The sequence below is a fragment of the bacterium genome (assembly GCA_016702305.1).
Lineage (GTDB): Bacteria > Electryoneota > RPQS01 > RPQS01 > RPQS01 > JABWCQ01.
On record JADJEH010000017.1, the window covers coordinates 1 to 57,671 of the forward strand.

At 54.3% G+C, this 57,671-nt stretch carries 45 protein-coding genes and 2 pseudogenes (1 of these 47 running past the window's edge); 36 read left to right on the forward strand and 11 right to left on the reverse strand.

All coding sequences use genetic code 11. The features are described from left to right. Nucleotides 1-640: 640 nt before the first annotated feature. The 8 genes and pseudogenes from IPH10_11205 (at nt 641) to IPH10_11240 (ending at nt 5,496) form a co-directional block, all read left to right on the forward strand. Nucleotides 641-823, forward strand: coding sequence for a molybdopterin-dependent oxidoreductase (locus IPH10_11205; GenBank protein MBK6911474.1), 183 nt, complete (start codon nt 641-643; stop codon nt 821-823). Next, nucleotides 795-1,079, forward strand: a complete 285-nt coding sequence (locus IPH10_11210) for a hypothetical protein (protein MBK6911475.1) — start codon at nt 795-797, stop codon at nt 1,077-1,079. Before IPH10_11205 ends, IPH10_11210 begins: the two co-directional genes overlap by 29 nt. A 712-nt stretch (nt 1,080-1,791) precedes the next feature. After that, nucleotides 1,792-2,265 (forward strand): hypothetical protein, encoded by a 474-nt coding sequence (locus tag IPH10_11215; protein ID MBK6911476.1) that lies wholly within the window; start codon nt 1,792-1,794, stop codon nt 2,263-2,265. Between the two features lie 340 nt (nt 2,266-2,605). Then, nucleotides 2,606-3,004: a hypothetical protein gene (locus tag IPH10_11220; protein MBK6911477.1), complete on the forward strand. Its 399-nt coding sequence runs from the start codon at nt 2,606-2,608 to the stop codon at nt 3,002-3,004. A 923-nt stretch (nt 3,005-3,927) separates the two neighbouring features. Then, nucleotides 3,928-4,116, forward strand: a pseudogene (locus IPH10_11225) (hypothetical protein). A 318-nt stretch (nt 4,117-4,434) separates the two neighbouring features. Then, nucleotides 4,435-4,749: a hypothetical protein gene (locus tag IPH10_11230; protein MBK6911478.1), complete on the forward strand. Its 315-nt coding sequence runs from the start codon at nt 4,435-4,437 to the stop codon at nt 4,747-4,749. 52 nt (nt 4,750-4,801) lie between these two features. Next, a complete protein-coding gene (locus tag IPH10_11235; protein ID MBK6911479.1) occupies nt 4,802-4,999 on the forward strand; it encodes a hypothetical protein in 198 nt (65 codons plus the stop codon). After that, entirely contained in the window at nt 4,999-5,496 is a 498-nt protein-coding gene (locus IPH10_11240; GenBank protein MBK6911480.1) for a hypothetical protein, read from the forward strand. Before IPH10_11235 ends, IPH10_11240 begins: the two co-directional genes overlap by 1 nt. A 369-nt stretch (nt 5,497-5,865) precedes the next feature. Here IPH10_11240 and IPH10_11245 read toward each other — a convergent pair whose 3' ends face one another. Then, a complete protein-coding gene (locus tag IPH10_11245) occupies nt 5,866-6,183 on the reverse strand; it encodes a hypothetical protein (protein MBK6911481.1) in 318 nt (105 codons plus the stop codon). Here IPH10_11245 and IPH10_11250 point away from each other — a divergent pair. From IPH10_11250 to IPH10_11290, 9 genes and pseudogenes are all read left to right on the forward strand, one after another. Then, nucleotides 6,173-6,352 (forward strand): respiratory nitrate reductase subunit gamma, encoded by a 180-nt coding sequence (locus tag IPH10_11250; GenBank protein ID MBK6911482.1) that lies wholly within the window; start codon nt 6,173-6,175, stop codon nt 6,350-6,352. The two genes, IPH10_11245 and IPH10_11250, sit on opposite strands and share 11 nt — an antisense overlap. A gap of 112 nt (nt 6,353-6,464) precedes the next feature. Next, nucleotides 6,465-6,656: a respiratory nitrate reductase subunit gamma gene (locus tag IPH10_11255; protein ID MBK6911483.1), complete on the forward strand. Its 192-nt coding sequence runs from the start codon at nt 6,465-6,467 to the stop codon at nt 6,654-6,656. 21 nt (nt 6,657-6,677) lie between these two features. Then, nucleotides 6,678-6,827, forward strand: a complete 150-nt coding sequence (locus IPH10_11260; protein MBK6911484.1) for a hypothetical protein — start codon at nt 6,678-6,680, stop codon at nt 6,825-6,827. Nucleotides 6,828-6,915: 88 nt separating this feature from the next. After that, nucleotides 6,916-7,077 carry a Rieske 2Fe-2S domain-containing protein gene (locus IPH10_11265; GenBank protein ID MBK6911485.1) on the forward strand — a complete coding sequence of 54 codons (162 nt, stop codon included), beginning with the start codon at nt 6,916-6,918 and terminating at the stop codon, nt 7,075-7,077. A gap of 174 nt (nt 7,078-7,251) precedes the next feature. After that, nucleotides 7,252-7,455 (forward strand): hypothetical protein, encoded by a 204-nt coding sequence (locus IPH10_11270; protein MBK6911486.1) that lies wholly within the window; start codon nt 7,252-7,254, stop codon nt 7,453-7,455. Then, entirely contained in the window at nt 7,433-7,654 is a 222-nt protein-coding gene (locus IPH10_11275) for a hypothetical protein (GenBank protein MBK6911487.1), read from the forward strand. Before IPH10_11270 ends, IPH10_11275 begins: the two co-directional genes overlap by 23 nt. 2,821 nt (nt 7,655-10,475) lie before the next feature. Beyond that, a pseudogene (locus IPH10_11280) lies at nt 10,476-12,039 on the forward strand (NarK/NasA family nitrate transporter). A gap of 34 nt (nt 12,040-12,073) precedes the next feature. Then, a complete protein-coding gene (locus tag IPH10_11285; GenBank protein MBK6911488.1) occupies nt 12,074-12,628 on the forward strand; it encodes a DUF542 domain-containing protein in 555 nt (184 codons plus the stop codon). After that, nucleotides 12,574-12,777: a hemerythrin domain-containing protein gene (locus tag IPH10_11290; protein ID MBK6911489.1), complete on the forward strand. Its 204-nt coding sequence runs from the start codon at nt 12,574-12,576 to the stop codon at nt 12,775-12,777. Before IPH10_11285 ends, IPH10_11290 begins: the two co-directional genes overlap by 55 nt. Nucleotides 12,778-13,203: 426 nt before the next feature. On the opposite strand, the gene IPH10_11295 is transcribed toward IPH10_11290, so the two are convergent. The 4 genes from IPH10_11295 to IPH10_11310 all read right to left on the reverse strand — a co-directional run bounded on the left by IPH10_11295 (nt 13,204) and on the right by IPH10_11310 (nt 14,534). Next, nucleotides 13,204-13,581, reverse strand: a complete 378-nt coding sequence (locus IPH10_11295) for a transposase (protein MBK6911490.1) — start codon at nt 13,579-13,581, stop codon at nt 13,204-13,206. Nucleotides 13,582-13,669: 88 nt separating this feature from the next. After that, entirely contained in the window at nt 13,670-13,819 is a 150-nt protein-coding gene (locus IPH10_11300) for a hypothetical protein (GenBank protein MBK6911491.1), read from the reverse strand. Continuing rightward, nucleotides 13,816-14,115, reverse strand: coding sequence for a helix-turn-helix domain-containing protein (locus tag IPH10_11305; GenBank protein ID MBK6911492.1), 300 nt, complete (start codon nt 14,113-14,115; stop codon nt 13,816-13,818). Before IPH10_11305 ends, IPH10_11300 begins: the two co-directional genes overlap by 4 nt. Before the next feature lie 107 nt (nt 14,116-14,222). Then, the gene (locus IPH10_11310; GenBank protein ID MBK6911493.1) at nt 14,223-14,534 is read right to left on the reverse strand and encodes a transposase; all 312 of its coding nucleotides are present in this window, start codon (nt 14,532-14,534) and stop codon (nt 14,223-14,225) included. A 1,089-nt stretch (nt 14,535-15,623) separates the two neighbouring features. Between IPH10_11310 and IPH10_11315 the strand changes: the two genes are divergently transcribed. The 13 genes from IPH10_11315 (at nt 15,624) to IPH10_11375 (ending at nt 35,646) form a co-directional block, all read left to right on the forward strand. Then, on the forward strand, nt 15,624-16,373 hold the full coding sequence (locus IPH10_11315) for a lamin tail domain-containing protein (GenBank protein ID MBK6911494.1): 750 nt from the start codon (nt 15,624-15,626) through the stop codon (nt 16,371-16,373). Between the two features lie 38 nt (nt 16,374-16,411). Further along, nucleotides 16,412-18,628, forward strand: a complete 2,217-nt coding sequence (locus tag IPH10_11320) for a lamin tail domain-containing protein (protein ID MBK6911495.1) — start codon at nt 16,412-16,414, stop codon at nt 18,626-18,628. Nucleotides 18,629-18,701: 73 nt separating this feature from the next. Beyond that, complete coding sequence (locus IPH10_11325; GenBank protein ID MBK6911496.1) at nt 18,702-19,109, forward strand: hypothetical protein; 408 nt, start codon at nt 18,702-18,704, stop codon at nt 19,107-19,109. Between the two features lie 38 nt (nt 19,110-19,147). Next, nucleotides 19,148-19,447: a hypothetical protein gene (locus tag IPH10_11330; protein ID MBK6911497.1), complete on the forward strand. Its 300-nt coding sequence runs from the start codon at nt 19,148-19,150 to the stop codon at nt 19,445-19,447. Nucleotides 19,448-19,560: 113 nt separating this feature from the next. Continuing rightward, a complete protein-coding gene (locus IPH10_11335) occupies nt 19,561-20,922 on the forward strand; it encodes an IS3 family transposase (GenBank protein MBK6911498.1) in 1,362 nt (453 codons plus the stop codon). A 362-nt stretch (nt 20,923-21,284) separates the two neighbouring features. Beyond that, nucleotides 21,285-22,820 carry a PQQ-like beta-propeller repeat protein gene (locus IPH10_11340; GenBank protein MBK6911499.1) on the forward strand — a complete coding sequence of 512 codons (1,536 nt, stop codon included), beginning with the start codon at nt 21,285-21,287 and terminating at the stop codon, nt 22,818-22,820. 10 nt (nt 22,821-22,830) lie between these two features. Further along, nucleotides 22,831-24,195, forward strand: a complete 1,365-nt coding sequence (locus IPH10_11345) for a hypothetical protein (GenBank protein ID MBK6911500.1) — start codon at nt 22,831-22,833, stop codon at nt 24,193-24,195. Nucleotides 24,196-24,200: 5 nt separating this feature from the next. Continuing rightward, the gene (locus IPH10_11350; protein ID MBK6911501.1) at nt 24,201-27,692 is read left to right on the forward strand and encodes a PKD domain-containing protein; all 3,492 of its coding nucleotides are present in this window, start codon (nt 24,201-24,203) and stop codon (nt 27,690-27,692) included. 564 nt (nt 27,693-28,256) lie between these two features. Next, nucleotides 28,257-28,436, forward strand: coding sequence for a hypothetical protein (locus tag IPH10_11355; protein ID MBK6911502.1), 180 nt, complete (start codon nt 28,257-28,259; stop codon nt 28,434-28,436). Nucleotides 28,437-28,671: 235 nt separating this feature from the next. Further along, nucleotides 28,672-28,923 (forward strand): hypothetical protein, encoded by a 252-nt coding sequence (locus IPH10_11360; GenBank protein ID MBK6911503.1) that lies wholly within the window; start codon nt 28,672-28,674, stop codon nt 28,921-28,923. Between the two features lie 680 nt (nt 28,924-29,603). Next, nucleotides 29,604-33,215, forward strand: coding sequence for a carboxypeptidase regulatory-like domain-containing protein (locus IPH10_11365; GenBank protein MBK6911504.1), 3,612 nt, complete (start codon nt 29,604-29,606; stop codon nt 33,213-33,215). A 356-nt stretch (nt 33,216-33,571) separates the two neighbouring features. Beyond that, nucleotides 33,572-35,173: a tail fiber domain-containing protein gene (locus IPH10_11370; protein MBK6911505.1), complete on the forward strand. Its 1,602-nt coding sequence runs from the start codon at nt 33,572-33,574 to the stop codon at nt 35,171-35,173. Between the two features lie 11 nt (nt 35,174-35,184). Then, on the forward strand, nt 35,185-35,646 hold the full coding sequence (locus IPH10_11375; protein MBK6911506.1) for a hypothetical protein: 462 nt from the start codon (nt 35,185-35,187) through the stop codon (nt 35,644-35,646). Nucleotides 35,647-35,811: 165 nt separating this feature from the next. On the opposite strand, the gene IPH10_11380 is transcribed toward IPH10_11375, so the two are convergent. The 5 genes from IPH10_11380 to IPH10_11400 all read right to left on the reverse strand — a co-directional run bounded on the left by IPH10_11380 (nt 35,812) and on the right by IPH10_11400 (nt 42,209). After that, nucleotides 35,812-36,543, reverse strand: a complete 732-nt coding sequence (locus tag IPH10_11380) for a hypothetical protein (GenBank protein ID MBK6911507.1) — start codon at nt 36,541-36,543, stop codon at nt 35,812-35,814. An 80-nt stretch (nt 36,544-36,623) separates the two neighbouring features. Further along, nucleotides 36,624-38,354 carry a T9SS type A sorting domain-containing protein gene (locus tag IPH10_11385; protein ID MBK6911508.1) on the reverse strand — a complete coding sequence of 577 codons (1,731 nt, stop codon included), beginning with the start codon at nt 38,352-38,354 and terminating at the stop codon, nt 36,624-36,626. Continuing rightward, nucleotides 38,333-39,244, reverse strand: a complete 912-nt coding sequence (locus IPH10_11390; protein MBK6911509.1) for a hypothetical protein — start codon at nt 39,242-39,244, stop codon at nt 38,333-38,335. The genes IPH10_11385 and IPH10_11390 overlap by 22 nt, the downstream gene beginning before the upstream one ends. 213 nt (nt 39,245-39,457) lie before the next feature. Then, nucleotides 39,458-40,093, reverse strand: coding sequence for a hypothetical protein (locus tag IPH10_11395; protein MBK6911510.1), 636 nt, complete (start codon nt 40,091-40,093; stop codon nt 39,458-39,460). Between the two features lie 22 nt (nt 40,094-40,115). Beyond that, nucleotides 40,116-42,209: a hypothetical protein gene (locus IPH10_11400; protein ID MBK6911511.1), complete on the reverse strand. Its 2,094-nt coding sequence runs from the start codon at nt 42,207-42,209 to the stop codon at nt 40,116-40,118. A 757-nt stretch (nt 42,210-42,966) separates the two neighbouring features. On the opposite strand from IPH10_11400, the gene IPH10_11405 reads away from it, so the two are divergent. From IPH10_11405 to IPH10_11430, 6 genes are all read left to right on the forward strand, one after another. Continuing rightward, nucleotides 42,967-44,367 carry an aminopeptidase gene (locus IPH10_11405; GenBank protein ID MBK6911512.1) on the forward strand — a complete coding sequence of 467 codons (1,401 nt, stop codon included), beginning with the start codon at nt 42,967-42,969 and terminating at the stop codon, nt 44,365-44,367. Nucleotides 44,368-44,849: 482 nt separating this feature from the next. Continuing rightward, nucleotides 44,850-48,173 carry a T9SS type A sorting domain-containing protein gene (locus IPH10_11410; protein MBK6911513.1) on the forward strand — a complete coding sequence of 1,108 codons (3,324 nt, stop codon included), beginning with the start codon at nt 44,850-44,852 and terminating at the stop codon, nt 48,171-48,173. A gap of 9 nt (nt 48,174-48,182) precedes the next feature. Beyond that, the gene (locus IPH10_11415) at nt 48,183-51,527 is read left to right on the forward strand and encodes a hypothetical protein (GenBank protein ID MBK6911514.1); all 3,345 of its coding nucleotides are present in this window, start codon (nt 48,183-48,185) and stop codon (nt 51,525-51,527) included. Further along, complete coding sequence (locus IPH10_11420) at nt 51,524-52,918, forward strand: sigma-54-dependent Fis family transcriptional regulator (protein ID MBK6911515.1); 1,395 nt, start codon at nt 51,524-51,526, stop codon at nt 52,916-52,918. Before IPH10_11415 ends, IPH10_11420 begins: the two co-directional genes overlap by 4 nt. A 278-nt stretch (nt 52,919-53,196) precedes the next feature. Then, nucleotides 53,197-53,532 carry a hypothetical protein gene (locus IPH10_11425; protein MBK6911516.1) on the forward strand — a complete coding sequence of 112 codons (336 nt, stop codon included), beginning with the start codon at nt 53,197-53,199 and terminating at the stop codon, nt 53,530-53,532. A 54-nt stretch (nt 53,533-53,586) separates the two neighbouring features. Then, on the forward strand, nt 53,587-53,952 hold the full coding sequence (locus IPH10_11430) for a hypothetical protein (GenBank protein MBK6911517.1): 366 nt from the start codon (nt 53,587-53,589) through the stop codon (nt 53,950-53,952). Nucleotides 53,953-54,150: 198 nt separating this feature from the next. On the opposite strand, the gene IPH10_11435 is transcribed toward IPH10_11430, so the two are convergent. After that, on the reverse strand, nt 54,151-57,671 hold the 3' portion of the coding sequence (locus IPH10_11435; protein ID MBK6911518.1) for a carboxypeptidase regulatory-like domain-containing protein. 1,480 nt of this gene lie beyond the right edge of the window; 3,521 of the gene's 5,001 nt are visible here — the last part of the coding sequence; its start codon lies off the right edge, out of view; the stop codon is at nt 54,151-54,153.

Here is a 57,671-nt window from a genome sequence, read left to right on the forward strand (position 1 = left end):
GCTATGACTTCCGCGATTCAGCAAACACAATTTCTGTCATGCCAGTACATACAAGAATCAACCGGATACCGCCCAGGAAGCTGTTCACTTGGCCGAATATTTGTCCAACCCCAACTTGATGCCGACCGCGCATGAACATGCGCGCCAATCTTGGGCGCGTCACCGGAGTGATCAGCCCTAATTGTGGTTGACCATATCGCAAACGCCCACGCAACAGCCTTTCGCGCCATCGAGGTACAGCATGAGTTGATTACAGATCTTTTTTGATCCCAAACAGCGAGAGAGTGGGGAAGACTTTTACCGCAATCGTTGGCCTTATGACAAGATTATTCGCAGCATGCACGGCGTGAATTGCACAGGTAAGATGCAGCTGGAATATCTACGTCAAGAATGGCATTGTCACGGGAAATGCAGGCGCCTGATTATCCGATTATTGACAAGGATATTCCGCCGTATGAACTGCGCGCGTTGCCAATTCGAATTTACCGTGGTATATCTACAGTCCGATCCAAGGCCAGTATCTCCTACCAGCGGAGCGCTGATTGATTTGTGGCGCGAAGCGAAACCCAGTTTCCTTGATGATCCTGTCGCGGCCAATTCGACCGTCTCAAACCAGAATCACGGATCGGGTTGAGCCACACTGCGCGGCAAGGGCGGCCTGCGCAGATTCAGTTGGGATGAAGTTCGCGAAATTCTTTCCGCCGCAAACATTCGCACCGTAATGAAGCACGGCCCCGATCGTGACATCGCGGGGTTCTCGCCGATTCCTGCGATGTCCATGGTGAGTTGCGCGTTTGGGCGCGCAGGCGCTTCATGCAACTGATGGGCGGCGTTTCCCTTTCACCCTACGATTGGTATTGCGATTTGCCGCCGGTCTGCCTGAAGTTTGGGGTGAACAAACCGATGTCGCTGAAAGTGGTGATTGGTTCAAGTCGAACTTCATTGCGGTTGTAGGTTCGAACGCCCTGATGAGACGCGCACGCCTGATGCGCATTTCTTGGTGGAAGCACGGCATCGCGGCGCAAAAGTCGCTGTCTTTTCTCCGACTTCTCGATGGTGTGTTCAAAGGTGTCCGATGAGTGGGTGCCGATTCATCAAGGGCAGGATTCGGCTTTCTGATGGCCGTCGGACACAGCTAATTCTTACGCGAATTACGTCGAACGTGAGCGGTTCCATTTTTTGTAGACTATCAGAAGCACTTACTCGGAGCGGGCCAATTTCTGGTTGAATTGCACAAGCAAGCTGATGGAACCTCTCGCTTCCGGTCAATACGTACGCTATCTCGCAAGTTGTCGACACAAAGAGTTGACAATGCTCAGAGTGGAAATTCTTCATGCTCGATCCTGCAACCGCGAACTTAGACTTCCGCAAGGAACCGTTGGGCCACCGCTGGCAAATCGGAAAGTATGGGTCAATGGAATCTTAAATCTCAAGACGAGCGAACAGGCAAAGCGTTTGATCCACCAAGCTATGCTCGATCCAAAGACCGATGAACTGGTCACTGTCTTGTTGCCGGAGTTTTCCGCCGAGCACGGTGACAGCTGGGTCCAATCGTTGGTTCCTGTTCGCAAAATCAAGACCCGAATGGCGAGACGTCTATGCCACAACGGTGTTCGAGTTAAGCTTGTCGCCAGATACGCGTAAATCGCGACGCATCAAAGTTTGCACCCTATGACGAACCGGAGCATTGCGGACAGTCTCCATGGCAGGAGAAATTCATCGGAGTGTCCGGTGATGTTGTGATACGTCAGCCCGGTGAATGGGCACGAATGCTGAAAAGAGCGGCGGTAAATGCAGCGTCATCATTGGAGCAAAGTCAATCCACTGGTACCACAACACCCGATCTACCGCTCGATCATTTCCAGCCTTATGGCTTTGCGTGGTGGCTGTGTCGGCAAAGAACGGCGGCCGACCAATCATTATGTCGGCCAAAAACCTGACATCGCAACCGGGCGCTCATCGATTTGGAACCGACTGGTCAGCGCCGCCGCGACTGCAAACACGCCGTCATTTCATTATGTCAATTCCGATCAATGGCGATATCCCTTCGGGACCTGGATGACATCTGTCCGGTCGCCGATTCATTCCCATAGCATGGCGCATGGACATACCATTGATAGACAGGTGCAAGCCGTGCGGGCCGGCTGGTTGCCCTCATACCTGCAATTTGATCAATCCCCGCCGCTTGAAGTTGCAAAGGAAGCACGCAGCAACGGCGCGAATGGACGAAGCCTCTATCTGTCAAGAATGTCGTGGACAGATTGAAGGCGAAGAAGCTTAAGTTTGCAGTTGAAGACCTCGATTTCCCAAATGCTTCGCGCCTTTTTACATCTGGCGAGAAAATTTTCCATATCATCCAAAGGCCATGAGTATTTTCGGAAGCATTATCTAAACGCACACAAACCCTCATATCGCAAAAGAGCAGGCGAAGGGAGCATGTCTATCAGCGGCGTGTGGCACGACAAAGTCGAACTGGGGCAAGATGGATCCGCTAAAGTCTGTGACTTGAACTATCAAAGCGGATTCTTCCGCACCTCTATTCTGATATTATCTTTGCCGGCCGCGACGTATTACGAGAAGCAACCATCTTCTGAATTCACCAGACATGCACAGCTTCATTCATCCGTTGCAAGCCGCTGTTCCAATCGTGCTGGGAACCGCAAAGACTGAATCCCATATCTTCGCGAGATCGTCGAAAGCGACTTCGAAACTTGCCGAGCGCTATCTGCCCGATCCAACGGAAGATGTCGTAACCGCGCCGCTCGCCCACGATACGCCCGCTGAAATCGCTCAACCCTCTATCAAGGATTGGTCCAGAGGTGAGTGTGGAAGCGATCCTCGCAAGACGATGCCCATCATCAAAGTGGTTACGCGGGACTATAAGAATGTCTTCAACAAATTCATCAGCCTTGGTCCCACTTCCGCAAGGCCTTCGGCATGCATGGTGAACGAAATGGAAGTTGCCGATATGTATGATGCATACATGGAGAACAACTTCCACTGAAAGGGTGGGGGGGGGGAGTCTTCACCCTTGCGCGAAGACTTGCTTGTTTAGCGATTCTGAATTCTGCCCTGAGACTAACGGTGAATTGGCGTTCCGACCGCATAAATCGGAAGCTGATTACCACCGGCATTTTGACTGTATCGCATGCCGCCGAGAAGACTCGCTCCGTTCGCATAACATCTTCGATGATGTCGCTGCTCAACCGAGGCGAATTCTCACGACGCCGTTTTGGTCAGGGGTAACGAGTGACAAGCGTGGCGCATATTCAGCGTATTGTCAAAATGTGGAAGCGATCCGGTGTACCATGGCGTACGCCATGAGCGGCAGGCAGCATTACCGCCTTGATCACGAGGCTTTACATCGCTTATGGCGAGAATCGGCCGACCTACAAGCCACGAGTGCGCGTCGCGAGATCCTACCGACTTGGCACAGTCAAAACCAGGGGCGGAACACCCGTATTGAATTACCTGATGCCACACACGGCAAGTGGTCGATTCACTCGACTTATGGCGACACCTTGAGAATGCGCACATTGAGTCGTGGTCACGACCCGATTTGGATAAACATAAAGATGCTCTGCTATTGGGAGCAGAAGACAACGATTTGGGTCGAAAATTTTCAATGATAACGGAGTCGCAATCTTCGCGGTCAACGTCAGCGCACGCATTCCACGCGGTATGTGTTTCATCTACTACTCGCCCGAACGCATCGTTGGGCATCCGGAATCACCCGGAGCGCGGCAACCGTCGTGCGGGCGTTGTCAATAGCTTGACCAGAGCGCGCCTCAAACCGGCTCTTTATGATTGGTGGTTATGGTCAGCTTATATACGCGCTCAACTACTGGGGGACCCTCCAGGGCGTGAATCGACATTTGTTGCCGCCAAGAAACTTCGAAAAAGTAACTTCGCAAAGGTGAACAATGGATAGAGCACAAGTTTCCATGGTGTTTCACCGACAAATGCATCGGTTAGTCACACATGCAGCGTGGCCTGCAAAACGCTGTGGACAGACCGACCCGGTGCGGAGTACTATGTGGTGGAATAATGTTGAAACAAACCCTACGCACGGGCTTTCCACATCGCTGGGAAGATCAGATCGCCAGCAAGGGCGGTCGGAAGCTCAACGGCAGCAAGTGATCTTTCAACAAGCCAGTCGAAATTAGGTGGACTGCTGAAGTTGCCTGCTAATCCGAATCAACCGGATGCTGGAAGACTACTAAGAGCCGTGGACGCATTGAGTACGAAAAATCTTTGATGGCCGAAGGCGACGATTTGATGACTGCTGCCGATCCTTGCATCACCGGCGAAGAGATGAGGATTGAGGGCGGCCCCAATACGACGATCTCTCCGGGTTCGCCACCATGCTGCGAATGACGTCAATCACGATCTGCTTACGCCTAAAGAGCGGCAGCAGCTCTAAAGATTCAACGCGTGGCTTTGGCGTATTTGCCGCGCATTTGCAATCATTGCGCTAATCCGAGCTGTGTGGCGTCGTGTCCTTCGGGTGCGCTTTCGGCAAACGCGGAAGACGGGATTGTTTTGATCAATCAGACGCGTGCCGCGGATGGCGCGCCCGCATTTCCGCACGTCCTTAAGGCAAGAAGATCTACTACAATTGGGTCACCGGCAAATCAGAGAAGTATTCTTTTGTTATCCGCGCCCTCGAAACGGGTCAGCACCTGCCTGCTTCCATTCGTGCGTGGGCCGAATCTTCGTTACCTCGGAGTGTTGCTTTGGCGATGTTGACCGAATCGAACCACAATGAAAACGGCGGATCCGTTGCTCGTAGAAGCGCAACGTGACGTCATCTGGTGATCCTAACGATGAGAATGTGATTGCTTCGGCACGCGCCAACGGCATCAGTGACGAAATGATCGAGTCCGCGCGCAAAAGCCTACCTTGTACAAGTACGTCGTTTAATGGAAACCCTGCCCTACCGCTGCACATTGAGTACCGCACGATGCCGATGCTCTTATGCGCCGCCAGTTACCCGTGATGGGAAAGACGACGACCAGCCTTATGATCATGCAGAAGAGTCATTCTTCACCTCGGCTTGACAAATCGCGCCTTTCAATCAAGCACATGGCAAGATTGTTCGAACGCAGCAATGAGGCGGTTGTAACCGCTTCGCCTCAAAAACTCATGGTTGTTCGCCACTATAAGCGGGCGCAGGAAGTCGGCGACGTGCAGGATGACAGCGCGTCAATCGGATCATGCGCGAAGCCGGGAACCAACGCCGGAGAGGCGTGGGAAGAATCTACCTTTTTGACGGCAGTGCCCACAGTGCAAAAGCGCCACGTACTCCGCCGCTTCAGCGCGAAGAAGCGAGATATAGGAAGTATGTGTGACGTGCAGATTGCAAGGGAAGGAAGATTCGGAAAGACCTCCAGGCGTAGAAAGGAATGTAACGCAACGAGTTCATTTGAAATGTCATGCCGGGAACTGGCAATTTCTCCTGCCGCTATCCGCAAACGGACCACTTGTCTGTGCTGAACAATGCTATCGATTCCAGAGTGAGCAATAAATCAATAAAGTGCTTACGAGCGTTTCGCGATGCGATTGCCGAGTTGTTCCGTCCGAAAGTTGCAAGAACTCTTACACTGCACATTTGATCTTAACCTGATGCCTGCCTGCGCTGGAGCGTGCACCTGTTCGGTGTCGAGGTTTCGCCGCCCCATCTTATGGTTGGGCTATTGGACATGTATCGCGTTGCGAGTTTCCTGGTGACTGGCGAATCAGCGGATCATATGAGCACTGTCGTTCGATTTCTTCCGTTCGCTGGAGAACAACGCGCGTGAGGAAGTTGCACAAATTTATTTTATTGACGAAATGGCGAAATCGCGTGAATTCTTGGACTCAAAATCAAACCCATTTTCTTAGTTTCTTGATCAAGGCGACAATCTCAATTGTAGCCACTGAAACAGGGAAGGAGGCAAGATGGCGCTTGAGTTGTTTTATTTGTCGGTCTGCCTTGACGCCACGATCTTGATCTCGCATTGTAGGCACAGTCTGGCGCTTTCTTAATGACCAATACGGAATCTCATCGTTGTCCTCGCAGTTTCTCGAGGGTAAGAAACCCTGTGGGGATTCGCGCCATGGCATATTGGCATCTTGATTATCTTCCTCGGCCATTTTGTCGCGTTTCCGTTGCCAGGCGTGGCAAAGATTGATGGCTGTCACTCTTGCTTGCGACGGCCGAAACAATGGAATCGCGGCAGCCGTATTGTGCTTACTTGGATTGATTGTGCTCTTTTACCGTCGCCTAACGACCGCGCGGTTGCAGAAATCTACAAACATCGGCGATTTCATCGTCGCGACACTATTGTTGGCGCAAGTTGATTGGGACTAATGGTGGCTGGCGGCTACCGCTGGGGCGCGAGTTGGTCAACCGGAACATTGACCCTACGTCTGGAGTTTGATCACGTTCAGCCCGGACGCGACAATTATCAGAGACATGCCGATTGCGATTCAAGCGCACGGTCGGCGCATGGCCCATCTTGCTCGTGCTGCCGTTCACGCGCCTGATTCACATGGTGTCAGTTCCACTCCAGTACCTCTTTCGCTCACCGCAGAAAGTCGTTTGGAACAACCCCGAGCTGCAACAATCAGGCGGTCGCCGCCCGAGTCACACAGGAGTCACGCCGTCATTTTGAAGGCCGCTTTTGGATTAAGCGTTGCCGGGCTTGCTGTCCGTTGGTGTGTTAGACAAACCGGGCCGCCGCTTCTTCCAAATGCCCGCTGGTCTGCATCACGATGAAGAAGCAAATTTACTGGAAACGCGCTTGCGTCGGCTGCAGCTAACCGCCGAAGAGAAGGAGTCTTGAACTCGAACGCCTTTGCAGCGATCACATCTATGTAGCGAAACTCGCAGAGTTAAACAATACCATTGGGAAGTACTTCATTGATTACCCGATGCGCCCCGGACTCGCGTTTCGCGCTGAAGACGGATGGCCCATGCTGTTGTCCGCCAAGTGCACGCACTTAGGCTGCACGGTCGGAAACCAAGTTGATGCAAGCGGCCGCATTCTCTGCCCGTGTCACGTTTCTTACTTTGACATCAAGACCGATGCCTAACGAAGGCGCTCCCGCAAAGGCGCCGTTTAACGCATTGCCTGGGTGCCGCGCGACGAGCAAGGAACCGAAGTCGCGACTGAAAGCCCGCGGGTTCACGCACCGGAAGACTTGACCCGGCCTTTGGCGGACGGCTATTCACTCTACATTGTCAGATCGCTATCGGCGGAGTGCTGGATGAAACAGCCATTCGTCAACACTATGTTTGACTTCATCGCGTCGCGAATGCCGTTGCACAAGCTCGACGTCCGTCACATGATCACGGAAAAAGAGGTTCCGGTTCACCGCATGTCAGCGGGGGATACTACGTCGGCGGTTCTGGCAGCTGTTCTTTTTCATCATCCAAGTCTTCACGGGGATGATGCTCTTATTTTATTATGAACCGACGGTCAGCGAAGCGCATGAGTCCGTAGAGTACATCACGCATTTCATGACAATGGGCGCGTTGATTCGAACCTGCACGCATGGTCCGCTTCTTCATGATCTTTGCGTCATAGCGCATATGCTCAGCGCACTGGCCATGAAAGCATCCGCGATGCCGCGCGAGATCACCGGGATTGCGGGCGCGCTCTTGCCTTGATCACTTTCGGATTTGGATGCGCAGGCCATCTCTTACCGTGGAATCAAATCGCCGTCAACGCCACGAAAGTTGATTTGGGTTCAATCGACCAAATGGGACAGTACACCGCCTCCGGCTTTGTCACACCTTTGCCGAAGATGTGCGCGGACGATCTGGTGAGCGCCAGCCATTTGACAAGCGACCTAAGCAGATTCTTGAACCGCATGTCGTTATCCTGCCTTTACTGGTATTCGGCGTGATCGTACTGCATGTCCTTTCGTTCAGTTACACGGCATGAGTCCCGGTATCGAAGATAAGCCGCGTCGCAAGGACAAGTTCTTCCTGATATTTATTCTTAAAGACTTGAAGGAATGGGGAATCGCGTTCTTTGTACTATTCATCCTCTCCTGTGTCTGCCCTTTGATTCACTTTTCCTATCCATTGCTGGAACCCTACAATGCCTTGGGTTCGACGCCTGACGGTATCAAACCAGAATGGTACTTTACTTTGTCTACTATCCGATGGAGCTGCTGCCGTTTTGGATCATCATCGTGGTCATGACTCTCGCTACGCTGGTTTGTTTGCGGCGCCGTGGATCTTTACGGGCACGAGTCACAAGACAATGCGGTGGATTGCTTCGCGATTGCCGCGTATATGATCGTCGCGACATTGTTTGACGAAACATTTATCACGCAATCAAGGGGTGAAAAAGCAGACCAAGACACTCCAATTGCTGTTCACCTCGTAATCGTCGGCATTGCTATGCCTACCCGAATTCCAGAAATTTCGCAAACTCACTCTGACGGCCCATTAACTGCGCGATGTGTCACGCCAATGGCGACGGTCCCGAAGCGAGCATCGCGCGGCCAAACGGAAGCTTGACGCCCGACGAGTGGAACAAGCTTTGAATGCTGCACGCGGTGCATTCCGCTCGGTGTGCCCATCCAGAGCCCCATTCTGAATGCGTTCGGAACAATATCATTACCGTCATCGAAAAACTAAGTTTCTCGAACTGCGCACATCCTGAGCAGTTGGCCGAGGTCTATGGATATCAAAGTGATCTCGATGGCGACGGAATTACAGATGCTCAAGAGTACTTGAAGGAAACTCATCCCCTCAACAATGTTCATGGCGACCCAATGAGGGCTGTTCTTCATAACCCGAAAGCATTCAGGCTCATGCAATTTTGATCGTGTTGGCTACCATCGCAGGATTCTTGGATTCAGTCACCTGTTACACGGCTTGTCCGCCAGCGCGTCCACGAAATCGTCCGTTGAACGCCATCCATAAGCAACCAGGGATAATCGTGCAAGATCGCAGACGAGCAATGGAGGTTCTCATCCTGGAACATTAATTGGCCTTCACCATCTGCTTCGCCGGGTGGATGATGAACGGTGTACTGGTCAATTATCTTATGGACAACGACATCTTCCTTTGGGACAAAGCGCAGATTGGTTGGTTGATTGGTATCTCAGTGTTGACGGGATCAAGCACGTGTCTCCGTCCGTGTTCTGACGGATAAATACGGTGGAAGAAGAGTTTACACAATTCTGATGCTCATCTCCGCAATCCTGATGTTCATGACAGGTGCGGCGAACGAGTACTATCAGTTTGTCTTTGCAAGCTTAGGATTTGGTCTTTACAGGGGCTGCGTGCGCAGTTGGTATTGCGTATATTCGGTTTGGTTTCCCAAAGAGCGACAAGGAACTGCGCTTGGTATCTTCGGAGTCGGTAATGCAGGTGCTGCCATAACCAGTATGGGCGCGTCGGTCTTACTTAAATGGTTGACGGACAACGGAGCAATGTTGATTATTGGCGCACACTGCCCAAGATTTATGCGGCCGCGCTTGTAGTTATGGCAATCATATTCTACTCTTCTGGACATACGAGAAGAAAATAGCGCACTCGGCGGGATTGACGCTACAGCGTCCGAACCGCCGAAATACGTGCGCGTTTGGCGGTTTGACCTACTACTTCCTGGTCTTCGGAGCATCCGCCGCTTTAGCACAGTGGCTAGTTCCATACTACGTGAACGTTTATACCATGAGTGTTGCATCAGCAGGTCTCATGGCCTCAATCTTCAGCCTTCCTCCGGTTTGATTCGCGCCTTGGGCGGCTGGATGTCGGACAAGTTTGGCGCGCGTCGCATCGCGTATTGGGTGTTGGGCAGTTGTTTGGTTCGGCTGCGCATTACTTTGTGTTCCACGCATGGACATTGAACCTCCCGGCTCTGCGTGACGGCGGCCAGAGCAGGTACCGTCACGTTTGTATCCGATACGCTTGTTCGCATTGATCAACGCGAATACAAAATTCGCTCCTGAGCCAGCGGCGTGGCGCAAAAAATCAAGACAATACATTTCTCGTCTTTCCCTCAGGTGAATTCTGCACAGTCCGGTTGTTTCAGTCGGTGACAAGATCGTCAAGAAGCAGCTACTGGCCCGCGGTATTACGCATCTGTTTTTTCAGGCAAACATTTGGATATTCACTTTCATCTTTGTAGTCTGAATCATGATGGGAATCGGCAAAGCAGCCGTGTATCGCCATATTCCCGACTACTATCCAGAGCAGATCGGCGTCGTCGGAGGAATTGTCGGCGTCGTCGGTGGATTGGCGGATTTGTATGTCCAATCCTGTTTGGCTATATGCTCAAATGGACGGGTATCTGGACGACGCTATGGATCTTTCTTGGTGTGCTTTCGTTCATTTGTCTTATTTGGATGCACTTTGTGGTTCAGAGGATGATGCATAAGAATGCGCCTGTGTTAATGCGCCACATCGAGGATCGACACGATCACCCCGTAGAAACGACGCCTGCCTAATCAAAACTGGAACGGAAACGCAAATGGCTCAGACATTAATTCATTGGAACGTTGAAGACCAATCGTTCTGGGAGCGGGAAGGCAAGCGCACCGCTTACCGAAATCTCTGGATATCCATTCCATGTTTGCTGTGTGGATTTGCCGTCTGGATGTTCTGGTCGATTGTCACGACCAAGATGCAGGAGCTTGGCTTTCAATTCGATCCTGATCCAGCCAAAAAAACAAGGCAATGCTCTATACGTTGATTTCGATAGCCGGTTTGACGGGTGCAACATTGCGTATTCCCAATTCCTTCTTTGTCGCATTGAGCGGCGGCCGCAATGTCGTCGCGGTTACGACCGCCTTGCTGATACTCCCGGCACTCGGCCTTGATTGGCGCTGCGTGCCCGGCACGTCGTACTCCACTTTTGTAATCCTGTCTGCATTGTCAGGAATCGGCGGAGGTGCCTTCGCGTCCTCGATGTCCAATATCAGCCTCTTTTCCCGAAGCGAATCCAGGGCACCGCATTGGGACTCAATGCCGGTTTAGGAAATCTTGGCGTCAGCATTATGCAAGTCTTGTTGCCGTTCGTGATGACATTCGGTGCGTTCGGAGCTTTCGGCGGAAATGCCTGGAAAACTGCCGCCGCGGTTGGTGCGCAGCCCGCAGGCACTCTAGTCTGGATTCAAAACGGCGGATTTGTATGGGTGCCCATCCTTGCCGTCTTAGCGATCCTTGCATGGTTGCTTATGAATAACCTTGCAATACACAGTGTCGGTTCTTCCGCGGCCGCTATTGCCAAAATGCTTTACTTGACACTACTGGGCTTTGCTGGATCAGCATTGGGACTGTATCTGTTGGTCGCGCTCAAAGTCAATATGTGGATTGTCTTGCCGATCACCATAGTGTTGACGCTAATCCTGATTAGATATTTGTCGCCTGTAAAGATTCGCCAGAATTTGAGCAACCAGTTTGCAATCTTCAAAGAGAAGCACAACTGGGTTATGACCTGGCTTTATGTCATGACCTTTGGTTCATTTATCGGATATTCGGCGGCATTCCCAAAGCTCATCCAAGATGTCTTCGGATCACTTCCGGACGGGAGTGCCAATCCTCACGCGCCGAATCCCTTTGCCTATGCATGGCTTGGTCCGTTGGTTGGTTCGTTGATTCGTCCGGTCGGCGGTTGGCTATCCGATAAGTTTGGCGGCGCGCGTGTCACTCAATGGGACACCGTAGTCATGATTTTCGCGGCGTTAGGTGTAGCGTACAATATCAAGGCTGCCAGCAATTCGCCGACACCGGAAGTATTCTTCGTTCCGTTTCTGCTCCTCTTTCTGCTCTTGTTCATTACAACCGGCATTGGCAACGGTTCGACATTCAGAATGATCCCCATCATTTTCGATTCAAAGCTTGCAGGGCCCGTGCTTGGTTGGACGTCGGCGATTGCAGCTTATGGCGCATTCATCATCCCCAAAGTGTTCGGGACGCAAATTCAAGCCGGTCACCCAGAGTACGCACTTTACGGGTTCGCACTCTACTATGTGAGTTGTCTGGTAGTGAATTGGTGGTTCTACGCCCGCAAGAACGCTGAGATTAAGTGTTAACTTCACAAATCATTCCACACTACAGAGTAACACCATGAGCATTACACTCGAAACTCCCGTAGGCCATTTGGTCGTTGAAAAGCCAGGCCGCGCACATATCTTCCAGCGTTTTCAGATTGACTATTGCTGCGGCGGTGCTAAGCCCTCGGTCAAGCATGCACCGCGAAGAATCTTGATCCGCAAGTCGTGCCTCGCGGAAATCGCCAAGCAAGACAGCCGCACGGATGTTGATTCCGAGCCTGACTGGACAAAGGTCACGATGTCCGTGCTGGTTGACAATATCTTGAATCAGCACCATGAGTACCTACGCAACACGTTGCCCCACCTTGGTGAAATGGCCGAAAAGGTCCATAATGTCCATGGCGAGAATCATCCGGAACTGCTGGATATTCTGCAAACCTTTGCGGGAATTTTCCACGAGCTGGATTCGCACATGTACAAGGAAGAGAACATCCTCTTCCCGGCCATCAAGCGCCTTGAACAAGGTTCCATGCCCCCGCTGCGGCTGCACAGCTCTTTGGCCCGGTCAGCGTCATGGAGGCGGAGCACGCCACCGTTGGAGCCGAACTCGAAAAGCTTCGTGGCTTGACCAACAATTACACGCCACCGGAAGGCGCGTGCAACACCTATCGCGGCTTGTTTGCTGGCCTAGAAGAGCTTGAACGCGACTTGCATTGGCACATTCACAAGGAGAATAATATTCTCTTCCCAAGAGCTTTGGCAGGAACTCAGTCCTAAGGATCACAGGGTCAGCCATAGACTTGTGACGCCGAGTCGGAGCTTTGGTTAGCATTGCGAAATCCCAGCGTGCGCTTCCACCGAGATGTTCTTGTTTCCGGAGGACATCAATTAAAGATTTGGGTCGCGCCTCAGAGGAGGAGTCGAAGCGGGCGCCAGATCTTGCTTCCAGCCTTGACCCCCCTTGTCCCGAATCTGTCCCTATGCGTCCGTAACTATAAGTAAAACAAACCCCTCCAATTCACTCTTAATCAATTGGTTCGGGGTTCGAGTCCCTGTGGGTGCACAAGCTAAAGCCCTGCTAAAACATTGTTTTGCAGGGCTTTTTCATTTGGCTTATTTGTTCGTATGTTCATTTGTAAGTCCAGATTTTAACAACCTGTATCTGTTGGTCGTCAGAAGAAATGGGACACATTTTCAGTTAAGTTAATGGAGGGATTTGGTTCGTAAGTTACGTTTCCTTCGTGGGTTTTGGTTAGGATTTAGATTGGCCTGTTTACGGGCCTTTTTGGTTTGTTCTTTGAGCAGTTGGCGCTGTTTCTGGATGGCTTCGGCGCGGCCGAAGTAGACGTCGGCCGGGTGCAGATTGCCGATGCCTTTGTGGTAGTGTTCGTGGTTGTACCAGTGCCGGAACGCCTCCAGCGCGCGGTCGAACGCCTCGGGTGAGGCATGCACGATCAGCTGCAGCTTTTCCTTGGCCGTGCGGTTCAGACGCCTGACCTTGCCGTTGGTCTGGGGATGATTGCGCATCGAGAAGATGTGCCGGATCCCCAGATCTTCAAGCAGCTGTTGAACGCGCCCCACTTGTAGCAGGCGCCGTTGTCGCTGAGGAGCTGCACCCGCTCATGACGCGGGACTTCTTCCATGCCGGTCCCGGCAATCGCCTGCGCGATCAGCCCTGCACCGTGTCGCCTTTCGAGTTGCGCAAGCGGCGGAACACGATCGAGAACCTGCTGAAGTCATCCACCACACTGCCCAACGGATGCGTGCCCCAGTCGGGCAACATCAGCTCCGTCAGATCGGTCTGCCACAGTTCGTTCACGCGCGTCGTCTTGCGGTGATACTCTTTGGCCGCCGGGATGATCTGCGGCAACTCCGCGCTAACCCGTTGCGCTTCAGAATGCGGTAGACCGTGCTTTCGCTGACACTGAACCCGCCGTCATCGGTAATCCTGAACGCCAGTTGGCGCGGCGACAGATCAGCATCGAGCAATGCGTTGGCGATGATCGTGCTCTCTTCTTCTTCCAAGAGCCGGTTCCAGACCCGCCGCGGCGCCGAAGACCGGTCCGCGAGCGTTCCCTGGCTCTGCCAGCGGTAGTACGTGCTCTTGGGAAGCATCAATTGCTTCAAACAGCGACGGATCGACAGTGGTGCAGTATCCACCAGCCGCAACAGATCCTGCTTCTGCTCGGACGTGTGCCGGGCATAACGCTTCGCCTTGCGCTTCAGAAGAGACTTTTTTTGAGCGTGCGCACCTCCAGCATCAGATCGGCCACCGTCTGACGCAGCTCTTCGTTCTGACGACGATAGGACTCCACTTCCCCTTTGGTCGCGCCGCGCACCGCTTCGCCCTTCAAGCGCGCCTTGCCCGCTTCCATGAACTCCTTCAGCCAATTGTAGTACACGTTGGCGCTCACGCCTTCCCGACGGCACAACGCCGCCACCGGATGATCGCCCCGCAGTCCTTCCAGCACGATGCGGATCTTGTCTTCCGCGCTGTACTTCGTGCGCGTCTGCCGCCGCACCGTCTTGATCAACTGCGCCGCTTTCTTTCGGCGCTGCCGCCGCAGCCTGCTTCTTCCGCCTGGGCATGATCAGCCCTCCTTCTTCGATGATACATGATAATATCTCAGCGAAGGGAACGCAACCCCAAACCTGGTCACTTGCGTTGTTAAGTACAGTCGCGCCGCGCGACTGTACTTACATCACAAACCATCCACTAATACTACTGGACCAACTGTCCCAAATGTGCTGACGGATTACATTGATTGTCCTCCAATGCGCTCTGACAATGTTGCGTTGCTGGGCCCGTTGAAATTTCTGTGTCAGTAAACTAGCTATTTGTTGCGTCAATTGGTCCGGCAGAACAATATGCGAGCTACATTATCACTATTCCCAATTCCCGAAAGCCGTAACCTCGTTTTCGTCCCGCCCTGCCGCTTGGTGGGGCTTTTGTGTTTCAAGATGTTTATTTGCAAAGAGCACGATAGTGCACAAATATTCTAAAACACACAAATCGGTTGAATTGTAGATGATAGACCACTATATTGCTAAGATAACGGACTGGGTCTACATTAGCCATAGCATCGCGATATTGCTGTAACGGAGTGATTAGATATCGCCGGGCTGGGCGACTACTATTACAACCACTATAGTAATAACTGCGAACTTGGCGTAAATTTCCCTCACGTTGACACCTTCACGAAAAAATTATCAGTTTGTCAATTCTAACTATCGTCGCGATCCGTTGCCTCTCCTAAACCGACCTAACAACTCTCGTTTTTCTAGCGTGAGGCCTCGATGACACTCCGACCGTTGATTTGCGCAATGTTCTTCATATTTTTATCGTCGATTTCGCAAGCATCCGAAACTTGTCCAGGTACAGTCCATTTGACTACAGCACACGGTCCGTTTATGAATGGACGGCCGTACTACCGGAACTGAGTTCCCTGACTTCCGGGATACATTCGAATTGAGGCCTTGCCGGACCGTGTAGCTTTGGATGGCTCAGCAGTCCGTTTGGTGACGGCGAGAGCTATGTATGTCTGACTAGCTTTCAGTCTACCCTTGCCTATGATCTGTCTCTCTGCGTGTGTGGCTTACCAAATGTCGTCATCAACGAAGTAATGTATGATGACACGGCAAGCGGAGACAACGATGTGGACTGGGTCGAGCTTCATAACACACGAAGTACTCCAGTCAACATCGGGGATTGGTACTTGTCAGATGGCTCGACCTATCCCAATACCGATGGCGAAGGTGTTCTTCATATTCGATCAGGGACAACGATTCAAGCCAATGGATATATCATCTTGAGTAAGGTGCCATTTTCAGCAGCAGCCGAAGTTGTTTGCACAGAGATCAACCCCAGTTGGGTTTTGGGAAACAACGGCGACAATCTCGCGCTGTTCAGCGATACAACCTCAGCACCACTTGTGGACGGTCTCCTGATTGGCAACTATCCCGACCTTGCGGCTGGCAATAGTGGCACCTCAGTCGAGAAACGCTCCGAAAATGTCGCCTGGACATCGGCCCCCACAGCGTGGGGCGCTTCAACAAATGAGAATTCAATCACAGGTCGCTATCGCTTCTGCATACCTGACGAACGAAATCCTGTGGTTGCATCATGCTTGCCGCCCGATAGCGTAAGCATCCGACGGGAAGCAGGCTACGCCGAGGTCCGCTTCATCTCCGAAGGGGGTTCGTATGAGATCGACAGCACAGATCAACCCAGCAACGACGGCGATCCAAGTGGCGGCGATCCCCAATGGAACTTGCGTCTTTCCGCTAACTACAGCATTGGTCAATCCTTGTGGACGGATACCAATGTCACCGATGCCTACCGCAATTGTGTCATTCCAAAAGCGTGTCCGTAGTGTCACCTGCCCATTCTTCAACGCCACAGCACTCATCCATGAATAATCGAATCCTGCTTTGCCTCATTGTTTGCGTTGCATGGGCGCACTTGGCCGTCGCTTCCGATGCCTGTCCAGCGACTGTGATAACCAGCGTGCCCTTCCAAGAGATCGCCGTTCAAAGCGCATTGAATAACGACTTTGATTCTCCGAGTTACTCGTGCCTTGGTCACAGAGTGGACTTCATCTACGCTTATACGCCTCCGGTTTCCGGCTTCTACCCGTTGGCAATTGAGTGTCTTGATGGAGATCCCGATCCGGCAACCGTGACAATTCACTTGCGAACCGGCGGTGCATGTCCCGGAACAGTCTGGGACTTCTGCTTGTACTTCGGCGGACTTGACGGCCTTTACAGAACAAATCTCGACTTGACAGCCGGTGTGCAATACTTCATCATCGTAGAACCGCCGTACATTCCGTGTGACACCATTCAGTTCACATTAGGCCCGCCTTCGGGTTCGCCCAATGCCCTGAGCAACGAGTGTCTCTTCGAGTATATGTGGGGCGACTCGAACGCCCTTGAAGATTGCAACGGCGGATGCACGAACGAGGACAATGGGGGGCAGTTTGCCGCGCAGGATCTTCTGAACGGGTTGTCGGTTAACGGACGAGCATTCAAATACATGTTCCAGATCGATACGCTCGATTTTGAAGCTCGGTTGGACAATGACTATTACACGCTTCCTGTTTTGCCGAATAGTATCGTCTCAATTGAGTTTGAGACTGAGTTTGATGCGGTTCTTGCCCTCTTCAGCGGAGCGGACTGTACGACTCCAATTGGCTTCTTCGTTCCTGACACAGGAATACAAAATATGTTGGTGACAGAGTGCCTGGACACTTTGCGCGACAATACGCTAATGGTGCAAGTGATACCGAGTTACTTGTATCAATTCACCTTGGGAGAGCCGCGGTTCTACTCGTTGCGTTTTGGCAGATCTACCTGCCCAAGCTGTGAAGACTACGAGACACCCCGCGGAGCACCGGGCTCGTGGAACCTCGGCTCGACCTGCGGGGCGGGCAATGACTGCAATCAGTGGCCTTCACAAGAATTAACAGTACCGATCTATATTCCCGACGCAGGATGGTGGACATTTGGTCTGTGCGGCTCGTCACCGACTTGGCCCGCCGTGTTGAATTTATCCGAGTCTTGTTGCGGACCAACAATTGGCCAAGGGGCGGGGGGTTGTCCGAATGGGATGGCCGAGATTGACGGTCTGTTTCTCGAAGCTGGGATGTACTATCTCGGCGTGGAAGGCTTGAATGCGGGGAATTGCGACAATGTTACCTTGAATGTCGAACAGCTTCTTGCTCGTTGTTGTTACGGACCGGAATCAACGCCGTCATGTTCGGACGCGACTTGGAGCGAGTGCGAGGGACTGGGTGGGGTGTTCAATGTTAACGAAACCTGCGCGGGCGAACCCTGTCCGATCCGTCCATTGTGCGATCGCGAGGGCGGGATTAGTCAGCCGCCGCACGTGCCCACCGAAGACTATAACTTCGAGGGCACGATCGCATTTTGGAATACAACCGACGGTGCTTATGAAAACTACAATTTAGGTGAGCCGGTCGCAGTCGCTCAATTCTGGACACGGCGCACGGCGACAGGAGGGAATTGCACGGAGAGCGAAACGGCGGTGCGACTATCGTTCCACACCACGCCCACAGCTGCCGCGACCTGCTCGTACGATCTCAACTTGAGCGGGGTGTTGTTGCCGTTTTCGTGGGGCCCTTATGATGTCTATGAGTTCACCGCGGTGTTGCCCGAACTCTGCGAGTTGACCTCAGGCTACATGCGTGTGCAAAGTTTGACGGACACCTGCAGTCTGCTCTGGCTCTCCAGTCCGTTGGGCGATGGCGAGACGGTGCGCTATTCCTTCGGCTCTCCGATCATACTCGACTACGACATGTCGCTCTGTCTGTTCGGTACGCCCGAGGTCGTGATCAATGAAGTTATGTACGATGACACCGCCACGACCGATATCGAATGGGTCGAGCTGCACAACACGCACAATGCGCCCGTCGACGTGAGCAATTGGATTTTGAGTGACGGCGGCACGTGGCCGCCACCTTCGACGGAAGGCGCGCTGCAAATCCCGGTTGGAACTGTCATCCCGCCGAACGGGTATCTGGTCATCGGCAAGCTACCGCTGCCCCGTATTACCCTCAGTAATCTGCACCGAGATCGACGCGTCTTGGGCGCTTGCCAATGGCGGTGACAATCTTGCGCTCTATCGTGACACCAGCTCGACAGCATTGGTGGATGGAGCTCTAACCCTAAGCCATCCTGATTTGGCGCCGAGCAACGCCGGTACGTCCGTCGAGAAGTGCGACGAGAACACCACGTGGAACAACGATCCCGCCAGTTGGTCTGCTTCAACCCACGCATTCTCTCCGTCCGGCCGCTATCGCTACTGCACACCTGGTGCGCAAAACTCCTGCACGCCGGCCTGTTTGCCGCCGGACAGTCTAACCATCAGATGGGAAGCAGGAAACGCAGAGTTGCGCTTCATCTCCCACGGCGGCACCCATGAAATCTACAGTTCGAACAATCCTAACAACGATGGCGATCCGCGCAGCGGAGATCCGCAGTGGAGTTTACAACATTCAGCTAACTTCGTTACGGGTCAAGCTTTGTGGACTGACACCACATTGAGCAGCGACTATCGCAATTACGTCATCATTAGAGTCTGCCCCTAGTTCTTAACAACTGCAACAATAGAGAGGCGTCTTGACCGATGCTCAAACTACTTCGACTGTTTCTAATCGCTTGCCTGACGTGCGGTCACTTCGCTGTCGCGTCCGACAATTGCCCGGCAACCGTAATTGACACGATTCCGTTCTTCGACAACATAGATCTTTGTGCGCAATCGGGTGATGTTTCGTTCGGTTTATGTGGAAATCTTCTGCACGACGTCATCTATTCGTTCGTCCCTTTCGAAACTGGCCTCTATGGAGTGACAATCGTAAATGCAGTTCTTTGTTTTCCGTCAGCGCATTTGGCACAAGAGGATCATTATTATTACGGTGTAGTTTAGGGGTGTAAATTCAGTCGGGCGGCCCGACTGAACTTAGCGTTGGCGACCCGTTCAGGGGTTGCGGAGCTTCCGGGAAGGTGCTATTATGAACGCATCGGAAAGGAAGATTTTTTATGCCCAGAGGAAAAGTGAAAAAGAGCACGACGGCAGCGAAGCCGGAGAGCGCCAGTCAGCTGATCAAGTCGGTGAAGCAGCGGACGCGCAGGAAGTACAGCGCGGAAGACAATATCCACGTGGTGCTGGCGGGTCTGCGCGGCGAGCAGACGGTGGCGGCGCTGTGCCGTCAGGAGAACTTGCATCAGAACATCTATTACTCGTGGCTGAAGGAGTTCATGGAAGTAGGGAAAGCCAGACTGTTGGGCGAAGAGACACGGCGCCAACCGCGCGGGTGTGAGCAAAATCCAACAGGAGAACGAAGCGTTGCGTCAGGCGGTTGCCGATCTGACGGTGGAAGTGCGCGCGCTCAAAAAAAGTCTCTACTGAAGCTTCCCAAAGAACGCAAGCGCTATCAGCGCATGAGTGCGCAGCAGAAGGAAGAGGTGATTAGGCTTGTCGAACGGTCACAACTTTCGGTGAACCAGACGCTACGCAAATTAAGAGTACCAACACGCACATATTACCGCTGGCTGCAGCGCGGTTCGTTAGAAGACGAACTTCCCATTGCCCGACGCATCTGGAACAGGCTGCTTCCGCAGGAAGAAGAGACGGTTATCGAGAGCGCGTTGCAGTACCCGGACCGCAGTGCCCGGCAACTTTCTTTTCTGATTACGGATGAAGGCAGGTTCTCGGTCAGCGAGAGTACGGTCTATCGCATCCTGAAGCGCGAAGGGTTGATGCGTGAACTGCCACAGGTGATGAAAGCGTCGAAGGAGTATCACCGCAAGACGACACGCGTGCATGAGCTGTGGCAGACGGACTTCACCTACTTCTACATCGTGAACTGGGGCTGGTATTTTGCGGGCGGTGTGCTCGACGACTTTAGCCGCTACTCGATTTGCTTTGAACTGATGCCAACGATGGACGGTGTGGCAACACAGAAGCTCATTGATCAAGCCATCCGCATCACTGACATGAAGAAGGTGCCGGTCAACAAACGGGTGAAGCTTCTAAGCGACAACGGCTCGGGCTACATCGCTAAACCGTTCAACCGGTTCCTCGAAGAGTCCGGCATCCACCATATCTACACCGCTCGTAATCATCCGCAGACCAACGGAAAGATCGAGCGCCTGAACCGTACGGCGAAGGAGCGACTAAACCTGGTCATGTACACGTCACCGTCCGAACTGCAAGAGGCACTGGATCGGTTCCGCGACTGGTACAACAACGAACATTACCACAAATCCATCAGCAATCTGCACCCCGCAGATGTCTATCACGGCCGCGGCAAAGCCATTCTCAGACGCCGAAAAAGGCTCAAACACAAACAAAAAAGACCCGTCGCCAGGTCAATACGAATCCACAACCAAAACCACTGAAGCTCCGCAACTTACAAACCCAAACTACACCTTAATACAATAGCGCATCCTGTGCCAAAAGGTCTGAAGGCTTACATTGCCTTGCAATATCTCGGCTTCGCGGGACATTTTTGTCACCCTACTTTGTTCATATGTTCATTTGGTAGATGATGTTTGCTCGCCTGTCCAAATAAGAGTGTCCACGGACAGCGCTAATACCTCAGTTATGCGCTGATGTCGTCTAGGGCAACTTCGCCCCGCGCGTTTTCGCGTTTCAAAACAGCAACAGAAATCTGTTCGGGATGAATAGAATCGTATTGACTTTCGATACCCCAGACCGTATCATAGTGCGCGGAGTATTCAGGTCAAGCACGGTGAACTCAATGAAAACACTATTTATCCTTGCAGGATTGTTCGTCGCACAATTGGGCGCGTTGGCGAGTGATTGGCCGCAGCTACAAAGAGACGGCGCACGAACAGGGAGAACGCCCGACTCAGTTGCACCTCCGTTCCGAGCACGCTGGATATGGTTAGGTTCAGACTTGACGCTGCAAAATCAGGACAGCGAGGTGGGTTGGCCGCATGACCTGGAAACGCGTCCGGGCTATACCTATCCTATTCCGGTTTCGGTTCCCTTCACGATCAGCGGTGAAGTTCAGCCGATTGTTGCGAACAACAGGGTTTTTCTGGGCACAATCGAGGGTCAGGCCTTCGGAATTGACGCGACTACTGGGCTGAACTTATGGACATCGCCGCTTGCCGGAGGTACGATGTGCACGGCTTCTGCTGCAGGAACAAGAGTCATGTTCGCCTGTCTCGACGGTGCGATTCGCGCGTTCGATCAGGCGACCGGACTGCTTCAGTGGACAGCTTATTTGCGAAAAACCACAACCTCAGCGCCGTGCGTCATCGGGAACAATGTCTATTGCGCGGATCATGCCGGTTATGTCTACGCCCTTGATGCCGCCACCGGCCAACTAGTTTGGGAAAGCGATCGGCTTGGCCCTTCGATTCAAGGCGGATTGGCTGCCGATGCCACGTCGCTGTATGCCTGTACGGAGGACATGGTCTGCCATGCGCTGAATCTCGCGGACGGAGTTGAACGAGCGCAATCTCAAGTCCGAGGACAGAGCTTTCGGACGCTTCATCCCGTGGTCTTTAATAATCTGCTCTATGTGCACACGGCGCCAGTACCCGCAATCGGGAGCGAATACGTCATGGATGATCTGATGGCATCATCAGCCAATCTGTCACAGGAGGAAGCCAACATTCGCAGTTGGCTGGCCGGCGACAACAATGGCGGCGCTTGGCAGGACGCTTCAGCGGATTGGAGACACTTGTTTGTCTTGTCAACATCAACGATGACTGAGCCGTTCGTCGTCGCGGCGGGACCGGCCGACGGCAGCGGAATGAGTGCGCGACCCGTCGTCGTGGATAACCAGAACCGTGTTCTTGCTTACTTCAAGACGCGCTTCGCCACTTTGACTGCGCCGGGGCCAATCTTTGGGACCGATTACACAGTTGACATTGCGGCCATCAACCAAACGAATGGCAACCGAATTCCGATTGACAACGGGCACTTCAGCGGATTGTGGATGTGGGAAACGGACAATCTCTATGCAATGAGCGTCGCCGGGAACTACTTGTGGCTCCGCCAAAATTTCCGGGGTACCCAAGTTATCAATCTGACGAATAGTACCTATCGCTATGTCGAGGCGGCCGTTCGCGGCAATGACGGGGGCGGCTTCAATGCGGACATCATTTACGCCGATTTGCCTACTCCGGGAATGGAATATGAGTATGACGTCGTTCAAACTGCGCACTATCCCTACCAAGGCAGGGTTGCACCGGCAGTGTCGGGTCAATTCGTGTATTTTGCCGAGTCCTTCGGCCTGGTTTGCGCTGAGCATTTGCCTTAAGGAGCAGACGATGAAAAGTGCAATAATTGTCCTGGCTGTCCTGATCGGCGGAAGCGCCCACATTGGCCACGCGCAACCCGTCAACGTTGACCTATACGCCTGGCAGTTCCCGACGGTCAGCAACGTCAATCTGCAGTCGGAGTTGGTGACCATGTTACAGCAAGAGGTGTCGCAGATTCTCGCTGCGGGACATCTCGCGCCGTTGTCTGTGCGTTACGGCGATTTGACTTGGGAGGCGTATTTCCTCTATCAGGAGCCGGGACGTATCATCACCACTTTGGCGTGGGCGTTTCCTTACTTAACATCCGCTCAACAGGATTCTGCGCGACTCTATGTGGCGGAAGAGCTTGCCAACATCGACTATGCGCCGTGGGGCAACTATCCGTTGTCAAGAACTGAGGGTGCACGGCGGGAGTACTATCAGCAATCACCCATTTGGCAGGCGAATCACTGGATGGGGAACTTCCGTCCCAAGCTACATACCCTCTACGGCTTGTGGCTCTTTGCGGAACGCGCGGGGGAATTCGATCTGCTGCAACCCTTCTGGCCCGACATTGAAGAATTTTACAACTCTGAGGCGGATGAAGGACGGATATATGGTAGCGCGAGCGGCCACATCGGCATGATCCGGCTGGCTCATGAATTCGGTGACAGTGCCGCGCTCGTTGCCGCGCGAGCTAATCTGCTGTCCGACTTGACCGACGGGTTGAACTTCGCGAGCGTCGAGGCCTTTCTTCAGAATGGTTACAACGGGTGGGACGCTCCATACGGTCCGCAGTACAGCACGCGCAATGACAGCCTAATTTACCATGGCTGGATGTTCTTGAACATGAGTCCCGAAGTTGGCCGCTATCTTCGCGATTACCACTTAGAGGAGTGCACCGCGCGTAACAGTTGGGCCACCGGCCGATTCTATTTATGGTGGCTGACCGGATCTCAATATTTTTGCCGGTGGACGGGTGACGAATCAAGCGGAGTGACGCCGGAGATGTTCGGCATGGTCGTGCCCATAGAGCGCTGGACAATTGGCACCTCCAGTGGCACGCTTGAGCAGTATTTTCGTAGCTCGCCCTGGGGTCGGGGTGACTGCTATTGGTTGGAAGGACTTGTGCAGGCGATCGAGTCAACCGGGGACACCTTGTGGCGGGATATGCGAGCATCACCAGGTGTTACAGATCTTACTGCCGTCCCGCTTGGAAACGACATCGTCCTGCGTTGGTCGGCTACGGGAGCGCAGCAGTATCTTATCGCAAGCTCACCAACCTCTGATGGCCCCTTTACGATCATTGATAGTGTGATTACGGATTCAGTCGTGCTGAATAATGAAACTCAGAACTGGACTGCGCGCTACTTTCATGTGATTGCCCAGCCATGAAACTCATGTCAGCGCTACTCGTCGTAGTGTGCCTGCTCGGAACGAGTCCTTCATTCGCGCAAAATCTTCTCGGCAATCCCGGCTTTGAGACTGGGCTTGCAGCATGGGACGGAACAGCGATAATATCTATTCAGCAGGCGCACAGCGGCGCTCAATCTGTGATCTTCGACAGCGGGTCCGACTTCGTAGAACAAATTGTGCCGGTTTCGCTTGATTCTACTTACCGATTAGCCTGCTGGCTCTACATCGATTCCGCATTTTCGGGAAATGACTGGGGAGGAATCTCGATATCGGCGATTCACTATGATTGGTCCGGACAATACCAGGGCGAATTCCTTACGCCGAACAACAGACCAGTCGGAGTTTGGTTTCAGGAGTTTATCGAATTCACGCCAACGTTTGGTAATCTGCGCGTTCGCATCGGGATGTTTGGGGGAAATGGCTGGAATCCGCGCTTCTTCACGGACGACGTCACTTTTAATCAGCTTGGCGGTTCCAATCTTCCACCCGTTATCAGCGCAGTGAATGCATCGCCCGTCTCCGGCGCAGTTCCGCTGTCTGTTACGGTAACGGCTTCTGCGGTTGATCCAGACGGAGTTGTTCGTTTGACGCGCCACGATTTTGGAGACGGCAGTACATTGCTGGGCTCAAGCGCCTCGCATATTTATGGAGCGCCCGGCGACTATGAATACAGCTTGACCGTGGTGGATGATCAAGGTGCGGCAACGGATACGGCAATCGCCATAGCGGTCACTGAATCGGGATATCCGTTTGTTGTGATTACTTCGCCGACGGCGGCAGACACGGTCATCGTGTCGGATGCAGTGATTTCCCTCGGCGGCACCCTATCCTCTAACGTTGGTTCTGCCCTATGGTACAACCGCCGTACAGATCAAAGCGGAGCCATTCTGCCAACTTCGTCGTTCACGACTTCAGAAATTGGGCTTGCGCCAGGATGGAATTGGATTGACGTGCAAGCAAGACTGCCCAACGGCACATTGCGTTCGGACGAAATCGCTGTTCGGTACTCACCGCCAGGCTACTCAGGGCCGCTGCTCAGCAACTTTGTTTCTTCTGCTGCGTCAGTTTCGCAATACGATTTATGGGAGATTGAGTTCGATGTGCAAAGCACGGCAACCGCTCCTACATTGCCTTACGATGATGACATTCCTCCCAACCTGACGGCAGGCTCAGGCCTTACAGTGGATGCAGTACTCGGCAACGGAATTGAGACGCTGCGCTGGCCGGCCTTTTTCAAAGCGAAAATGGAACGCCACAACGGCAAACTTATTCCAACCGGAGAATCCGTATGGTGTGTGCGCGCCGCGTTCAAGACAACGGGGCTGTGGACTTGCACCGTCGAGGCGCGTGACGAAGCGGGGACGACTTCAACCACCGGCCCCTCCGTGTTCGTTGTGCCGGGCGATAATCGCGGTTTTCTGCGCGTTTCGGACAACGATGACCGGTACTTTGAGTTCGATAACGGCGAACTGTTCTTGCCTTTGGGCTTCGGGTTTCCCATAGGCGACTTGGATGCGATGGACGAGGAGCTACGGCGCTGGACCGAAAATGGAATCAACTTCAGCCGGTTATGGTTGAGTTCTAGGTCGCCCTACTCCGATCCTTGGTGTTCGTTCGCGACACACCATCCGATGACGGATAACGGCTACATGCCACCGCCGCTGCTCACTACCGCCGAGCACTTTGCTGATGGTGACGTGTCATGGGCAATAGGCGCGCCGGCGATCGCCGGAGAGCAGACTCCGGCAATTTTCCGTGGATTTTGGGATGGCGCCGTACCTGTTCTTCCCAACCGAACGTACCGCGTTAGCGCCAGATTGAAGACGGCAAACGTGAGCGGCGTTGGCGGGGTCGTCATCAAAGTTGGCGACTGGCTCGGCCAAGAGGTTACGCAAGCGGGGGTCGGAACCGCCATCTCGCCTTATGTTACGGGGAGCAACGACTGGTGCTATTTGCAAGGAGAATATTCAACATCGGGCAACCAATTCACATTGCCTAACCTCTACATTGTGCTGGAAAATGTGATTAGCGGCAATGCGTACATTGATCAAGTTACGATTCAAGAGATACGCTCCGATGGCACGCTGGCGGAGAACATTTTGTCGAAGTCGAGAGCGAACTCGCATTACTCGATGGATCCCTATCGCTCGTTCGATTACGACTATTTGATACATGCCGCATGCACGTCCGGCGTGTTCCTCAAGCTCGTTGTGACCGAGAAGGACGACTGGTTGCTGAACCGATTCGACGATTTCGGCTTCATCAACCCCTTTGATGGTGCGTTTGAGACGATCCGCCGGTCGAAGTCGCGCCGCATGATGGAATACTATTGGCGCCATCTAATCGCCAGGTGGGGATATGCCGTTTCCGTTCATTCGTGGGAACTCGTGAATGAAGGTGCGCCTAACTCCTATGCAGACTTGACCAATCACCTTGCAGAGTACATGCATTCGATCAGCCCTTATCCCCGCATGGTTACTACTTCCTTCTGGTCGGGATGGCAACCAGCGTATTGGAACGCTACAAATGCAGATTATGGCGATGTGCACGCCTACATCATGACCACGGGTTGGATTGACACGGTGGTAGTTGATGGTCTGGAATTCAACCGACTTCAGTTAAAAGAAGATCCTGCCGCTGCGATATACGCGTACGCCTTTCAAATCGGCAACGACCCTGCGCGGCACAAACCTGTAATAGTCGGGGAAACGGACCTGGACATGCCTGGCGACCAATCGCCTGATCCACGGCTCGCGCAAGATTTCGAGGGACTTTGGCTGCACGATTTTATCTGGGGGCACATCAGTTCGGGTGGGATAAGCGCCCTAATTTGGAACAACACGAACATTCTCAACAACAATCTGCATTCTCAGTTCTACGGGTTTTCAAATTTCATGCAGACTATCCAATTGCATGAGCGCGGATATGACGACATTGGGGCAACCACCAGTACAAGCAACCTCCGTGCGTGGGGTCAGAGGGACAGCATGGGCGAACATGCGCATATTTGGATTAAGAATCGTCAGCAAACATGGGCCAGAGTCTTGGCGAGCGGCCCTGCTGAAACCGTTTCAGGCGCCATTGATGTGCAGAACCTTCGGCCCGGCCCAGCGACCTTAGTCTGGCACAACACACTGACGGGGTCTGAAATTGGCGTTGATACCTTGGACTTAGCCAACGATGGGCACCTGCATATCACGATCAGCGATTTACAGGACGACATTGCCCTCAAGTTCACCAGCCTTCCGTTGCGTCCGATTATTCACGGCGTCACCATTGCAGTTGAACCGAGTCATGTTATATTGCGCTGGCCCGCGGTCGGAATTCCATGCGTGTACCGAATTTGGAAGGCGGCTTCAGATGATACACCTTTCGAGGCGATGACCTTGGCCGGGACTACTACAAGCGTCTCCTGGCAGGATTCGCTTGACTCGTCCAAAGAGTTTTATGTTGTTGAGTGTGTGCCTTTGGAGTGAAATCGAACATAGTCGGGCTGTTAGACTGCAATCCACGACTTCACTCTATGCAAAGCACGACAAAATACTAAGTCGAAGCACGATGGCGTTCGCACCAATAACAAACTTGCAGCCAGTTTGCAGGGTCCTTGATAACTGAACAGAGGCACATTTCCTGCCAGGAAGCCAAAGCTAAACGGTCACTTAGGTGACGGTTTTTCAGTTTGAGAATTTCGGGAATGTTCGGTCGCATTTCGTGAATTTTCCAGGCAGATAGGAGCGGAATGCCCGCCACAGTGCGCAAAGGTTCAGCAGTTAAATTTTGCGGTAGTTCTTCTACGATTCCTGACTGCTAGAAATCGCCGCCTCAAGTTCCCATTCCTTCGCCGCGGGCAGCCATGCGAAAGCTATTCACTCCGGCGTCTTCGTTTGGGCCGATCGGACCAACGCCGACTTTCGTACTCAGAACATAGTCAATTCCATCCGCGCACCAGGCGTGCCCATTTCTACACCAACTCGGGACTAATATCCGGAATGTATCTCACCGCAGAAGGAAGCCCATGGAATTCAGTCTCCGACTCCATCATGACACAAAACGTCCACTTGGTGAACGCAAAGGACTTGCGCGATAGAGTCTTGCAGCTTCCTATCAAGGAAGGGTGCTACAAATCGCAAGACCCCACGATCGAGCTCATCGGCTCGATGGCGCAGGATTTCTTGATTGCGTATCACCTGGGGCGACTTGCTGGGCATCGCAGCGAATGATGTCGACGGCGTGTTCACTTCATCGACGAACGCGTAGTCGATCGCAAGAAAAGCCTGGAGGCGCGTGTCAAGTTGCTGGAGGAAGTGATTCTACCGTACGGCGAGTTAATGACGAAGGACTTGGTGTCGAAGAAATAGCATGAAGAAGGCACTTTGTCTTCTCCTCCTTTCCGCTCTACTGTGTGCACAGTCACAGGCTGAGAATTCCAACTTATACGCGGACTTTCTTTCGCCCGTGTTGCAAATATCTCCGTTCGCCCCTTTTCAGTGCTTAGTCACCAAGGAAGCGCAACCGGATGCGCGGCTCTTTTGGGAATCGCGGGCCGGATCAGGCAGCTATTCGATCTATCGCGCCACTACGATTGAATTCACACCCGTCCCAGGCAATTTCGTAGCAACCGTGACCGACACTTCTTACACGGACGCGGGCGTCCTAGCTGGCCCAGCGACGCAGCAGTACTACATTGTCTTGGTGAACAACCCATAGCTTGAATGAAGTTGCGAACACGCAGAATATGGCGTGTCTCAGTGTCTCAATACTGTCTTCAGAGGCATCTAAGCTCGTAAAACCTACCCCGCCCACACAATCTTCGTCAATTGGTTCAGGGTTCGAGTCCCTGTGGGTGCACAAGCTAAAGCCCTGCTAAAACATTGTTTTACATGGCTTTTTTGTTGGGCTAATTTGTTCATATGTTCATTCGCAAGTCGTGATTCTATCGCCTTGTGTGAAGTTCCTGGCCCGTTTTTGATGTGCCTTCTTTTGGACTGATTCTAGGGCCGATGAGGATCACGAGGCCGATGGATGCCTACTTGATACTCCGGCTGCTCATCGGTGGCGGAAAGACGGCGGAAAATACTGTGCGGCTCAGGCTAGCTGGTTCGTTCTAGACCGAACATTGTCGTTCCTTGCAGCCACGGCACGGGTTTCATTCGGGGCAAAGCTGCCTGTCTTCCTAAAAAGTCGTTGTATTTGTTAGAGTATATGGCTACTTTGGAGGATCCTGTACCCTATCGGTGCCATCCCGCTTCAGCTGGAGTATTCGAATCATGACTTCAAGAACTGCTCGGATTGCTATTCTGCTTGTCCTTGTTTTGTCGGCAATTTGTATGGCAAATGAGGCAAACACCAGAACACAACAAGTTACTCAAAGTGGCTCGGACGGCCGTGTGGTCCGCTCAGTTACGGCAGGACTGGAGCGCGAACCCGGTCAGTTATTTGACTTAGGCCAGCACAATTCCGAGAACCTGCCAGGTTTTGCCGTCGGACAGCTTCTATGGGATGCCAATGATCCAGTCGGACTCATGGACAACGTTGCGATCGCGGACAACGGCAGCATCGCGGCAGTCGGGGTCAGCCTCAACAGTTTCCGCCTACAGGTCTTTGATGGATTGACCGGTGAGCTATTTTACGAAGTCCCCGGCGAGGATGGACTGAGCGCGGTTGCGGTTTCACCAACGGGATCACACGTCGTTTGGGCCCAGACTCGCACGCTTCGGGTCCTTACCGGCGAAAACGGCACCGAACTTTGGTCAACTACTATCCCCGATGATTCCTACTACAGCGGCATAGCGCTTTCCCGTGCAGGTGACTACGTTCTTGCCCTAATGACTCATGGGACGGATAGTTTGTATTTATCGCTGTATCCGATTGAGTCGTCGGAGCCCGTTTGGGAAGCCGCACTTCCGATGATGGCCGCGAATAACCAGTGGATCGGAGCGCGATTCTCAGGCGACGGTACGCGCATCGTCGCCACAAGCCGCTTTCGCTTGTTTGCGCTGGATGCGTCCACGGGTGACATGATTTGGAACGAAGACGGGCGCAACACCGAACACCCGGCCACGGTTTCCGGCAATGGCCGGATCATCGCGGCAGCCGGCAATAACGATGGCAAGGTCAGATGTTATTTGTGGGACCAGGCCAATTCCACCTACATTCTGTTCTGGGAATACCGATTCAGCGGGGGCACTTCAAACTGGGGCACAGCAACGGCGGTATCGTACGATGGACAGACGATTGCGGGCGGCTCGATGCAGTTCAATTCAACAGGCTATGAGGGCTATGTCGCCGTCTTTGAAACCAATGGCGGCGGCGTTCCGCTCTGGGTTTCGGCAGGTATGGGGGACTTGGTTGGCGATATCGAGATCTCGGACGACGGGCTGACGGTTGCGGCGTGTTCCTGGGGATATCTGAATGACAGCCAACCGGATATACGAGTATTTCAGAAATACGATGCGGTGCCGTTCTTTGCATATACACATCCCGGCTCTCCCAACGACCTGGATTTGTCGGCGGACGGCACCAGTCTAATCGCCGGTGGCAAGGCGGTTCACAATCGCTTGTTCGGGAACGGCGGTAACGCATACACATTTGCCTTGGACCTTGAAGGCGGCAGCGCCAACGGCACGGTGACGCTAGATGGGACCGGTGATTACTCTGGCGTGACAATTGAAGCCCTCGGTACGCACTTGCGGGCAACAACCTCCAGTGACGGTTCTTACCAGATTGACCACATCCCGGCAGGCACTTACACTCTTACGGCGCGGAAATTGGGTTATTCCTGGGACACCGTGCCCGGAGTTGTTATCACCGAGGATGGTTTGACCAGCGGAGTTAACTTTGATTTAGTACTGACTGAACAAGCTCCACAGAATCTGGCGACGGTTAGTGGTCAGCTGCGGAGCATTGACTTGAGTTGGAGCGCACTCGGGACATTCGCTCGATCCAACCGCGCGCACGATGCCCTCATTGCGGTCGGAGATTCTCCACTAACTCGATCGAATGATGCTGAACATACATCGGTGAGCGAGGGGATCGAAGATAATCTGCCGCGCCGCACTCCGCACCGCTCGCTGGATGATCCGGATTCGATACATATCTGGCGGGCGCCACTGGCTGGCGGGCCTTATGCTCTAATTGGATCCGCAGTGGGTACCGCCACGACATTCAGCGACAGCGTTCGAGTGTACCCGGCCTTCACGTATTACTACGTTGTAACGGGAGTGTATAGCAACGGTGAGTCCGAGTACTCCAATGAAGCCGCAGGCTCGCTGGATGACTCATACTTGGTCTATGATCCGGTCGTGCCGCCGGCAGTCTCACCGGTGACCTTTGACGGCGTCATCTCTCAGGGCGAGTGGACTGATGCAGTCAGAATTGACATTTCTGATGTGTATGGCTACGACGGTTCCAATCCTCCGCAGACCGCCTACCTCTACTTGAAGTACAACGATACAAACGACATGCTCTATTTGGCGTGCGAAGACCACGCTAATCCGAGTTTGGATGAAGGTGAAGGGTTTGGCATCTATTTCGACGACGATGATTCCGACACGTGGTCATACTCGCGCCCGGGCAGTGAAGGCAATTACTGGGCGTACTATTATGCCTCCGGAGCGACGCTGCGCTATCGGTCTTTGTCCGGCGCACCCCACAACGTTGAACCGTACTACGTTTTTGCGAATCCGCAGATTGGATTCTCGACCGCGTCAGGGTATTTTTCGGGTGAAGTCGCTATCCCTTTGGGATTCCATGATCTTTACCAAGTGGCGCTTTACGGGCCGGATAAGACGCCGGGATTGGGCTTCTTTGTGATTCAACGCCAGGCCGGCAACCCCATCTTTGACGGGTGGTGGCCGCAGAACATGCCGTCTATCGTCAGTAATCCGGAGTACTTCAGCAACACGTCCATTCAAGCGACATTGCCGGTGCCGCCAGCACCGCCGACGGACGTTTCCGTGACTCCCGTCGGCAACAACCTTCAAGTCACGTGGACGGATCCCACACAAGGAGTTGACGGATTGCCTGTGAACGGCTTGGCCGGTCTCATCCTGTACCGCAATGCCGAAGTGTATGATTTCATGCCGGTCGGCGTTCAGACTTACACGGACGAAGCCGCAACGTTCGGCGCATGGTATGACTATTCAATCACAGGGTACATCCTGGACGACGATGTTGAATTCGAAGGTCCGCCTTCCGCTGTAGTAGGCGCCTACGCGGGAGTCACCCCGGAGATTGAATATCTAACCTACGATGACGGTACATGGGAGTTCTTCATGATCGTATCCGGCCTGTATGACGAGAATCGGTTCGCAATCCGCTGCAACATGCCGACAGGCAATGAGTTCGTCTATACGGCGCAGATCGCTGTGAACTCAATCGCACCTATCGGCATAGGCATCGCGCTCGACAACGGCGGCTTGCCCGAAGCCCAGCTGATTGGTCCATATTTCATCACGCCACCGGTTACAAATGAGATGTTTACGATTCACTTCCCCGGAGAAGCGGTCGCGCCGGGAGATGTGTTTTGGACAACTTTAGATTGGACCGAAGCACGCCCTGCTGAACCGGGAATCGCGACAGACAACAATGGCGGCGATCAGGGCCGCTGTTACTGGTATCAAGCGGCGACAGGCTGGCAAAATCAACCTTCAAACTTCATGATCCGCACCGGAGTCGGCGACCTTGTGGATGCAGCGGAGCCGCCCCCGCAGGGACTCGTTCACGAGTACAGCTTGATGTCCAACTACCCCAATCCTTTCAATCCGGAGACGACGATTCCCTTCTCATTGGCGAAGGCCGGCGAGGCGACCCTGCGGATCTTCAACATCGCCGGTCAGCAAGTTGCAACCCTGATTGACGGCAAGCAGGTCGCGGGCTATCATGTGGTGCGGTGGAATGGCCGGGATGACCTTGGCTTCGCTTTGGCATCAGGCATCTACTTCGCCCGGCTGGATGCCGGTAGTTTCTCGCAATCGAGGAAATTGATACTACTCAAGTAAATTTGTTTGCGGTGAATAGTAGCATACATACAAAAGCCCTGCTGAGACATTGTTTGCAGGGCTTATGTGTTCTGGGCGCTTGTTCATGTGTTCACTTTGAGTTCCATATGCGTTGCCGTGATTACCCTAATACTGCCATGTTACACCTTGCCAAATTAGTGGCATAGAGACACGCTTACTTTTCGCACCTGTTGCTGACCCAACTCGATATCCAAGTGTTGCTTTTCCAATCTCCTGCATCGGACTGAGCGGCTTCGGGTATCTTCAATTGTTGATTCAGATTCGTTGACATTGCGTCGGGATCCGAAGTAGATTGCTACAAATATGTCGAATATATTGAATTCGGAGAACCGACCATGAGATTAGGATTCCTGGCTCTTTTGTCGCTGGCTTTCAATGCCTACGCCATACCACATTTGATCAACTATCAAGGCCAGCTTACTTCGCCGACCGGCACACCACTCGACACCACCGTGACAATGACTTTCACGCTCTACAGTACGGCCTCCGGCGGCATACCTTTGTGGACAGAGACGTATTCTCCCGTAATCGTCGGAGACGGCTTGTTCAACGTCCAGCTTGGTTCGCTAGTGCCTCTGGGTGACTATTTCATTGCAGACCGCTGGCTGGGCATTACGGTCGGCGGCAACAGCGAGATGACGCCGCGGCAGCCAATCACGTCCGTTGCCAGTGCTTATCGCGTGGGAACGCTGGACTGGGCGAGCGGGGGGTACATCACCAGTAGTGTGAATATTCTCGGCGAATTGCAGGTCGGCGACGCAAATACGATTACCTCCTCCGAAGGCCTTGTCGTAGGTTCGGACAACGTCGTGAACAGTTTCCGGTCATCCATTACGGGCGGGTCGGACAATCTGCTCACCACCAGCGCCGTGCACTCGCACATCGGAGGCGGCACTGACAACGATGCGCACGGGCAAAATTCAGTAATCGGAGGCGGCCAAGGTAATTTCGCGGAGGGAGATTATAGCGCCATCACAGGCGGTCGCTTCAATCGCACCCAGTTCAACAGTTTTGTCGGTGGCGGAGTTGGGAACACGTGTTTGGGATCAGTCAATGTGATTTCGGGCGGCGACTCGAATGTTGTATACGCCGGCGGGCACAATGTCATTGGTGGGGGCAGCGGTAATGAAATTGACAGCATTTCTTACGGCACGATTGCGGGCGGACAAATCAACCGAGTGGCCGCAGACTATGGCACGGTTTCTGGTGGTTTCGGTAACAGTGCGACCGGCTATGCTTCAGTAGTGGCCGGCGGCCAATCGAATTCGGCTTCCGGTCAGGAAGCAGTGGTGAGCGGCGGCGACCACAATGCCGCTTCAGGGTATCGGTCATTCGTCGCTGCTGGAGGCAATAACGAAGCTGCGAGCAACTACTGTTTCGCCGGCGGGAATAACTCGCATGCGCTTCACTCGGGTGCATTTGTCTGGGGCGACGGTTGGGGCACGAATCTTACGTCGAGCGCGAACGATCAGTTCAGCGTGCGTGCCTCGGGAGGTTATCGTCTGTTCTCCAACAACAACCATTTGGCGGGTGTGACGATGGCCGCCGGAGGAAATGCCTGGATCGCGGTCTCAGATTCAACGAAGAAGCGGAATATTCGGCTATCCGACACGAAAGCCGTGCTTACAAAGATTTCCGAGTTGCCGATCAAGGAATGGGAGTATAAGTCAGAGGCCGAAGGCACCGAACATATAGGTCCGATGGCGCAGGATTTTTGGAATGCGTTCGGCCTGGGCAGCGACTCGCTGGGAATTGAGACGATTGATGCGGACGGCGTGTTGTTCGCCGCGGTGCAGGAACTGGCGAGTCAAAATGCTCGCCTGATCGAACAGAGACGGATTCAAGACGAGCACCTTGCAAACCTTGATCGTCGTATTCAGCAACTTGAAGCAGTGATATTGCAGTTCGGCGCGTTAAACAATTCTGTTAAACAGTGAAAGACAACCATATGAAGACTCTCTTGCTGCTCTTCCTTCCTGCGCTGTTGTGGGCTCAATCGCAGAGCGAGAACTTCGCGCTGAGGAAGAGCGTGGTTGATGCGGGAGGCGGGACATCGAGTTCAGCTAACTTCAATTTGGTTTCAGCTTTTGGACAACCAACGCCAATTGGCGTGCAATCGAGCGCAAGTTTCAATTTGTACGCGGGCTTCCTATTGCCCTTGCTGCTAGTATCACCTTTGTCTCCGATTCAGCATCTGGTCATCAAAGAAGACCAGCCTGATGCATTGTTGTACTGGGAGCCGATTGCGGGCGCGGCAAGCTACTCAATTCACCGGGGAGCAGGCATCAACTTCGTCCCGTCGCCGACGACGTTGATTGGTACAACCACAACCACCTCCTTTACGGACACCAACGCCTTGGCCGGACCGGAGATGCAGCAGTATTACATTGTGATCTCAAACGCTCCGTAGGTAGTACTCACAGGCTAAAGCCCTGCAAGAACCATCTTGCAGGGCTTTCTGGTTTGACTGTGTTTTCGAAACGCCGCGTTTCAGACTCTGACCGAATGACAGCGGCCGCTCGTGGGAGCGGCCGCTGTCGTTATCGAGGTTGTACCCCGCTGCGAAACGGCGGGGCTATTGCCCGTGAGCGTCAACACGGTATTCCGATTGATCGGCGTGCGCGTTTACATCGAGATAAAAGAGTGATGGCGTGGAGTCAATAGCAGCATAGGGGCCCGGAATTGGAGCAATTGTGCTGCGATATACACGATACAATGGCGGCTCAATCAGCGCTCGCCCCAAGGTATCGAACATGACGGCCCGCCAATGCAATTCGGCTGCACTGCCCGTCAATTGTATGGTCAGGCTGTCCGGTGCCTGCGGGACGCGGTCGCAGATCAGAAAAACCGGCGGATTAAAGGTGCCGGGAATGTAACTGCCGTTGGGACGCCACAATTCCACATCTGCGTTCATCGGCACGTCGCCACAGCCGCGATAAACCAATCGCAGCCGAAACAGCTCGCCCGGTCCCGCCCAATACGTGCCGCCAAATATCGTCGCGCCGACTTCAAGCCAATTCGGAGCGGACACGATATGATCGGCAAATCGAAAGTCTAATCCGGGAACGGACGAAATTAGCGACCCGGGCACTGGAGCCGCGGCCAGGTCCACGAGTGTCGTGTCGTAGTACAGATATACCGTGAAGCCGCGTACAGTATCCGACGCGGTGATGTAGGCCGATACGGTCACGGTATCGCCGATCAACCCGAACGATGAGTCCGGTTGAAAGTACAGTTCGGTCGCGATACTTGGTGCCGCAAGTTTGAGAACGGCCAACACCACGATTATCATCGAAAATTTGCGCAACAGCAATCTCCGGTAGAATATTCACCCCCGCCGCCACAAATCGTGACGGCGGGGATTCTATTTTATGATGCGATTCGCGTTTAACGAATCAAGACCATCTTCTTCAAGTCACTGAAACCGTTGACTTGAATCGTGTAGATGTACAATCCGGACGCCAAGGTCGAGGCGTCGAACGAAACCTCGTGGCGACCGGCTTCGAGCGGTTGATTGAGCACTGTAGCAACCGCCTGGCCAAGGGTGTTGTATACCAGAATCGTCACGTGGCCCGCTTCGACCAGATCGAATTGAATATTCGTCGTCGGGTTGAACGGATTCGGGTAGTTCTGGTGCAGCGCGTAGTTGGTCGGAATCGAGCTGGCGCTCTGAATCGAAATACCATCGCTCTCTGTCGTGCTGATCGCGCCTGTATTATCAACCATCTGCACGGAGACCAGGGAAAGCTCACAGGGCGACGTGATCTCGCGCATCACACGGAAGGTCACCGTGCCAAGCACGGCGTCATCGTAAAGTGTTGTGTATCCGCCGCAGGCTGCGGCCACGATACCCACTTTGCCGGCTTCGTTGTTGACCAGCGCCGCCTTGGTGAACAGCGTCCCGTCCGTAGCAATAGCCGAAGTGGTTGAACTGACGTACTCCAACCGTGTGTCATCATACTCGAGCACCGCTTCAACGGCTTTGACCACATCGCCTTCGTTGCCGGTCAGGCCAATGGTCACCGTAAACTCGCTGCCGTCGTCAAAACTCGCATCAGTCGGCGTCGTTAGCGAAACCACCGGCGCTTCATCCAAATTGCCGAACGGGCGATACTGCGCCGGATCGGGTTCAAGACCGAACTCCGTCGAAGGGGATTCGCCAACGGGCGCCACAACGCCGTAGTTGAAGCTGAACACCACGAGGTCAGAGAAATTCACCGAACCCGATCCGTCGGGATTCGGCACACTCTTCCCCACCGTGCCATTTTCAAAATTCACCGGCCCAATGTTATGGTACGTTCCGGTGTTCGTGAAATAGACGGGCGGCAGGACGTTCAGGTCCGCGGTATTCACACGGCCGCTGGAATTGAAATTGCCCGCTCCCACGTCTGCGGTGACCCAGTCACCCAACCAGTAGTTCGTCGAGCGATCTGCGTTCTCCAGGAACTCAACCGTATCGCCGACGGACCAGTTTCCGCCCGCATCTTTCACAAACGTCACATAGCGGTAGATGTCACGATACGAAGCCGCGTTGCCATGACCGTTCACCCAGTTTGTGTCAGCATCAAGCCAATATGTATCCGAACCAGCAACGTGAGTCGTCGGCCCGTCACCGCGGTTATTCACGCTGCCGTAGACCGCCGATGTCGTCCCGCTCAGCGCGGTTTGCGTCGCCACCAAGGTCCAGCCCACCGGCACCGGCATCGTCGTCGCATAGTTCGCCTCGCTCGCCCACAAATCGCCGCTGTAGCTTGGGTATTGTCCCGAGAGCGGACTGCGATATATACGCATCTCCTGAGCCTGCAGACCGGCCGTCCACGACCACTTCAGCCAAACGCCGAGGTGCGCGGGGCGTGCATCGAACGCGGTCACGGCGTTCTGCGGTTTCGTCGTGTCAACGCAGATTGTGAACGGCTGCATCGTCGCAGTATTGCCCGCGCAGTCCGACGCATTCACGTTGAATACACTCGGCGCCCCATTGCTACCGCCCACAATGGGCGGCATCCAGCCCCACAACGCGAGGGCCTCGCCATCAGTGGACAGATAGTTGGGCTGGTCAAGCGGAAGCGGGAAGCTATTCATGCCATAGCTAATCGTCAGCGTGCCGGTCGCCGCCATGCAGGCGTTCGCCCCAGTTCCGACGTTATATTAATGTAGTCGTCCAGATATGACCCGCCGTAGTTCGGCGATAACGGGTCGTTGCTGAAACAGTAGTTGGCTGGAATTGACGTGGTAACTGTAAGGCTCGGCGCAGTAGTGTCACGCCCGATGTTGCTCAGACTGAACACTGTCGCAACGTTGCATTCGCTATCGGTCAAATGCAGCGTCAGCGTGTTGCAGCCTTCGTTCAACGCATTATAGAAAGCCAAGGCCTGCGCTCCCGGCGTCGGGAACGTCAGGGTCTCCGGCGACGCCACATTCGCGCCGAATAGCGGGATAGAAGCGCCGCTCGGTGCAAACGTTACCCACGCTTCGTCCAGCAGCGAATTCGCGTCCGTCAATGTTGCACTGAATTTGTTGTCCATTTGCGCCGCGCTGCCAAACGCACACGTCGCTGAATTCACAAATGTGTTGATGACCGGAACAGTGCAATCCACTTCAATGGAAGCCGCGCTGACCGACAAAGCGTTGCTATGATCGAAATTGGACTCATCCGTCCATAGCGTTCCGTTCACGGTGATAGTGTGCACGCCCGTCGCTGCCGTGCTGATGAGCGGAATGCAAGCAACATACTTCGTGTAGTCGCCCGTGCTGTAACCCTGCCCTAAGCCCATGTCAACTTGGACAAGGCTGTCGTTGAGTTTTATGGCATAGGCGGCGATCAGATTCGTGTCACGCTCCGCCAGGATCGGTGTAACAATTGCGCCGATTAACGGCAAGTCTGCCGCAAATCCGGAAGGCAGGTCGAGAATCACCTGCAGATTGGGTATGCCGGGCGTATTCAGCGTCAGATAGAGATTGACATTGTCGCAGACGCGGCTGCATCCGATGTGATCATCGCTCAGCACAAAACCGATGTCCGTACAGCCGTTGGTGTTCGGATTTAAGTCAACATTTCCGCCGCCGCCAACAACATTGTATTGCCCCGGAAACCCGCCGTTAGTCGTAAAATTCGAATAGCAATTGGTGTTCCAGGTATTGCCGGAATTGGGGTCATATGCATTGACTCGGGTTCCAGGATGCAGTTGTGATTGTTGTTGGGCCCGTGGCGTTGTACATGTTCATCGCCGTGGCCCGGTTCCGGCAGGAGTGTAGTTGGCGAACCGCCGACCGATGGAAACCCCATTAATCGTTCCGCCGACCAAACCGCCGGCACGACTCCACAGCATGACGCCGTTTTGTGCGATTGCTGTGGTCGGGCCAGCACCGACAATTGTACCACCCGTCATGTTGAATGTGATGTTTCCGCCGCCAGCAAGGTTGTAATTGCCATCTACGACATCCACGGCGTTCTTCTGGAAGCCGTTGAATGTGCAGTTATTGACTGCGAGTGTTGCAGTGCCCGGAGCCGATGCATCCACAGCAAGGCCTTGACCGGTTTGACTTCCGGCAATCGTGTATGTTCCAACTATTGAGCAATTTGAAATAGCACCCGAAGCCCTGTTCCAGAAAACAATGGCGTCTGCGCCTCCTGCGCCTGGGGTGAGACCGAGACCATCTTCAATCAGCATGGATTGAAGCGTGACGTTCGTTGAATTGTTCACGAACACTGGAACGTTCATCGCGGGAGTGTATTTATGGCCAACACCGGTAGCCAGCAAGACAGTCGGGCGAATGATCGTCGAGTTGCCAACGCCTATTACGTTGGTATAGCTCAATCCATCGACCGCGAATCCTTCAAACAAACCGGCCGTCAAGTGCACTTCATTGGCTGTTGCTTCATAGGCCCACGTTGAAGCTGACGCCGTTAGCGCGGCCTGTAACCGCCGCTATCGGCGGTGTCACATGGAAGAAATCGAGCGCACGATCATACGCCCAGCCATTCACGCCTTGTGTTGTGGCGGCGGCCACGGCTGCGGCCTGGCTCGGCATGTAGGCTTCAAGATAGGGATACAGCGCGGAACCCACTACATATGGATAGGCGCCAGGCGGCACGGTCAGATTGGTCAAGGGTGGACGCACCGACATCCACTCAACACGCTCCCAATAGATGGGACGCGCTTCGGAGATATTCAGTGTGCCCATGAAGTTCACGTTGTTTGAACCGCCAGTGTTGTAACGACCGTAGGTGTACACCGCCGCGCCGCCCCAGGCATTTCCGGAAGTCGTTAAGCCGTTGATGGTAAAGTTGCTGCAATCAGTTAGAGACAGTCCGTTGCCAGAGAGCGCTCCCGAAGAAGTGCAATTCGTGATGCTTCCAGAAGCCAACCCATTAAGGTCAATACCGGTTTTACCCGTACCAATGACTGTCACATTTGAAATGGCTGCCGTAGCATTATCACCGGAGACCTTTAAGCCATAGTTACCTGTAATGGCTGCGTCAGGGCCGTCGAGCGTGAAATTCTGGAAGGTGAAGTTAAAGTCTCCGTTAGCATCGATGCCATAGTCGCTAAAGGCGCTGGCATTGATTACAACACCTGCTTGGCTTTCGCCGATCAGCGTGAGGCTCTTGTAGATGTTCAGCGCTTCGGGGTATGTCCCGTCAGACGCAGTAACGCTGCCGCCGGAATTGGCAATATTGATGCCATCTTGAATCCGCGCAGGCGCTTGCACCCAGACGGTGCCACCAGAAAGACCAGAGTAGCTCATGGCACCCACGCCGCTGACATACACGTCGTATGTGTGACCACTAAAGGTATAGCTTGAGGATGACACCGTCGTCGCAAAGTCCCCGTTTTCGTCAGTATCAAACGCAAAACCGTACGAACAGTTTGCGGTAGTGTTTCCTGTTAAGAGTGAGTTGACGCTTGATTGGTAGCTGAGCCATGCATCAGAACCGACCGTCACATAGATGCCCAAGCACCCCGGGCGGTTTTCGCCGTCCACGTCATTGTTCGTGAACTGACCTTGCCCGCCTGAGCCGCCCCAAGCGAACAATCCGATGTCATTGTTGTTAACAGTGTTATTATCGAGGACGACGTTCAAATAGGGAAAGAACACCCAGATACCATAACTGTTCACCGCACCGTCATCCACGAAATTATTCTGGATCAAGTCCGCGACGCCGCCGAATCCACCGTTATTGTCGGTATGCAAGCCACTGCCACTATTCGTGATAACATTGTTTAGGAATTGCGTTCCGCGCGACCAGTTCGCGGCAATAGCATCGTTACAGTATGAAACAGTGTTGTACTCAATAAGGCCGGCACCGCCGAAATTGAAGATTCCTATCGAACCACCGCACGCAGCTACGTTTTGCACGGTGTTGTGATGAATGTGGAAACTGCTGCCGCTGCTCCTTGCGTAGATTCCCCGCAGAAAGACGTTCTTCACAGTTGTGTGATGTACCACAAGATTGTTCCACGGCCCATCTGACTCGATGATACCGTTGCGGGCGTCGATATCGGCACCATTGACGCTTACGCCGCTCGTGAGGCTTGGATTGTCGCCATCGACGGTTAGATTAGAAATCGTCACATCGTGAGCGGAGACTACTATGACCTGCGAGTTCTGGAACGACCCAGCGTTGCACGGACCGACATCCGAAGCAGCGGGATAAATCGTTGTCAGCCCTACACCTGCACCATTTATCGTGAGAGATTTGTTCACCACAAGGTTCTCCACATATATTCCGGCCGCGACGAGAATGACATCACCTGGTGAAGCGGCATTTATTGCGGCTTGTATTGTCGGTTGGTCGGCTGGCACATTAATGATCGCATCGAGTCTGCCACTTTGATCCCGGTCAACCTGAGCGGGTGGTGCTGATAACGCAACGGATCGCGAGGCATCTTCCACTCCGGCCGAGATTGGCAGAGTCGGCATTGCCGCCCAAGCATTAGTTGCCAGCGCAAAAACCGCCAGCGTTATCAAGAACTTTCCAAACTTATACATGGTTGCTCCCCATGAATTAACTGTTGTAAAGGCAAATTCTGTGTTTAGTATGACAAAGGTAACTGTTTACTTGGCGATGGTAATGCGAGCTAAGTGCGAATCGAAAGCCGCACCTGCCGGAAAACAACAAAGCGCAACCCGTGACTGGATTGCGCGATTAACTTATTCAGACTATCCGTTTGTCGGCCGTTATTCGGCCATTTCCCAACACGATCAAGAGACATTTCTACTCTTCATCTGCGCAGTCTCGCACTAATAGCGACCCCACTGAGCATAACTGACCAAGCTATGTGAATATAGATAAAGGTAGCGATGCGTGAAGCATTTGTCAAGCAATTGTTGAAGTTAGAACATTCCATTCTCTACCGAGAATATGTGAAACGGATTTCGCTCTCTTTGCTTATCATCTTCAGCCGCTTAACGACCTTATCCACGGGACAAACGAGAATTATCAAATAGTATCAACTTGAAACAGGGTGATAGCGTGCCTCTTTGGAGGGTGGCTTTTGACATCGCCTTAGCAGCCGTCGTCCGGCGATTGGTCTTTCGAAGAGCGCTGGATGCCGCGCGCCGAGGCCACTGTGGATTCCCTTGTGAATTGAACATTTGAATAAAATGACATAGATTCTGTGGCTATCCTGCACCGTAATGTTGTGTTTTACGTTCAAGCGTTGTAGTTTGGGCCTGTCGTCGCGGGGGGAGACCCCCGACTCTTGATCACTAAGGAGGTACCGGAATGTTCCGACTCTTTTCGCTGCTGGCTTTCGCTTTGTCATCTTGCCTGTTCGCCCAGTCTTCGGATCCGCAGGCCGGGCTGTCCGTGGAGCAGGTGCGCTCACTGATTCAGTCCGTTGAACTCGATGCTCGCACCCGCACCGCCATGAACGCGGTCACCAGTAATGATATTAAGTCCATCGCCATGAATCGCGATGTGCTCGCCGCCAGCGATGACATCTTCTCATTCAAGCTCGAAACAAAAGGTATTACGGACCAGGAAGGCTCCGGACGCTGCTGGATGTTCGCGGGCGCCAATCTGATGCGTCAGGATGTATCCGCGAAGTATGATCTTGACGAATTCGAGTTTTCTGAGAGCTACTTTGCGTTCCATGACCTGCTGGAGAAGAGCAACGTTTTCCTCGAGTACATTATCGCTACGCGCGACCGTGACATTCAGGACCGCGAATTGGTCAAGCACCTTGAAGACCCCATTGGCGACGGCGGATACTGGGGTTTCTTCGCCAACCTCATGCAGAAGTACGGCGTTGTGCCGAAGAATGCGATGAGTGAAACGCGCAGTAGCGCCAACACCGGCACGATGCAGCGCATTCTGGCGATGCTCATGCGCCGGGACGCCGCTCACTTGCGGACACTCGGCGCCGAGGGAAGATCATTGGAGGAGTTGCGCGCGGAAAAGGCCCGCATGCTTAAGGACGTCACTCGCCTGCTCGTCATAAACTACGGAGTCCCGCCGACGGAATTTGAATGGCGAACGACCGACTCGACCGGCAGGGCTTCCGATCCCGAGACGTTCACTCCGCAAGAGTTCTTCCGTAACGTTGTGGATGTGGATCTCGCCGATTTTGTGTCACTCGCAAACTATCCGATTCATCCTTTCGGCAAGAATTACAGTATCCAGTCCATGCAGCCGATGGCGGATAAGAACGACGTGACCTTCGTGAACATTGACGCCGCGACCATGAAAGACATCACACTCAAGGCGCTAATGGATAGCAATCGTATCTGGTTCGCCTGCGACGTCGGCCACGAGTCGTACAGCAAGAAGGGACTTCTGATCGAGGGCATGTACAACTACGAAGAGCTGTTCGGCATCGAGCTTGGGATGTCCAAAGAAGTGCGTCTTGACTATCGCGATCAATCTGCAAATCACGCGATGGTGTTAGTCGGGGTGGATGTCGTGGACGGCAAACCGCGTAAGTGGCTGGTTGAAAACAGTTGGGGCAAGGAGCGTGGTGACGGCGGACTTTTCACTATGTCTGATGAGTGGTTTGACGAGTACGTGCTGAATGTCATTATCCCAAGCCGCTATCTGCCCAAGGAGTTGCTGCGCATTTCAATGGAGCCCCCGACTCCCCTGCCGATTTGGGATCCCGTCTGGGACCGGCTTGAATTACGCTGACGAGGCATCGCTTGCGGACCCTTACGCAAGCATCCCATGTTCCCAGACGCAGAGAGCTCCAATCACGGAGCTCTTTTGCGTTGCATCCATTGTCAAAGTTCGCGGGACGGCGGATTTGTGTTTCCGGCCCTGCTTGCGGCGGGAGTTTCTTGCCCATTACGAACCAACATTTTTTCCGTCCCAATCGGCACGGAGAGGCGCTAGCCCGGTTACTTGATAATGTTGAAAGGGAATTCAACAATGCGTTCGCCCGTTCGTTTCTCTCATGTGATTCAATAACAGTAGATTAGTCTGGGAGATTGGGCAAATTGCTGTGAATGAAATTATGCACCTGACTAAATGCTATCGCACCGGCCGAGCGCTTTTTCAAATCGCATTGTCTCACTATATTTCAATGGGATTACTCGGATCTTCAACACTCGCCACCAAAGCGACCGAATAATCACAATTGAAGCTAATAATCTCCTATTAGGCAATACACTGTGATCTCTCGTACACAAGCACCCGCCGCAGATGCCAAGCGCCTGACCCGTCACGGCCGGCGGTACACCGGATTCTACCGCCGCCTGTTCGGCGCCTGGCTGATCGGCATGATCACAACAGGAACGGCATTGGGTTCAACACCGCTGCCAATTCGCTCCCAGGCATTGGATGAAGGTTCGCCACTTGCCATTGCCCTGCACGACGGGCTGGCGCTCGTGGGCGCAGGTACCCGCCTGCTCGTGCTCGACGCATCCGTCGCCAATACGCTCGACACGCTTGGAAAGGTTGTCACCGGCGGAGAAATCCGCGCGATTCAAGTGCACGGGCATCACGTATTCCTGGCCAACGGCGAAGCCGGAGTGACCATCGTGGACATTGATGTGCCTGACCAGCCGCAATTCGTCGGCTCCATTCAGACACAAACACGTGTCTTCGACCTGCACATAGACGGCAACACACTTTTCATTGCAGATAAGGGCAGCGGTCTCGACATCTATGACATTTCCACTCCAGTCGCCCCGCGTTTCTTGTCGCACTATCACATGTTTGACGGCGAGGAGTCCGGTCTGGGACTGCTCTGCGTCTCGGCAAGCAATGGCCGCGCCTACCTGGGCGACCTCCATAACCGCTCCATTGTCAATGTCGAGAATCCGACCCAACCCAGTCTGGTGTCGCGCGTCGTCGGCGCCGCTTGGGATATTCAGATACAAGACACCATTCTCTATTTGACATCCAATGACACCGAGCGCTTTCTCACGTTTAGTATCGCAAATCCAGATACGCTGCTGCCCCTCGATTGGATTTCCGCAACACCACGCTACAACGGATCGGCCGCCACGCTCGAATTCAGCCTGAGTGGCCAGCGCGCGTATATCGGCTGTGAACAGGCCGGCCTGAATATCGTAGATGTCAGCAATCCCCGCGACTTGCGCTACGTCACAGATTTTGATCCCGACGAGATCGAACCCGATGTGCACGGCGTCGCGGCGACCGACAGCGTGGTCTATTTTGTCAGCTATCCCCACGGCGTGTTCGGTTTCATACCGACCGACACCGGCGACGTGGAGGCCGCGCTGATTTACGAGGCGAGTAACTCACCGTTGCAGATCACCTCAATCGGTTCCCGGCTGTTTGTCGCTAACTACTACCGTGGACTCACGGAAGTGGACTTGCAGGACGTTGGCCGCCCCGTGCCGACATGGAGTCTGCGCGATCACGGCTCCTTCAGTTACACCGATGGCTTGGCCACGTTTCAAAAGGACTCCCTCACCTACGTCATCACGTGTGACAATGATGGCGGTTTCAGGATCCTTGACGTGACAAACGAAGAGCAACCGGTTGTGACGAGCGAAACGCCTATGAACAACACAAAGGCTGTCGCCGTCATGGGCAACTATGCGTACATTTGCGCCGGCGACAATGTGTGGGTCGTGGATATCTCCTCGGTCTACAACACGTCTATTGTAACTTCGGTGTATGTCGGCGTTTCACCCGTCAATATTGACGCGCAGAACGACTTCGTCTATGTTGCGACAAACGAGCGTGGCCTAACGATTCTTGACGTGCACAATCCGCACGCACCAACAATTGCCGCGACCTATCGCCAAGGCGCGGTCTCTGACGTGGATGTCGTCTATCCCCGTGCTTATGTGACTGTTCGCGACAGCGGACTAACCGTCCTCGATGTCAGCATACTGCCGCCACAGCGCCTCGGTCATTTGCCGTGGCCCGGCCAAACTTATGCGGTCGAAGTCGTGGAGAATCTGGCGTTTGTCGCGACGGGTCACGACGGACTGCGCGTGTACGACGTAGCCCGGCCCGATTCGATGTACGAAGTCGCCTACCGCGACAGCATCGGCAATCTGGGCTACCTGAACATTGCGGACAACTCGACGGAGTATGAATTGCGTCGTACGGCATGCCTGTCCATGATCAATGGCGGAGTGATCTTCATTGATGTCGCAGGATTATTCGACGCAAGCCGTTCTTCACTCATCCTTGCCGGCGGCGGGAATAGTCCCGACAATTTTGAGTACTTCGCTGCCAACACCAATGCATCATGCAACTTCGCGTACTCAGTGCTCGCCCGGAATCGCGATTACGGCCACAACGTCGCTTATATGACCCCGCAATCTTGGCAGGACCTTGACGGTGACGGACGAGATGACGAAATTGTGACGTCTGACGTGATTACACCCGCGAATCTACGGCAGCAGATTCTGAATCTGCGCGACTCGCAGAATCCGGACAAACCCAACGTGTTCCATTTCTCCGGGCACGGCCACTACAATGAAATTGACTTGACCGGAAATCCGCGCGACAATGTCACGGCCGATTCGCTCGGTGCCTGGTTAGATCGGGCCGCTCTGGATGAAACGACTAAACTTGTCATCCTGATTGAAGCCTGCAATGCCGGTTCCCTTATCGAAGAACTTAACAACGGCCGGTCCAACCGCATTTTCATCGCTTCAGGCGGCGCAAATGAAGCGTGCAGCTTCTTCGGCCACGAGAGCTTCTCCACGAAGTTTTGGGAATACGTTTGGGATGGACAGAGCGTCTGGCAAGCGTTCAGTGCCGCGCGCGGTTGGATCAACGAACGTGACAGCGGGCAGAACCCGTTGCTCGACGCGAACGGTAACGGAGATCCCCTCGAAGTGCAGGACCGCATCATCGCCGACGACGTCTTCATCGGCGGCCGCGTCCAAGACGGCGCCACGCTCCCGGTGATTCTTGATTCTCCGATTGGCGTGGATGCGTTCGGCGACACGACCACGGTGGAAATTCGCTGCAGCGGTGCAATGGAAAACGTCTGGTACCGCATCTATCCGTACGGAGACGTTGACGAGCCCGGACAATTCCCGTGGGGCACGATGGCCGCCGTCAGCTACGACCGATATCGCGCAACTCTGTCCGGTCTTAGCGCCTTGTCGAACCGCGCCAACTACGTGATTGAATTCAATGCGCTCGACGACTTGACAAACCTCGCTCTGCCACGCACGGCGATTTTGCGCATTGACGGCGGCCCGCCGCCGCCTGTGTCGCCGCCCGACGCTTTCGAACTGGTAAGCTACCCCAATCCGTTCAATACCAACGTGCGCATCGCCTTTCGCATCAACAACCGCGCCCCGGTGACGATTGACGTCTGGAATGTCCTCGGTCAGCGGGCGGCGACTTTGCTCAATGAAACTCTCGAGCCCGGCGTGCACACAGTTAATTGGGCCGGGGCCAACGCCGCCGGTGTGTCGCTGTCCTCAGGTTTGTATTTCGTTCGCTTGCACACCGAAGGCAACTTTGCCGCTTCGAAACTCCTACTAATTCGTTAGACGTTCCGCATGCCGCATAAACTGTTGGTGCTCGTATTGGTCAGTTTGCTCGGGCCGCAGGCGATCGCGCGCGACGTCCTGCTGCCCGCTATTTTTGACGCGTATGACATGGCCGACGGTCTGTCACAGTCTACTGTGCATTGCATCTTGCAGGACTCGCGCGGCTATTTGTGGATCGGCACCGACGACGGTCTGAATCGCTACGACGGCACCCAATTCGTGCAATACCACAGCGATCCCGCCGATTCAACTTCCTTGTTCAACAGCGGCGTTTGGTCACTTTGCGAAGACAGTTCGGGAGCCATTTGGGTTGGAACTCAGAAGTCCGGATTAAGCCGCTTCAACCGCAAGACTGGTACCTTTCAGCACCTGTTGTCCGATTCAATGCAGCAGCTTCTGAACGGCGACGCCATTATCTGTATTCTGTCCGACTTGGCCGGAAACATCTGGGCCGGCACCACGAAGTCCGGACTCGTCCGGATCGAAGGCCAAACAGGAGTCGCGCGAATCCTCAACACGCGCAATAGCGGTCTGCCGACGGATCGCGTGCGCTGTTTGGCGTCGGACGGACTCGATCACATCCTGATTGGCACGTCCAACAAAGGCCTGATCCGCATGCATGTCGAGACGTCGGAAACGGTTCCGCTGCGGCACGCCGATGCGCTGGCGGGCTTTCCGTTTGTTAATGTGCAGAATCTCTCGCGTGATTCTGCGGGCGATTTGTGGTTAGCTACACTCGACGCGGGCGTTCAACATCTTCGCCGCGATTCAATAGACCCGGAAGTCATTTCCTCGGTGGCCGGACTTCCCGGTACTGCGATCACTCGTTGCCGGTCGGTCATTGTGGACCGTCGAAACACGCTGTGGGCGGCCTCGGCCAGCGAAGGACTAATCGAGTATCGCATTAATTCGCGTTCGCTGCTCGTGCACCGCCGCGAGGTGTCTGATCCAACAGCGATACCGGATGACAACTTGCTTTGTCTTGCGCTCGACCGCGCCGATGATCTCTGGATCGGGACATGGAGCGCGGGTCTCGCGCGCCTGCGCTTGCGCACAACCCCGTTTCACTCGCTAACGGTTCGAGCGTCCGAGCCGACCGCCGACGGTACAGCGTTAGCAGTGTTGGCACTCGCCGAGAGCTCGGACGAGCAGGTGCTCGTCGGAACGGTTGGGCACGGCCTGCGCGTGTTGGATGTCGGTTCAACGGATTTGGCCGACGATGTGGACACGACCACGTTGCTCGCGGAGGCAACCATCACATCGTTCATCCGCATACCAAACAACGATGTGCTGGTTGGAACGTACAACGAAGGAATGTTCCGCTATTCACCCGCGCAGCGCCGCATTGCACCGTGGCGGGTCGTGGGAGCCTTGGATTCGCTTTCATCTTTAAGCGTTCTTTGCCTCACGCGAGACTCATCCGATGCGCTGTGGCTGGGCACCGTCAATCACGGCGCAATGCGGATTTCGCGCGACCTAACCGCCGTCAGTTTCTATAAGACATCGGCCGATGCCCCGCACAGAATCAGCGACGATATTGTCTATGCACTGCATACCGATCGCTCCGGTCGAGTCTGGCTCGGCACATTAGACGGTCTTGACTGTGTTGACCCAAACGGGCATGTCATCCGCAGCTATCGTTACGAACGTACCGACGTGAATACCATTTCAAACAGCGAGATTCGGGCCGTCGCGGACGATGCTCACGGCAATGTTTGGGTCGGCACGTCGAACGGATTGAACCGCATCGCTCCGGACTTGACCACAATAACGCGCTTCACCGTAGGCTCCGGACTTGTCAACGGTGTTGTGTATGGTCTTCTGATTGACGAAAATGACAACGCCTGGATCAGCACGAATCGCGGCATCTCCGTCGTCCGTGCCCGATCAAACCAAATTGAAAACTACTTCACATGGGACGGCATTCCGGCGGGGGAGTTCAATCAAGGAGCCTATGCGCAGCTGTCTAACGGAGACCTGCTCTTTGGCGGCTCGCAGGCTATTACACGCTTCAACCCGGACAGCGTGCGCGCGCGACCGGTACCTATGGTCATAACTGCCGTCCGCGACTATCAGAGCAATGAGTTCTTGGCCCGCGATCCCGGCGCCACGGATGCCCTGGAACTGCCGCACCGCCATCAACACTTGGTGATTGACTACTCGGCCATTGAGTTCTACGGCGGCGTACAACGCGGATACGCCTATCGGCTGCTTGGTGTGACGGATGGCTGGATTCGCAATGTCCCTACCAACAGCGCCGTGTTCACGAACCTCGATCCCGGCGCCTATCATTTCGAGGTGAAACGCGAAGGAGCAGACGATACTGAGAGCACGATCCTCGAAATCGTCATTCTACCGCCGTGGTGGTCGCGCCCTGAGGCGGTTCTGCTCTGGTCACTGCTCGTCGGCGCCGCGCTTTTCACGACTGTGCTCACCGTGCAGCGCCGCGCTGGTCGGCAAGCAGTCGCCCGCCGCGAACGCGAACTCCAACTGTTTATCAACCGGATGTATCTGCTGGACTTGTTGAGTATCGTGGGCCATAATCAGTCGTCGCGCAAGTGTTTCGACGGCCTGCTGCGCAGTTGCAATCGCTTCCGCGACCCTGAAGACGAACATGCTGCCGAGCGCTTGCGCTCGTTCGCGACGGAGTACCTCGCGCACACCAGTGAGAAGATTGACGACCTCCCGGCGCGGGTGCCGCTGGCTGAGATTGAGCCGCAATTCTCCGCACCGCTTGAGGCCAATGCCGACCGCATGGACCAATTGATTCGCACGGTCGCCAGTGGGCCTCCCGCCGATGAGCTGCGCCGCCTCGCCCCGCAGCTCGCTGCCTCAATCGAGGCTTTCTACTCGAGTTTTCACGCGCTCAGTAACCACTTGGCGCGCTTCTATCATACGGATGTCTGCGACGCTATGCAGCATGTGCTGCGTTCCAAACAACGCCAGTTGGATGCCGATCGTGTGGCTGTGATTATGGATTGTCCTGATCATTATGTCTGTTTCATTGACCGCACGCAGTTTACCGCGGTATTCGACGATCTCGTCGCGAACTCCTTGGAAGCCATGCGCTCATCCGCAACGCCTCGGCTCACAGTGCGAGTCGTCACGACGGCCGTCGCCGTTGAAATCTACCTGTCCGACACCGGCTGCGGGCTGGGGTTGCCGCGCAGCGAATGGGACAGGATTTTCCAGCGCCGCTATTCAACGAAATCACCCGGACAGGGTGGGCTCGGCCTGTATAACGCCAAACTCACTTTGCTGCGCTATCAAGGCGACGTGTGCGTGCACGAGTCGGCGCCAGGCGTCGGCACTTCTTTCAGAATCACTTTAAGACAGGCTAAGCATAACGCATGAGCGCAAAATACGTTCCCCGTGTTTTGATCGTTGACGACATTCGCGACACGGTCGAAGACTTTACCGACATGCTGCGGGGAATGGCCGAGTGCGTTCCGGCGTACTCGGCCGATGAAGCCCGAGCCCGCATCACATCGTCTAACTTTGATCTCATCCTGCTCGATTACGACCTCGGGCAGGGCAACACCGGGCTCGATATCCTCAAGTTTCTCGCCGACCGCAGGCTCGACACTCCGGTTATTATTATCTCGGTACACGTGGACTATCAACTTGTGAAAGAAGTGCTCTTTGCGGGTGCCGTGGACTTTTTGGGCAAGACGCCCGACCGCTCTGAGTTGCGTTCCGTCGTTGAACGTGGCTTGGCGAAGGGGCTCGAAGCCCGCGCCAGCCGGGCCCTGAAGAGCGATGTCAACAAGCTGTTTGCCGCCAAGCGCACGTGGCTCGCTACCGGTATCAGCCCGGCCATCGTTGCCGTGAACAATGAGGTCATGACCATCGCACCTGCCGAGATACAAGTGCTCATCACCGGAGAGTCCGGCACAGGTAAAGAGCGGATTGCCCGCGCCATTCATGAGTACAGTCTGCGCAAGGCCGGACCGTTTGTGGCGGTAAACTGCGCCGGCCTCGACGCCAATTGGGCCGACAGCGAACTGTTCGGTCACGTCAAAGGTGCTTTCACCGGAGCGGACAGCCTGCGCAAAGGCGCGTTCGAAAAAGCCCACGGCGGTACGCTGTTTCTTGATGAGATCGGCGACATGGATGTGGACGTCCAGATGAAACTGCTGCGGGTCTTGGAGCAGAAGGAATTCAAACGCCTTGGCGGTGACGACCTGATGAAGACCGATGTCCGCGTGATTTGCGCGACGAATGTGGACATGGAGAAAGGCGTCGCCGCCGGAAAGTTCCGGCTGGACCTCTTTCAACGCGTCAAAGCCGCCACCATTCACATCCCCCCGTTGCGTCAACGTCGGGAAGATATCCCCGGACTCGTCGCCGAGCTGCTGTCAGACATTAGAGTTGAACTGAAGAAGAACACCCTCACGATAACCAACGAAGCGTTACGCGCATTGCAGGCCAACGACTGGATCGGCAACACCCGTGAACTGGGCAACCTCCTGCTCAACGCCGCCTATCACTGTCCGGATGGGCGGCTGGATGTTCAGCACGTCGCCCCGGCGCGCGGCATTGCTGTCAATCCCTCGCGCTACAAAGACGCCAAGAATGAAATCCTCGAACAATTCCAATTCGAGTATTGGAAAACGCTCTGGGCCTATTGCGGCGGCAACAAATCTGAAATGGCTCGAGTGTCCGGTGTATCACGCCAGGGCATTCGCAAGATCCTGGAACGTTATGCCATCGAGGTAACCCCTGTTTCCAGCGAAACCATATGAATTACAATGAAATAGCGAGTTATTCGGCTCGGCTGCATACTTCTGTTGTCAGTATTAGGTAACGTAAAAACATAATTTTAACTTCGCATCGCCCGAAAAGCGTAAACCCCGGTTGACAGTTTCCAGAGAAACTCGTCGGCCGGGGTTGTTCTTTTGTCGCAGCAGTAGTATTTAAATACAATTTTTTCAAATATCTAAAGCCCGTGGCATCGGCTTTGCCATAGACTACGTTACTTCACATCCTTGAACCTGAATCTCCCTCCAAGTGAGGATACCCCATGCTCCAGCTCCAGTCGTCGCGGCCCATTTCACTTCGAGTCGTCACCCTGCTTGCACTCCTCGTCGTCGCGACCGGCCCAGCCATCGCGGGCACCGTATGGCAGCAGATGAAGGTCAATCCCCACGACGACGAGAAGGTCGCGGTCACTCCGCTCGCCAATAGCGAACCTGACGCCAGCTTCCCGCCAGCCACAGGGATTTGCTCTGATCAACGCCCGGTCCAACCAACAACCTCGGCTCCAGTTTCGCCACGTCGCCCTGTGGCAGCGTCCACCATACTTACCGACTCCACTCTCGCACGGCCCGCGCACTCCGCTGCACCCTCAGCCGAATGATCCTTTCTAGCATGCATGTGTATATTCTGCTTGACTCATCTCAATCCCCTACCTATGGAATCACTCAGCGTTATCAATGATGCACTTGCCGAATCGCTTATGACGGCGCCGCTATCCGCATCGCATGAGTACGCCGCGGCCCCGCGGCGAGTACGCAAGCCGAAAGAGAGTCAGAAGACTGTGCGAATCGGCAAAGCTGTGTTTCTCCTCGATTGGGAAATCGCAAACCTTCAATTTCGCCGCTCGTACTTGAAAGCCGCTTTGGACTTGCATGGCGGCAATATCCAACAAACTGCGCGCGCCCTCGGCATCGTCCGCCGCACCTTGCAGATCCAGATGATTGCACTTGGCCTGCGAGAAAAGCGGCCTGAAAAATCGCGCGGCCCTCATAGCGAGGCGAAGCCCATTCGCAAGACCTGATGTTGCGCGAATGCAAATGAGGATGCGGGGGGCGCACGACACGGGCCGGCCGCACAGCTTACGACACTGTCGGCCGCCGTGTCGAGCTAATTTACGACTTCCTGACTGTCAGACAACTCAAATCGCACCTTCCGAGCTCTGAAATCAAAAAGCCCTTGGCGCAGCACCGGGGGCTTTGGTTTGTGGAATCTCGCCTGTCTATTTCAACAGGATCATCTTCGTCGTCTTCATCAAGTTGCCGCTCCGCAGTCGTGCGAAATAGATGCCGCTTGGTAGAGTCTGCCCGTCAAATACCGCCGCATGATCGCCCGCGTTCTGCACTTCGTTTACGAGCACCGCCACCTGCGCGCCCACTACATTGTAAATTACCAATTCGGTCCGCGCCGTCACCGGCAGTGAATAAGGAATCGTCGTCGCTGGATTAAACGGATTGGGATAACTCGGCCGCAAGCTAAACTGCAACGGAACCGGAGCAATGCCAGCGCCTGTTCCGCTCTGCTGTACAGTCAATTCGATGGGCACGACTGCAGTACTGTCAAGCACGGGGCAGTGCAACAGCACACCCGGACGATACAAACCCGACGGCAGGGAGGTGCCATCAACCGTTAGCGTCAACGGCAAGCTGCCGCTCGCCGACACCGTGCCTGACAAAGGAGTGACCGTTAGCCAATCTGTTCGATATTCCAATTGATTGAGCACAAGGCGGTCGCCGTTGGGATTGTTGCGAATCGTGCCGACGGTCGTCAGCATGCCGTTCCATGCCGTCGTCACCGCGCAGCCTGTCGCCAGATCACCGTCCCGACCCGTGAGCGTGGCCACCTGTCGCATCTCATGCGTAAGCGGATTTATTCGCCACAATGAGTTTATGCCTGTTTCCGCGGCGCTGCAACTCACAAGCAAGCTGAATCCTTCAACATCGTCTCGTATCCATGATAGCCCGGCGATCGGCAGGTTCAACACGTTTTCAATAGTTGACATTAGCTCCCCGTCGCGATCCACTTCGTAAAGATCGCTATACATATCCGCCGCCCAGAAGTGATCCGTCGCCGGATCATAAGCCAAGGCGCGTCCCGGGCTGAGTTGGGTGAACGGAATGGTCACCGTCCACAATCCGTTCAAGTCAATACCTTGTATCTGCCACAATTCCTGAGGCGAGCCATACAGATACTGGCCGTCAAAGCACATGTCGAACCACCCGATGGGATCCGTAGCCGGCTGCGCGAGCGTATCGAGCAAACTACCGTCGCCGCCGAATACATAAATGCTGTTTGCACCGCTTGGCCCGCTCGATCCGCATGCATACCATCGCCCATCGGCGTACTCGCAGCCGAGGATGTGCGGATCGTTGGTCAACGTGGTGACGTTTGTCTCCTGCAGTACTCCCATCGGCGGCACCGGCACGCCGTTCACAAAATATGCCGTCGAGATCGAGAAATCAAGCGGCCCGTTGCCGCCATTCCCGATTTCCACGCCAACCTGAGTCTGTAAACTCTCCGCGATAGCAAGCCGCAGCGAGTCCGGTGAAACCGCTACTTCAGGGTGCAGCATGCTGATATTCACAGTCGTCGTGCTGTCAAAGTACACCATGACCTCCGGTACCACCGCGTCGTTGAATCCTCGCCGCGATACAATCAGCGCTCGTGTGCCGGCCAACACTTCGTCAATTTGATAAAATCCGCCAGCATCCGTTGAATCAAATGCGACGTGGTTTGCCACTCGTATCACGGCTCCGGCAATCGGTTCACCTGTGCCCTCCGATGTGATCTGTCCTGCCACCGAACCCAGACTCGTTCGGAAATCAGCGTCAATTAGGATCCTTCGGCCGTCCACAACGTTGGCGCAGCCCGGTGCATAGGTCGCGCCGCGCGCCAGCTCCAAGCCGCGCTCAGCCAACGCATCATGAATGCCAATCGTGACGCCGGGAATATCGTCGCTGGTTGAGGCCAGCAGATCCATCGTAATGTCGTTGTACATGAACAACAGCTTGCCATTGCCGCCAACCGAAGGATACGCTATCGGATCGAGCAGCAGCAACTGAAAATCAAGACTGGCATCCGAGTAAGTGTAGCCGCCGCCGGATGCTTTCCATTGCACGATGAACGCGTGATGTTCTTCGTCATAGTACGTCCACACGCCTTGACCCGCGCCGGACGTCTTCAAATCGTCCCAGTAGATGGCCACCATATTGGCCGGCGCCAGAATCGCCGGAAGTGGACGATTCAGCGGAGTATCTGTCCATGTCTCGTTGCCAAATGCCGCCCACCCGTTCGAACAAATTGTGATCGAATCAAAGGTCTGATCGTAAAACGTGAATGAAAATGGCAACGCGCGTAGCGACGTCCAGTTCTGCGTGATCTGCGTTTTCTCACCCGGGTCCTCAATATTCAGGTCGATCCCGAGACCGCCGCTGAGATCAACGTAGTCAAACTCCAACTCTGGGGGATAGGCCATGTCACCATCGTCGTAAGAGTAGTATCCAAAAGCATCCGGTCCGCACGGGTCGGTTGGCGACGTCGTACCCAACGGTACCAAGAACACCACTGTGTCACGCTGACCAGCCGCTGTTTCCACAATCATGCGGAATTGCACTTGCGCTCCGTTGTACATGAGCGAGTCCGCGGCGATGCTAAACGAATTTCCGCCATTGCTCGCCGTGCCGCCCACCTGAACATCACCAAAGGTTCCGTTTGCGTCCATAACTCTGGCCAGAGGATTCAGCGACGTCAATGTGGCCGTTGTCCCGCTAAGCGGCTGCGCGCCAACATTAGCGAGCGTTACCACGAGCTCCCGCGCCGTCCCCGGCTGCCAAGCTCCACCGAGAATCTCATGGGCCACGTACTCCGGTTTCCCCGCCAGCGCCGTATACGAAACCACGCTCTCTGTGGCCTGGTGATCGCCCTGAACGGTTAGTCGTAAAGATCCCTGTGCACCATGATTCATCAATTGCGAAACCTGCACGCGAAACGCACTGCCCGGTACGGCCAGCATGCCGGGTTCCAAATCCGGATAGTTAATCGGTGCCGACAAAACCGTGAAATATTCGCTGAGACTCGCGAGCTCCGCTTGTATGCCCGTTTCCGTGATCGTCTCGCCGAAGTTTTTTATCCGCATCGTCAGGTCAATGACTTCGCCCGGATTGAATTCGCCGTCGGCATTGCCCACAGTGCCGTTGATGTTATCGTCGTCAATAGCCACGCTGTCCAACGCCACCCATACTCCGATATTGCCGCACGCAATGTCCGCAAGATATGGTTTGTGGTTCATTTTCGTTACCGTAACGGAGATCGTACCCGCCGAATCTACCGTCAACGGCAACGTCGCGGCGCCACTTGAGTCCGTGAGCGCCCGGCAGACATCACCGTCACCCTCGATCACCACCACAAGCGCTGCGGCGACTGGTAAGTCCGTCAGAGTGTCGCTTACGGTAACGGTCAGTTGCCGCGCTCCAATCGGAAGCGCCGTCGAGTGCGCCGCCGTTATAATCGTCGGTGTATCCGTCCACATACGCAAGGCCGGATCACCGATGACATTAGTGTGACCAACGCGCGTGGTGTATTCTAAATTGCCTATTCCATAGGTCTGCGCTAAGGTGATAATACCGGCCAAATGACATGATCCGGTCCGCTCAATGCCCAGTTGCGACATCGCATTGATGAACCCCCCGCCGAACGTCTGAAAATACGTGGCATTTTCATCGAGCGAACTGTAACCGATTGCAG

Coding starts and splice junctions, on each gene's coding strand:
- IPH10_11215 (MBK6911476.1), top strand. CDS start 1,792: ATGCAGCGTCATCATTGGAGCAAAGTCAATCCACTGGTACCACAACAC.
- IPH10_11220 (MBK6911477.1), top strand. CDS start 2,606: ATGCACAGCTTCATTCATCCGTTGCAAGCCGCTGTTCCAATCGTGCTG.
- IPH10_11240 (MBK6911480.1), top strand. CDS start 4,999: ATGGGAAAGACGACGACCAGCCTTATGATCATGCAGAAGAGTCATTCT.
- IPH10_11250 (MBK6911482.1), top strand. CDS start 6,173: ATGGCTGTCACTCTTGCTTGCGACGGCCGAAACAATGGAATCGCGGCA.
- IPH10_11265 (MBK6911485.1), top strand. CDS start 6,916: ATGCGCCCCGGACTCGCGTTTCGCGCTGAAGACGGATGGCCCATGCTG.
- IPH10_11270 (MBK6911486.1), top strand. CDS start 7,252: ATGAAACAGCCATTCGTCAACACTATGTTTGACTTCATCGCGTCGCGA.
- IPH10_11275 (MBK6911487.1), top strand. CDS start 7,433: ATGATGCTCTTATTTTATTATGAACCGACGGTCAGCGAAGCGCATGAG.
- IPH10_11285 (MBK6911488.1), top strand. CDS start 12,074: ATGAGCATTACACTCGAAACTCCCGTAGGCCATTTGGTCGTTGAAAAG.
- IPH10_11290 (MBK6911489.1), top strand. CDS start 12,574: ATGGAGGCGGAGCACGCCACCGTTGGAGCCGAACTCGAAAAGCTTCGT.
- IPH10_11305 (MBK6911492.1), bottom strand. CDS start 14,115: ATGCTTCCCAAGAGCACGTACTACCGCTGGCAGAGCCAGGGAACGCTC.
- IPH10_11315 (MBK6911494.1), top strand. CDS start 15,624: ATGTATGATGACACGGCAAGCGGAGACAACGATGTGGACTGGGTCGAG.
- IPH10_11320 (MBK6911495.1), top strand. CDS start 16,412: ATGAATAATCGAATCCTGCTTTGCCTCATTGTTTGCGTTGCATGGGCG.
- IPH10_11330 (MBK6911497.1), top strand. CDS start 19,148: ATGCTCAAACTACTTCGACTGTTTCTAATCGCTTGCCTGACGTGCGGT.
- IPH10_11335 (MBK6911498.1), top strand. CDS start 19,561: ATGCCCAGAGGAAAAGTGAAAAAGAGCACGACGGCAGCGAAGCCGGAG.
- IPH10_11340 (MBK6911499.1), top strand. CDS start 21,285: ATGAAAACACTATTTATCCTTGCAGGATTGTTCGTCGCACAATTGGGC.
- IPH10_11345 (MBK6911500.1), top strand. CDS start 22,831: ATGAAAAGTGCAATAATTGTCCTGGCTGTCCTGATCGGCGGAAGCGCC.
- IPH10_11350 (MBK6911501.1), top strand. CDS start 24,201: ATGTCAGCGCTACTCGTCGTAGTGTGCCTGCTCGGAACGAGTCCTTCA.
- IPH10_11355 (MBK6911502.1), top strand. CDS start 28,257: ATGACACAAAACGTCCACTTGGTGAACGCAAAGGACTTGCGCGATAGA.
- IPH10_11370 (MBK6911505.1), top strand. CDS start 33,572: ATGAGATTAGGATTCCTGGCTCTTTTGTCGCTGGCTTTCAATGCCTAC.
- IPH10_11375 (MBK6911506.1), top strand. CDS start 35,185: ATGAAGACTCTCTTGCTGCTCTTCCTTCCTGCGCTGTTGTGGGCTCAA.
- IPH10_11385 (MBK6911508.1), bottom strand. CDS start 38,354: ATGGCGGCGACCGGCACGCTGACGATTAGCTATGGCATGAATAGCTTC.
- IPH10_11405 (MBK6911512.1), top strand. CDS start 42,967: ATGTTCCGACTCTTTTCGCTGCTGGCTTTCGCTTTGTCATCTTGCCTG.
- IPH10_11415 (MBK6911514.1), top strand. CDS start 48,183: ATGCCGCATAAACTGTTGGTGCTCGTATTGGTCAGTTTGCTCGGGCCG.
- IPH10_11420 (MBK6911515.1), top strand. CDS start 51,524: ATGAGCGCAAAATACGTTCCCCGTGTTTTGATCGTTGACGACATTCGC.
- IPH10_11425 (MBK6911516.1), top strand. CDS start 53,197: ATGCTCCAGCTCCAGTCGTCGCGGCCCATTTCACTTCGAGTCGTCACC.
- IPH10_11430 (MBK6911517.1), top strand. CDS start 53,587: ATGGAATCACTCAGCGTTATCAATGATGCACTTGCCGAATCGCTTATG.